Source organism: Lentibacillus sp. Marseille-P4043 (assembly GCF_900258515.1).
Taxonomy (GTDB): Bacteria; Bacillota; Bacilli; order Bacillales; family Amphibacillaceae; genus Lentibacillus_C.
This window is the reverse complement of the sequence record NZ_LT984884.1, coordinates 1,210,068-1,267,738: the sequence shown is the minus strand read 5'-3', so window position 1 is coordinate 1,267,738 and position 57,671 is coordinate 1,210,068. Positions and strand designations below refer to the sequence as shown.

At 40.0% G+C, this 57,671-nt stretch carries 51 protein-coding genes (2 of these 51 cut by a window edge); 6 read left to right on the top strand and 45 right to left on the bottom strand.

Features of this window, described 5'->3' with window-relative positions; all coding sequences use genetic code 11:
- The 11 genes from C8270_RS06365 to essB form a co-directional block, all read right to left on the bottom strand.
- Nucleotides 1-253: the start of a T7SS effector LXG polymorphic toxin gene (locus C8270_RS06365; RefSeq protein ID WP_158701618.1), read on the bottom strand. It extends 1,145 nt beyond the left edge of the window; only the first 253 of its 1,398 coding nucleotides appear in the window; it begins with the start codon at nt 251-253; its stop codon lies off the left edge, out of view.
- Between the two features lie 248 nt (nt 254-501).
- Nucleotides 502-885: a hypothetical protein gene (locus C8270_RS06360; protein ID WP_106496029.1), complete on the bottom strand. Its 384-nt coding sequence runs from the start codon at nt 883-885 to the stop codon at nt 502-504.
- A 562-nt stretch (nt 886-1,447) separates the two neighbouring features.
- Nucleotides 1,448-2,053 (bottom strand): hypothetical protein, encoded by a 606-nt coding sequence (locus tag C8270_RS06355; protein ID WP_106496028.1) that lies wholly within the window; start codon nt 2,051-2,053, stop codon nt 1,448-1,450.
- A 62-nt stretch (nt 2,054-2,115) separates the two neighbouring features.
- Nucleotides 2,116-2,559: a DUF5085 family protein gene (locus C8270_RS06350; RefSeq protein WP_106496027.1), complete on the bottom strand. Its 444-nt coding sequence runs from the start codon at nt 2,557-2,559 to the stop codon at nt 2,116-2,118.
- On the bottom strand, nt 2,556-3,014 hold the full coding sequence (locus C8270_RS06345) for a DUF5085 family protein (RefSeq protein ID WP_106496026.1): 459 nt from the start codon (nt 3,012-3,014) through the stop codon (nt 2,556-2,558). Before C8270_RS06345 ends, C8270_RS06350 begins: the two co-directional genes overlap by 4 nt.
- 1 nt (nt 3,015) lies before the next feature.
- Nucleotides 3,016-3,792, bottom strand: a complete 777-nt coding sequence (locus C8270_RS06340) for a hypothetical protein (protein ID WP_106496025.1) — start codon at nt 3,790-3,792, stop codon at nt 3,016-3,018.
- Nucleotides 3,793-3,811: 19 nt separating this feature from the next.
- Nucleotides 3,812-5,224, bottom strand: coding sequence for a T7SS effector LXG polymorphic toxin (locus C8270_RS06335; RefSeq protein WP_106496024.1), 1,413 nt, complete (start codon nt 5,222-5,224; stop codon nt 3,812-3,814).
- Nucleotides 5,225-5,239: 15 nt separating this feature from the next.
- Complete coding sequence (locus C8270_RS06330; protein WP_106496023.1) at nt 5,240-5,545, bottom strand: TIGR04197 family type VII secretion effector; 306 nt, start codon at nt 5,543-5,545, stop codon at nt 5,240-5,242.
- A 6-nt stretch (nt 5,546-5,551) separates the two neighbouring features.
- Complete coding sequence (locus C8270_RS06325) at nt 5,552-5,971, bottom strand: YwqH-like family protein (RefSeq protein ID WP_106496022.1); 420 nt, start codon at nt 5,969-5,971, stop codon at nt 5,552-5,554.
- Nucleotides 5,972-5,984: 13 nt separating this feature from the next.
- Nucleotides 5,985-10,427, bottom strand: coding sequence for a type VII secretion protein EssC (gene essC / locus C8270_RS06320; RefSeq protein WP_106496021.1), 4,443 nt, complete (start codon nt 10,425-10,427; stop codon nt 5,985-5,987).
- Between the two features lie 63 nt (nt 10,428-10,490).
- The gene (gene essB / locus C8270_RS06315) at nt 10,491-11,825 is read right to left on the bottom strand and encodes a type VII secretion protein EssB (protein ID WP_106496020.1); all 1,335 of its coding nucleotides are present in this window, start codon (nt 11,823-11,825) and stop codon (nt 10,491-10,493) included.
- 99 nt (nt 11,826-11,924) lie between these two features.
- On the opposite strand from essB, the gene C8270_RS19800 reads away from it, so the two are divergent.
- Nucleotides 11,925-12,071, top strand: a complete 147-nt coding sequence (locus C8270_RS19800) for a hypothetical protein (protein ID WP_158701617.1) — start codon at nt 11,925-11,927, stop codon at nt 12,069-12,071.
- Nucleotides 12,072-12,695: 624 nt separating this feature from the next.
- Here the strand turns inward: C8270_RS19800 and C8270_RS06310 are convergent.
- The 25 genes from C8270_RS06310 to C8270_RS19795 all read right to left on the bottom strand — a co-directional run bounded on the left by C8270_RS06310 (nt 12,696) and on the right by C8270_RS19795 (nt 45,588).
- A complete protein-coding gene (locus C8270_RS06310; protein WP_106496019.1) occupies nt 12,696-12,950 on the bottom strand; it encodes an EsaB/YukD family protein in 255 nt (84 codons plus the stop codon).
- Nucleotides 12,951-12,961: 11 nt separating this feature from the next.
- On the bottom strand, nt 12,962-13,462 hold the full coding sequence (essA, locus tag C8270_RS06305; protein WP_158701616.1) for a type VII secretion protein EssA: 501 nt from the start codon (nt 13,460-13,462) through the stop codon (nt 12,962-12,964).
- Complete coding sequence (esaA, locus tag C8270_RS06300; RefSeq protein ID WP_106496017.1) at nt 13,437-16,865, bottom strand: type VII secretion protein EsaA; 3,429 nt, start codon at nt 16,863-16,865, stop codon at nt 13,437-13,439. The genes essA and esaA overlap by 26 nt, the downstream gene beginning before the upstream one ends.
- A gap of 182 nt (nt 16,866-17,047) precedes the next feature.
- A complete protein-coding gene (locus C8270_RS06295) occupies nt 17,048-17,344 on the bottom strand; it encodes a WXG100 family type VII secretion target (RefSeq protein WP_106496016.1) in 297 nt (98 codons plus the stop codon).
- A gap of 366 nt (nt 17,345-17,710) precedes the next feature.
- Nucleotides 17,711-18,331: a thymidine kinase gene (locus C8270_RS06290; RefSeq protein WP_106496015.1), complete on the bottom strand. Its 621-nt coding sequence runs from the start codon at nt 18,329-18,331 to the stop codon at nt 17,711-17,713.
- 534 nt (nt 18,332-18,865) lie between these two features.
- Nucleotides 18,866-19,111 (bottom strand): type B 50S ribosomal protein L31, encoded by a 246-nt coding sequence (locus C8270_RS06285; RefSeq protein WP_106496014.1) that lies wholly within the window; start codon nt 19,109-19,111, stop codon nt 18,866-18,868.
- 154 nt (nt 19,112-19,265) lie between these two features.
- A complete protein-coding gene (gene rho, locus C8270_RS06280; RefSeq protein WP_106498461.1) occupies nt 19,266-20,546 on the bottom strand; it encodes a transcription termination factor Rho in 1,281 nt (426 codons plus the stop codon).
- A 413-nt stretch (nt 20,547-20,959) separates the two neighbouring features.
- Nucleotides 20,960-21,928 carry a class II fructose-bisphosphatase gene (glpX, locus tag C8270_RS06275; RefSeq protein ID WP_106496013.1) on the bottom strand — a complete coding sequence of 323 codons (969 nt, stop codon included), beginning with the start codon at nt 21,926-21,928 and terminating at the stop codon, nt 20,960-20,962.
- 115 nt (nt 21,929-22,043) lie between these two features.
- The gene (locus tag C8270_RS06270; protein WP_106496012.1) at nt 22,044-23,330 is read right to left on the bottom strand and encodes a UDP-N-acetylglucosamine 1-carboxyvinyltransferase; all 1,287 of its coding nucleotides are present in this window, start codon (nt 23,328-23,330) and stop codon (nt 22,044-22,046) included.
- Nucleotides 23,331-23,678: 348 nt separating this feature from the next.
- A complete protein-coding gene (gene fsa, locus C8270_RS06265) occupies nt 23,679-24,320 on the bottom strand; it encodes a fructose-6-phosphate aldolase (RefSeq protein WP_106496011.1) in 642 nt (213 codons plus the stop codon).
- A 128-nt stretch (nt 24,321-24,448) separates the two neighbouring features.
- Nucleotides 24,449-25,306 carry a class II fructose-bisphosphate aldolase gene (locus C8270_RS06260; protein ID WP_106496010.1) on the bottom strand — a complete coding sequence of 286 codons (858 nt, stop codon included), beginning with the start codon at nt 25,304-25,306 and terminating at the stop codon, nt 24,449-24,451.
- A 153-nt stretch (nt 25,307-25,459) separates the two neighbouring features.
- Nucleotides 25,460-25,849 (bottom strand): response regulator, encoded by a 390-nt coding sequence (locus tag C8270_RS06255; RefSeq protein WP_106496009.1) that lies wholly within the window; start codon nt 25,847-25,849, stop codon nt 25,460-25,462.
- Nucleotides 25,850-26,030: 181 nt separating this feature from the next.
- Nucleotides 26,031-27,635, bottom strand: coding sequence for a CTP synthase (locus tag C8270_RS06250; RefSeq protein ID WP_106496008.1), 1,605 nt, complete (start codon nt 27,633-27,635; stop codon nt 26,031-26,033).
- 996 nt (nt 27,636-28,631) lie between these two features.
- Nucleotides 28,632-29,174: a DNA-directed RNA polymerase subunit delta gene (gene rpoE, locus C8270_RS06245; RefSeq protein WP_106496007.1), complete on the bottom strand. Its 543-nt coding sequence runs from the start codon at nt 29,172-29,174 to the stop codon at nt 28,632-28,634.
- Nucleotides 29,175-30,041: 867 nt separating this feature from the next.
- Nucleotides 30,042-33,281: a fused isobutyryl-CoA mutase/GTPase IcmF gene (gene icmF, locus C8270_RS06240; protein ID WP_106496006.1), complete on the bottom strand. Its 3,240-nt coding sequence runs from the start codon at nt 33,279-33,281 to the stop codon at nt 30,042-30,044.
- Between the two features lie 15 nt (nt 33,282-33,296).
- Nucleotides 33,297-33,938, bottom strand: coding sequence for a TetR/AcrR family transcriptional regulator (locus C8270_RS06235; protein WP_106496005.1), 642 nt, complete (start codon nt 33,936-33,938; stop codon nt 33,297-33,299).
- Nucleotide 33,939: 1 nt separating this feature from the next.
- Complete coding sequence (meaB, locus tag C8270_RS06230; protein WP_106496004.1) at nt 33,940-34,872, bottom strand: methylmalonyl Co-A mutase-associated GTPase MeaB; 933 nt, start codon at nt 34,870-34,872, stop codon at nt 33,940-33,942.
- Between the two features lie 863 nt (nt 34,873-35,735).
- Nucleotides 35,736-36,875 carry an acyl-CoA dehydrogenase gene (locus C8270_RS06220; RefSeq protein WP_106496002.1) on the bottom strand — a complete coding sequence of 380 codons (1,140 nt, stop codon included), beginning with the start codon at nt 36,873-36,875 and terminating at the stop codon, nt 35,736-35,738.
- 12 nt (nt 36,876-36,887) lie between these two features.
- A complete protein-coding gene (locus C8270_RS06215) occupies nt 36,888-38,030 on the bottom strand; it encodes an acyl-CoA dehydrogenase (RefSeq protein ID WP_106496001.1) in 1,143 nt (380 codons plus the stop codon).
- Nucleotides 38,031-38,070: 40 nt separating this feature from the next.
- Nucleotides 38,071-38,922 carry a 3-hydroxybutyryl-CoA dehydrogenase gene (locus C8270_RS06210; protein WP_199794650.1) on the bottom strand — a complete coding sequence of 284 codons (852 nt, stop codon included), beginning with the start codon at nt 38,920-38,922 and terminating at the stop codon, nt 38,071-38,073.
- A gap of 85 nt (nt 38,923-39,007) precedes the next feature.
- Nucleotides 39,008-40,195, bottom strand: coding sequence for an acetyl-CoA C-acetyltransferase (locus C8270_RS06205; RefSeq protein WP_106496000.1), 1,188 nt, complete (start codon nt 40,193-40,195; stop codon nt 39,008-39,010).
- A 236-nt stretch (nt 40,196-40,431) separates the two neighbouring features.
- A complete protein-coding gene (locus C8270_RS06200; RefSeq protein WP_106495999.1) occupies nt 40,432-42,537 on the bottom strand; it encodes a heterodisulfide reductase-related iron-sulfur binding cluster in 2,106 nt (701 codons plus the stop codon).
- A 540-nt stretch (nt 42,538-43,077) separates the two neighbouring features.
- Complete coding sequence (gene argS / locus C8270_RS06195; protein WP_106495998.1) at nt 43,078-44,745, bottom strand: arginine--tRNA ligase; 1,668 nt, start codon at nt 44,743-44,745, stop codon at nt 43,078-43,080.
- On the bottom strand, nt 44,742-45,182 hold the full coding sequence (locus C8270_RS06190; protein ID WP_106495997.1) for a DUF1934 domain-containing protein: 441 nt from the start codon (nt 45,180-45,182) through the stop codon (nt 44,742-44,744). The genes argS and C8270_RS06190 overlap by 4 nt, the downstream gene beginning before the upstream one ends.
- A gap of 37 nt (nt 45,183-45,219) precedes the next feature.
- Complete coding sequence (locus C8270_RS19795) at nt 45,220-45,588, bottom strand: hypothetical protein (protein ID WP_158701615.1); 369 nt, start codon at nt 45,586-45,588, stop codon at nt 45,220-45,222.
- Between the two features lie 270 nt (nt 45,589-45,858).
- Between C8270_RS19795 and C8270_RS06185 the strand changes: the two genes are divergently transcribed.
- Complete coding sequence (locus C8270_RS06185) at nt 45,859-47,925, top strand: transglycosylase domain-containing protein (protein ID WP_106495996.1); 2,067 nt, start codon at nt 45,859-45,861, stop codon at nt 47,923-47,925.
- 201 nt (nt 47,926-48,126) lie between these two features.
- Here C8270_RS06185 and C8270_RS06180 read toward each other — a convergent pair whose 3' ends face one another.
- From C8270_RS06180 to C8270_RS06170, 3 genes are all read right to left on the bottom strand, one after another.
- Nucleotides 48,127-48,654: a YwhD family protein gene (locus C8270_RS06180; protein WP_106495995.1), complete on the bottom strand. Its 528-nt coding sequence runs from the start codon at nt 48,652-48,654 to the stop codon at nt 48,127-48,129.
- Between the two features lie 194 nt (nt 48,655-48,848).
- A complete protein-coding gene (locus C8270_RS06175) occupies nt 48,849-49,358 on the bottom strand; it encodes a YwgA family protein (protein WP_106495994.1) in 510 nt (169 codons plus the stop codon).
- Nucleotides 49,348-50,664 (bottom strand): HD domain-containing protein, encoded by a 1,317-nt coding sequence (locus C8270_RS06170; protein WP_106495993.1) that lies wholly within the window; start codon nt 50,662-50,664, stop codon nt 49,348-49,350. Before C8270_RS06170 ends, C8270_RS06175 begins: the two co-directional genes overlap by 11 nt.
- Before the next feature lie 100 nt (nt 50,665-50,764).
- Between C8270_RS06170 and C8270_RS06165 the strand changes: the two genes are divergently transcribed.
- Nucleotides 50,765-51,616 (top strand): lipoate--protein ligase family protein, encoded by an 852-nt coding sequence (locus tag C8270_RS06165; protein ID WP_106495992.1) that lies wholly within the window; start codon nt 50,765-50,767, stop codon nt 51,614-51,616.
- 61 nt (nt 51,617-51,677) lie between these two features.
- Here the strand turns inward: C8270_RS06165 and C8270_RS19790 are convergent, their stop codons facing one another.
- A complete protein-coding gene (locus C8270_RS19790; protein ID WP_158701614.1) occupies nt 51,678-52,559 on the bottom strand; it encodes a hypothetical protein in 882 nt (293 codons plus the stop codon).
- A 112-nt stretch (nt 52,560-52,671) separates the two neighbouring features.
- Entirely contained in the window at nt 52,672-53,643 is a 972-nt protein-coding gene (gene pta, locus C8270_RS06155) for a phosphate acetyltransferase (RefSeq protein ID WP_106495990.1), read from the bottom strand.
- Nucleotides 53,644-53,889: 246 nt separating this feature from the next.
- Between pta and hemQ the strand changes: the two genes are divergently transcribed.
- The 3 genes from hemQ to C8270_RS06140 all read left to right on the top strand — a co-directional run bounded on the left by hemQ (nt 53,890) and on the right by C8270_RS06140 (nt 55,829).
- A complete protein-coding gene (gene hemQ / locus C8270_RS06150) occupies nt 53,890-54,642 on the top strand; it encodes a hydrogen peroxide-dependent heme synthase (RefSeq protein WP_106495989.1) in 753 nt (250 codons plus the stop codon).
- A 356-nt stretch (nt 54,643-54,998) separates the two neighbouring features.
- Entirely contained in the window at nt 54,999-55,433 is a 435-nt protein-coding gene (gene gerQ, locus C8270_RS06145; RefSeq protein ID WP_106495988.1) for a spore coat protein GerQ, read from the top strand.
- A 144-nt stretch (nt 55,434-55,577) separates the two neighbouring features.
- Nucleotides 55,578-55,829, top strand: a complete 252-nt coding sequence (locus C8270_RS06140; RefSeq protein WP_106495987.1) for a hypothetical protein — start codon at nt 55,578-55,580, stop codon at nt 55,827-55,829.
- 24 nt (nt 55,830-55,853) lie between these two features.
- Here C8270_RS06140 and C8270_RS06135 read toward each other — a convergent pair whose 3' ends face one another.
- The 4 genes from C8270_RS06135 to C8270_RS06125 all read right to left on the bottom strand — a co-directional run.
- Nucleotides 55,854-56,222, bottom strand: a complete 369-nt coding sequence (locus C8270_RS06135) for a DUF423 domain-containing protein (protein ID WP_106495986.1) — start codon at nt 56,220-56,222, stop codon at nt 55,854-55,856.
- A 26-nt stretch (nt 56,223-56,248) separates the two neighbouring features.
- Nucleotides 56,249-56,539 carry a DUF5327 family protein gene (locus C8270_RS06130; RefSeq protein WP_106495985.1) on the bottom strand — a complete coding sequence of 97 codons (291 nt, stop codon included), beginning with the start codon at nt 56,537-56,539 and terminating at the stop codon, nt 56,249-56,251.
- Nucleotides 56,540-56,656: 117 nt separating this feature from the next.
- The gene (locus C8270_RS19785) at nt 56,657-56,803 is read right to left on the bottom strand and encodes a hypothetical protein (RefSeq protein ID WP_158701613.1); all 147 of its coding nucleotides are present in this window, start codon (nt 56,801-56,803) and stop codon (nt 56,657-56,659) included.
- Nucleotides 56,804-56,919: 116 nt separating this feature from the next.
- A protein-coding gene (locus C8270_RS06125) for an FMN-binding glutamate synthase family protein (RefSeq protein ID WP_106495984.1) crosses the window boundary here: on the bottom strand, nt 56,920-57,671 show its end. It continues 823 nt past the right edge of the window; only the last 752 of its 1,575 coding nucleotides appear in the window; its start codon lies off the right edge, out of view; it ends in the stop codon at nt 56,920-56,922.

Genomic DNA, 57,671 nt, shown 5'->3' with positions numbered 1-57,671 from the left:
TAACCTGATGCTCAAAGTTTAATTCTTCATATTTTTCATCTACATCCATTTCAGTATCAGTCAAATAGTCACTCTCTATAATCGCTGTTTTACTTGAATCTACATCAGATTCGAACAAATCCAAGTGTTGTTTCAAATTATCATTCAGGTCTGTGAACAACCCATTAAATGCGTCAAGAATCGTCTTATGCAGATCGCCAAAATAACCTCTCGCCTGTTTTGCTGTTTTTTCCCGAAAAAGTCTCCATTGCAATAATTTGATCCAATATCTGCTTTAATATGATCCAAGTCCGATTTAATTTTTTCAGAAGTCGTCTTTAGGTCATCCGACAGTTCATTACAGATTTCGTTGTTTTCAACCGTAACACTAGCTTTTTTATCACTATCGCTTTTTATATCTTAATATTTATCTATCCCCTCAAAAGGGCTTATAAAATTATGTAACTGTCTCTGCAATTAGCATTACTGAATTTTGCCGATGTATCACTTATTTCACTAACACTATGAAAAATTTTTCTTTATCACAAGAAAAAATAAGATCGCGAAAAATACTATTGTTGCAACAATCATTGCTACTTTCGACCACTTTTTGTTTTTGATCATATTCTCTGCGAAAATTAAAAACCCCGAGTAACACAACAGTATAATGGTGACACTCCATAATCGAAAAAAATAATGAATACAAATTACAGTCAAACCTACCAATACAATAGAAGCCCATAAATCCGGCAAAAATTTAGAAGAGAGATGGATGATAAGTATAAAAACGGCAGGTACCAAGACAACATAAAAAAGTATAGTGACTCCGCTATTAATTCCAATCATAACTAATATAAAAACAATCAAACCTATTATTGTCCCAACCAACGGTATTTTTTCTTTCACTGAAAATCATCCTTTTTATCTAAAGATTTAACATTGATAACATACATGTGAATCGATTTTAACACTTGCGTTATTTTCTTCATTAAAATAGAATAAAAGTCTATATTAATATAAAATGTTCTTCTTTATCACAATGAAAAATAAAATTACCATAAATAATATTGACACAACATTCCTCATTACACTCAACCACTTTTCGCTTTTTATCATATATTCTGTCTATCCTTTATATTCTCTGTATAAAACGGAATTAAATTTTATTCATGGTTTCACCTAACCCAAAACAATACTTATAACTATTTATAAAACATGCCTCTCGCTGGAACCTTGTATTTTCGCTATCTTTAAAACGAAACTTACCATCCGTTTTTCCATTATCGCTTATGTACAATATTACTTCTTGCATGTGGAACTTTTTTTAATTCGGATGTATGACACATCTATCATTAACTCTCTGCAACCCTTTAGGCACCAATGTATAGTTACGATCCAGCATTTATACTGGATCAAACTGTGCCAAATTAAAAGGCAAAGGAGACTTCCCTTTGCCATATCATGAATATTACTCAACAACGTCCATATTAAAGTTATTTACTTTCAAATAAACGTTATCATTGGTTAAACCATCAAATATCTTTTCTTGCTCTGGTGTTACATCAAGCATATATGGCACCGCATGATCTGGTTGAATAACACCAAATTGTTTTTCTGGCAGCGAAGTTTCTGAATCTTCCCATATGTATTCACCATTTTTATTCCCAAAAGTCATATTAAAAGACACATTCTTGATCGGATCCTTTAATCGGTTGATAGCCAGGAAAATAATAGAATGGCTTCCATCGGGATTTATGGAAATATCAAAAGGGTAAAGACTAAAGTCATTTGGTACTCCCATTTGCGGATCCGCTTTAATCGCTTCATCTAAGATGCTATAAATGCTGTTACTTTCAACGGTAACTCCAGCTTCCTCATCTTGCTTTTGCAATTGCAACACCAAATTATCCACCTCATCTGCTGCCTCTTCATTTGAATTTGTTTTTTCCTTAGCTTGCGTCTCCGTCTTTTGGTCCTGCTTCTGGTTATTTTCGGCTTTATCCTCTTTTGGATCACTGCATGCTGCTAAGAACAGCACTAATACTATCGCGCTTAACAAAAAAGCCTTTTTCATTTTAATAACCTCTCCATCATTTTATTGATTACTCTTGATGCCAATTGTTTCACCGTACTAATTTAGACCCCGACACTCATTTCCACGTAATCCCGACCCAAATGACTGTTCTTAAATTCTGCAAATACTGGTGTCTTTTGTTTCATGCCATTTCGCCTAATATAATCAATCAACTCCCAATACCTTACCTGGGATTGTGCATCAAAATCTTCCATCACACGTGTCATAATCATTGGCTTAATAGATAAATAACTACGAAAGTTTATTTGTTCCTGCTCTTGAATCATAACGTTATCTTCCTTAATCGGCAAAAAGATTTCTGCATTCATAATCTCACTTGTTGGATCACTTAAAATAGAAAAAAGCATTCTCCCATCTGGGTGATAACCATGCTTTTCCAAAACCGATTGAAAATCCTTAATTGCTATATCAATCTCCTCTGGGGCAAAGCGATAATACTTTGAAACAACATTAAGATGAGCGATATGATGATTTTCTACAATCATGATGCATCTCCCCGATCTTTTAACGGTACATATAAATCAATAATATATTCATCAAATACTTCCAGTAAAACACAATAGAAAGTGTCCTCTATTGAAATATTATTTTTCCCGGCATATTTCTTTATCTCTGCATAAGCAGCATGAAAATCAGTCGCCTCATCCGCTTGACGTAAAACTAAAGCTTCTTCGATGTGAAATCCTTCCTGAAATTGAAAATCTGTTTCATCTGCTAATGTAACAGGTTCACTTATTGGCAAATAATACGTAAAGCTACCAAACTTATCTTCACCTTTCTCAGGTGCAACAGAAAAAAACGTTGGACCATTCTTATAGATACCTTCCGCAAGCGTAAAATCTTCCATCAAGAAAAAGCCCTCTTGCCAGTCCTTCCTTAATTGCCTAGTTTCATAGATTAATAGATTATCAAAATTAAGTGATCGAGTCTCAATGCGCATCCTAAGCATCCTTTCTACTAATTGGTTTTAAGTTTCCATCTTTATTAAAATTAAAGCTTTCAAACCGGTATTTACAGTAAAGAATCACAATTTGTTCGGGAAGAACGAATAACATAGCAAAAAAGAGTAGTGGCCCTATTATGACCACGACCATAACATTAATATCTATCATATAACTATTTCTTGCTACATATTGAATTACATAAACCACCCCAGTACCAACAATAATCGCCATTGGTAAATAGGACTTTGCTTCGAATTTCTTCCTAAGATTATCCTTTTTGGACCCTTCTCTATAATGGCCTCTTTGTAATAACACATAAAACCGAATCCATGTGACAATAAAAACTAACAGTCCAATAATTAGTGTTACGTACATAAAGTTTAAAAGAGAATCCTTGGTAGCATCTATTCCAAGACGATCAGAACCTAACAAAAATAATGAACTTATATATAAGAAAGTTGCTCCTGTATTTTGTGATGTCAAAATAATTAATAGATACTGGGCTATTTGACCCTTATTATATATTACCGGAATCGCAAAAATTATAGATAACAATACAAGTGCTGCAGTGATCCATAAATGAATATTCATTATCATATCTTTATTGGGATAAATAGTCCCATCAGCGGCCACAACATATGTCAAAAAGAACATTAAGGGTTGGATAAAAACGAATAATAGTAACGTAAAAGCTAAAGATTTTGGTTTTTGTCTCCCTGATTCAAATGGTCCCCTTAATGCTGCAAAACTTTCTTCTGGTAATTTACTTTGCACTACTTTAGCCTCCTAGTCTCTAACTAAACCAACCCGTCAATTTGTGAAATGCATCCTTTGCACGATCCATTACTGATTTGTTACTTTTGCCAAACTTCACATTTAAAAGTGAGTTTACTCCAATCCCAGCAGCTACCCCTATCGCCGTTCCAACAACAGGTATTGGGATTGCCAAACTAACAGCAGCTGTAACACCTGTCTGAACAGCTCCTCCAACTACCGTATCAATCGTTGTATCAACAGCAGCACGCGTATGTGCTTCTGATCCGGTTAAACCATCTGACTTAGCATCATTGTAATTACTATAATAATTTAAGCCCGCGCCAACTGGTCCCAATGCTTTTCCTGCCCTGTTGATTACACTTCCACTAACAATCTCTTTAGGATTTAAATCCGTTACACTATTTATTGCTCCTCTTGCAGTCGCTCGCCCAACTGATTTAAATTTCCCTGTTGGACTTTCATCATAGTTGTATACCTCCATATTGGGGTGACTCTTTACAACTTCTTTTCCTACATTGGACCAAACTTGCTTTCCGGTTTTTTTATCATAATAATTTAATGGGGCTTTCGCCTGCCCCGATTTTGCACTTTGATTTAATGCATTTTGAGCATGAACATCCGGTTTTACTCCTAGTGCTTCTAAAGCTTCTTCACTTGCGTTTATTCGATAAGTTGTTTTCCCATTTTTTACGTATTTAGAAACACTTAACCCTTTATTTTTGGCTGCCTTAGCTATAGCAGTGCTTGAGGTCGTTCCAGTAACCCCTGGTGCTAAATAAATAGTTACAAAGTCCTTTAAGTTCTGCAAGTCTTTATTTACTTTGTAATCACTAAATCTTTCCTCACCAGATCCTTTTACTGAGTTCATCGTCTTTTCGATGCGTTCCATTAAAGCTTTTGTTTGGGAATCATGGTGTTTTCCTTCACCAGTAAAGGATGATAAATTTCCATCCAGCTCCGCGATTGTTTCAATTACCTCGTTCTCGTCATTAGTAATAGAATAAAATGGTGGTGCACTTGCACTAGTGATGTCCGATACATTATTTATTGCCTTCTGGATATTCTCGTTGATACCGTTTAATTTTTGGTAATCTATATCAATTTGAATATCCAGGTCATTTAAGTAGTCACTCTGAATAATAGCCGATTCACTTGAGTCTACATTTGATTGAAATGATTCCAAATGCTGTTTTAAATTATCATTAAGATCTGTGAACAGTTCATTAAAAGCATCTATAACCCCCTCCTTATGAAAGTTCTCAAAATATCCTTTTGAATTCTTTGCTGCTTTTCCCGAAAAGGATTCCATTGCATCTATCTTATCAATATTTGCCACAAGCTGGTCTAGACTTGATTTAATTTTAGAAGATGTTGTTTTCAGATCGTTAGAAAACTCAATAACCTCCGATATATCCACTTTGTTTCCCATCTAATCCCCCCTCAATTAACGTATTGGTTGCGGTCCATTTGTAATACCGCTAGGTTGTTTTCCCAGATTTTCATCAGTTTCCCGCATCTTCTCCCCTATGTCTCCCAACGTCGTGATATCCGTATCCAGCAGCGTCTTATACTTTTTCAGCAGTTCAATTGCTTTAATCGTATTTTCCAAGTCGTCAATAAATGGTGTGATATTTGTCTTATCAAATGTTCGGCTTGTTTTAATGCCACTTTCTAGATCCGAAAGTGACGACCTTAGATTTTTAACATTCGAACGGAAAACACCTATATTAATACCTACTTCTTCTCCCATTTACATTCACTCCTTTTGCGCAGCACTTATTTGACTATCAATAGATGCAAGTGTATTTTGCAGATTTGCCAGTCCTGTTTCATAGGCAGCCTTTTTGCTTTCATATCTGGCAATATCCTCTTCCATTGTTTGCTTCGCGTCTTCTGTTTTGGAAATAAAACTTTTTACACTGCTTTTGTACGCGTCGTAATAATTCTCAAACTTATCTTCCTTTTCCCCTTTCCATCTGCTTTCATCAATCGTTAAACCATCGATGGAACTTTTTGTTGTTTCCAATTCTGAAATGCTTGTGGATAGTTTACCTGATGCTTCCTGTAATCGCCTGATTTTCTCCTCTAGAATGGCAATTTGATTTTTTGAGTTAGCAATCCCCGCCAAAACAGTCGATCGTTGCGCATATAAACTACTTAGTGCCGAACTGCCCATCTACCCATCCTCCTCACTTAGGAATTTTTATTTTCACATGCTGATGATCCATTGCATAATAGCATTCATATGGATTTGGATACTTTTCCTGTCTAATAAACGGTTGTTTGAATATATCTTGATCGCCAAGGCGCATGCTGATTAAACCAGCAGTGGATTTGTTTCGAACATATTTTGGTATCTGTTCAAAACTTAATCCGATATAGTTGTAATCACCACATATCACGAAATGGATTCCCGATTGTGATCCATTTTCAAATAACACTGCTAATTCCTGTTCATCTAAATTGCTGTGTTCAGTAAAGTCTTGCAAATCAGCAATTAAAACGATCCACTTGTTTCCATCTGGTTGATTTTCTGTGTGATTATTAATTTCGTCGATCAGATCATTTTTTACAGAAGCGATGCCGCCTGATTCTGAAATATAAGCATTGACACTATCTCCAACTTCAGCTAGTTTCTTATTGTTTGTGTCAATTATCATCGTTTGATAGGAATCTGAAAGCAGTGAAATATTTTTAGCCATGGCATGCTGTAATTTCTCAAGTCCATCTTTTCTATCGCTCACAACGGTTAAATAATCATGTTCTTCCGGATTAAAAGCTAATGGTGAAACATTTTCAAATTCAAGTCCCAATGGAAGTAAGTTATCTTTCATTCGTTCTTTCGTCTTTCTATTTTTCTTGAATTGTTCAAAATCAATGGCTCCTTCAGGCATCATCGGGATCTCATCTGGTCGTTCACCTTCCCAAAAAGCATCCATCTGTTGCGCAATTTCTTGAATAGCATCGATAATATCCAGTGCTTCTTCTCCTTCTGTCGGTAGTACTGCCTGGAACAATGCTGGGTCTTCCAATTTAACAAGTCCACGTCCGGCAATTTCCTCAATCTCTAAATCTGTCCTTCCAACAATTGCCCGTGCTTCTGTCGGATCAATCAAGTAAAGGGCAACTTGAAGCTTCAGATTGGATAGCAGCGGCATTCGCATTGCGCTTTGTCGTCCAGCGCTAATGGCTAAATGAATCCCGATACTTGCACCTTCACGAGCAACTTGCGTGATTAACCGGTCAAACTCGTCACCAAAGTCTGCATCGCGAACGGAATCATAGTTATCAATGACAACAAAGATATTCGGAACAGTTTCCCCGCTTGCTTTTTCGTACATTTCTATATTGGCAACACCATATTGACTCAATTTATGTTTTCGTTCTTTCAATGTTGTGGATAGCAGACGGATTAATTTCTCCATCTTTTCCACTTCATCAAGCAAAATCGTGTCCGCAACATGTGGTAAATTTTTCAATGGCAACAATCCGTTTGTTCCAAAGTCTAGTAAATAAGCATGTAAGTGTACTGGGTTATGCTGTTTTACCAAATCCATCACTAATGTCTGGAGGAATGTTGACTTTCCGTAACCCGGGCTTGAGAATACTGCAATATGACCATCTTTTGTTAAATCGAGCGTTAATGGCTTTTGTGCTTGCAATTCTGGCTGATCCAGCAGGCCAATTGTTGTATGCAATGGTTTTTTTGGTTCTTGCCATGCTGCTTCAAATTCCACTGGATGCAGATCCTCAGCAACTATACGCTCAGGTAACGGTGGCAACCATGGTCGTGGCAGTGGTTCAATTTGTTGTTCTTCCGTATAGTCATGAATATAATCAATGACTGCATCCAATTCAGTTGGTACTTTTTCGATTTCATCCTTTTTATCTAATCCACTTAAATCTTCAGTTAAGATCGTGTACTGTCCCAAATCATTGATTGCATAAATCGTTGTGTCAATTCGCTCATGATCATCTTTATCTGGTACATAATCCGCTCCGCTCCATGCACTTTGGAACAATTCATAAATCTCATTATTGCCGACCTGCAAATAAGAACGACCTGGCAGGGTGATTTCGGCAGCATCAGGTGTTTTTAACACTTCATTGGAATCACTTGCATTTTGCACCTTAAGCGCCAACTTAAATTTTGAGTTCGACCAGATCTGATCGTCAACAACACCACTTGGCTTTTGTGTTGCCAGGATCAAGTGAATACCTAATGAACGACCAATTCTTGCAGTCGAAACGAGTTCCTTCATGAAATCTGGCTGCTCGGATTTCAACTCAGCAAACTCATCGGAAATTAAGAACAGATGTGGCATGGCTTCACTTGCTTCGCCTTGTTTATACAGCTTTTGATATTGATTAATATGGTTTACATCGTGTTCTCCAAATAGACGCTGCCGTTTTTGCAGTTCTGCTTTAATGGAAGCAAGCGCACGCATTGATTGAGCACGGTCCAAGTTTGTAATTGTCCCTAGTAAATGCGGCATGTTCTTGAATAAATTCGCCATTCCGCCACCTTTATAGTCGATCAGTAAAAAGGCAACTTCATAAGGGTGAAAATTCACTGCCAGCGAAATAATATAGGATTGAATGATTTCTGATTTACCGGATCCGGTTGTACCAGCGACTAACCCGTGTGGACCATGTGCTTTTTCGTGTAAATTCAATTGAACAATATCATCTTTCCCGCGCAATCCCAATGGAACAGCTAAGCTTTTGTATGTCTCATTTCGTTCCCAACGTTGTGAAATACCTAACTGTTCGACTTTCTCCACACCATACATTTCAAGGAAAGTAACACTCTCTGGAATTGAATTTTTCAAGCTTTGTAAATGGTTAAGTGGAGCGAGTGCACGCGAAATATCCTCCTTATTGAACCCGGCTGGGAAATGATCAGGTATAAAGTTTCGGTTTACCAGTTCGCCTTCTTCAAGTAAGATATTCCCGCTTTTCGCATCGCGGATATCGATAACAGTTTTGACATGCTCCGGTAACGACTGCAACACATCTTGCACAAATACAAGCGATACGCCAAGTTCACTCGGATCATCACTGAAAAATTCCATGATGGTATGATCCAAAATTAGCTTTTCATCGGTAATAAGTATGACAAAATGCGGTGAAAAGTACGTTTTTTCATTTTTATTTTCCTTTTCATCCAAAACAAGTCTACGTTCCTTCAGTACTTGGTATAGGGAATGTAAAACTTGATCTCTTGATCGCTCATGATAGACGAATCCTCTAACATTCAAATCTTGCAAACTAGCATGTGGCAGCCATCGCATCCAGTCCCAGTCTGCTTTCTCTTCTTCCGGGAAAATGGTAATGAATTGCACATCGTGATAGCTGTGAAATAGTGCCGTCTGCAGAACGAATAACTGCAATTGCTCTAAAACCAGTTCCCGCTGTCCAATGAAGCCAACAGGACCATTCATTAGTGACGTTACAACAGGTACATCTGCAATTCCTTGATACTGGGAAAGCAGGACACGTGCCATGTCAACGAGTTCATCCTTCTCCTGGGTAAACTCTTCCTCATTAAACTCAATGTCAAAACTGGAGTCGATTTTTCCTAATCCAGTACGAAAATGTAGAAAATCATGATGAAACATTGTTTTTTCGTATGTTCGAGCATCTACATTTATAGCCATTTCCCTGATCTCTGTTACATTTGGATAGTGGTATTTTAGTGCATGACGCTGTTCCTCACTTGCAAGATACAACTCCTTCGTCTTGCGTTGTAAGTATTCTTTGTACGTTTTATCGCGATCCTTCATATCTGCTTTGTACTTTTTCACACTTTTTACATAGGAAGTGATCGAAAAGATGATTGTCGTAACTGTCATAGCAAGCATGACAATTATATATATCCCTCTAGGCTGAACAAGGGTGATAAGGACAAGCGCTGCAATCATAACAAGCGGCGGTACAATTGTCCGAGCCAACTGTTCGCTTGGTTTAGATGGTTTATTAGATGGCTTAGCAATCGTTCGTTTATCTTCCGGCTCCCGGTAAATGATCCGTGGTGACCGGTGATAATCGGGATATTCCGCATCATACTGAATATCCGCCTCTATTAGCGGTATTAATTTGGATGATAAACGTTTATCGGATGTGATAATCTGCATACTTCTCTCATTTATCTGAACGGTTACTCCATCAAAAAAAAGCTCATCACCAGATTGAAGGAGTATATTTCCAGTTATCCGGGAATAGTTGTGGTACATAACCCCTTTATGTAGTTCAAGATTAAATAATTGTTGTGAATACCCCCGGGTGAGTGCGAAGTCAACCGTAATATCCTTTAACTGAACATCATCATATTCATTTATTCCGAATGTAATGCCCTGTTTACCGGCTACATCATATATATGCCATTCATTTGGGTCGATCAGGTAAAAAAACACTTCCCCCAATATCAATTGTTCATTCATTTGTAATGTTTTACCCTTCACATGGCATACTTTTCCATCCCACTTCACGGAAAAAGATTGATCAAGTGCAGCAAATGTTACGGTATCAGACCAATCATTTCCTATTGTTATTTCTTTTTGCTCATCATCCGGTAAATGGCATTTATGCAATTGATCACCATAACTTATCATTAGCGTTTTTTGTGCCATCTTTCTCTTCCTCTCTAAACCAATCCATCTTGTGTTTCAAGCTGTTAACTGTTTTAATTATCGCTACTCTTTTTTGGTTTTTTTCTCATCTTTTTCATTTTCCTGTTGTTGCTTTTCTTTTTCCGTATTCTTCTTTTCTGCATCTTCTGTTTCTTTATTTTCTTCCGGCGTACCACTATCTACATTATTTTCCATTTCATTTGCTGTATCACTGGTTGTTGCTTCTTCCTCTTCTTCCGGAATTAGGTTGTATTCTTCTCTGTATTTTTTAAGCTCAGCTTGTAAGTCGTTAACCTTTTCATCCCGCTCCGTTCCCGTTAGATCTGGATTGTTTTTGGCCTGCTCGATCTGTTTAATCAGACCGTACATAATAAGTTGAGGATCATCAATAAATTTCGCTTTTTCAACAGACGCATCAAAATCACCAAGCCCATTATAAATCCAATATAATAAATAATTTTTGTCGCTTTTTAAACTAACATTTTTCATAATGACTTCTTTTTCTTTATCCGATAATTCCTCAACACTTATGTATGAATAAGCAAGAATATATTTAGTCGCAGTAGGAAACTTTTCCGGGTCTTCTTCCTCAAGTGTATGAATTACCTCTCCATAGTCATCTGCTAGATACGCATCATGTGCGGCCAATAGTTTATCCTGGTACGGGACTTTGACAAATCCATAGTAAACAAGTGGCGCAGCAAGCAATATAGCAACTACGATCATGATAATCGCCAATTGTTTAAATAGACGAAAGCGTTTAACTGGAACGATTTTCATGCTTTTCTCTGTTTTTCTTTGCTCGACCTGATAACTTTCCTCCAAAAATGCGACCAAATGTGTTAGATCATTCATCGCGCTTACCTGCTGCTCAAACTCTGTATCTTTCGCATTTTGCAATGAGCCATAATAAAGTTCATCAAAACTGAATTTAGTTGAGAAAAGAGCGATGGTCAGGCATTTCAGTTGTTTAAGAAGATCACCTTCATTCACTTCGAATGGTGGAACCAGATCTCGGATCCCGCGATATACACAAGCGGGCATTAAGTTATCATCAAACACTAAGTTATCTGGATGAAGAAAGAATGACACCCTCGTCGACAGACAAGTCTGGAATCTTGTTACATTGCATAATAACCGTAATTTTTCATTTCGACTTAGTTTCCGCACATCTTCCCAAAGCTTTCTTTTCTGGTTAACAAAAAAGGAAAAGGTAAACAAATCCTCTTCTTCCCCAACTTTTACCGGCACAAATAAATCAGAGGTCTCTGTCATAATACCCATCTGTTGGATATTTTTTATCCGTGTCTGCGATTTGGGTAGTTTTAATTGCCAAATATCTTCTTCAATCGCAAATTGATATGTATGTGCACCAAACTCAATCGTCTTTTCCTTCATATTCTTTGACTCCTTTATATCGTAAGCAACCATGTAGACATGGCATTCGGCTTAGGAACGTGCATTACTGTTCAGTAAGATTGTTGTTATTTCATCGGCGTGTGGCAGGAATATCGGCCTGCACGGGCTGAAACTTCGACCCGTTTTCGGAATTATCGGCGCGTGAGGCGAAACATCAGCCCGTTTTCTCAATTATCGGCGCGTAGGCTAAATCATCAGCCCGTTTTCTCAATCATCGGCGCGTAGGCTAAAACATCAGCCCGTTTTCTCAATCATCGGCGCGTAAGCTAAATCATCAGCCCGTTTTCTAAATTATCGGCGCGTAGGCTAAATCATCAGCCCGTTTTCGGAATTATCGGCCGCACAAGTCAGAACATCGGCCCGTTTTCTCAATCATCAGCGCGTGGGCTAAAACATCAGCCCGTTTTCTCAATCATCGGCGCGTAGGCTAAATCATCAGCCCGTTTTCTCAATCATCGGCGCGTGGGCTAAAACATCGGCTCGTTTTCTCAATCATCGGCGCGTGGGCTAAAACATCAGCCCGTTTTCTCAATCATCGGCACGTAGGCTAAATCATCAGCCCGTTTTCTCAATCATCGGCCGCACAAGTCAGAACATCAGCCCGTTTTCTCAATCATCGGCCGCACAAGTCAGAACATCGGCCCGTTTTCTCAATCATCGGCCGCACAAGTCAGAACATCGGCCCGTTTTCTCAATCATCGGCGCGTAGGCTAAATCATCAGCCCGTTTTCTCAATCATCGGCGCGTAGGCTAAAGCATCAGCCCGTTTTCTAAATTATCGGCGCGTAGGCTAAATCATCAGCCCGTTTTCGGAATTATCGGCCGCACATGCCAAAACACCCTTCATTTCTACAAAACAGTTAAAATATCACCGTCTGTGATTGGATAATCCATCAACATATCATCATCTGCTAGAAGTAAATTTTTTGTGATTATTTTTATTGTATAGGCTGAGCTATCAGTTGGGCCGAGCTTAAGTGTGTCTATTACATTTAGCAGCAATTGTTTAACCGTCAGTTGTACTGGAATTCGCAAATCATATAAACCAGCGTCTCGACGACTAGTAAAATCGATTGTCACATCAATATGTGTTTTGTATGGCATCTTCCACTCCCCTAATCTGACAATTTTCTCATCATGAGATAGATACCGCCGAACACGACGCAGACTAATCCGATCAAACCAATCACAAAGGCATTTGTAAACCACGAACCGTCTTGCTCTTCCTCCTGAGCTTCAGATGACGATGTTTTCGGGGCAGTATATTCTGATGTAAATAAAGATTGTTCTAATTTATGAATGGTTGAATCTCCGTTTGAATCCATCGTAAATAGTGCGGTTTCCAATTGATCAATTGTTTCTTCGTTTTTAACCTGCTCCGCTTGGATGACCGATGTTGTCTCTTCCTTAAACAAATCAGGAAATGTTTTCTCCAATTCGGTTTCTGTATTCTTCCGGTCATCCCCAGTTTCATCTTGAATAATTCGGTCTATTTTCCACTCCAGTTCACCCTTATTGTCAGTATTGTCTTCTGCTGACACCTGATATGGCAGCATCAGCAGAAAACAGAGGATACATATTGGTACTAATTTAGTTCGCTTTAGCATCACTTTCATCATCCTCTTCCCCTTTTCGCGTGCTACGGTGTAGGACAAGTAAATTAGCAATAACACCAATTAAAGCAAGACCAGCAAGAATAAACATGGCCGTTCCATAGCCTGCTTGACCTTGAACTGTTTTAGATACCAATGTTTCGACATATTGCAACGGGGAATACATGCGTACTGTTTCTAGCCCTACAAAACCTGATCCAAGTGCCCTTGTTAAAAACAAATACAAACTCAATACAGCAAGCAGAATAAACATGCCAATCATTTTCAATTGCCGTAATAAATAAGTTGCCACTAAAAGCATGACGATCATAACCAAGGTAATTAACCCAACCCACTTGACGAGTTCTCCTCCACTAACTTCGAGGAAATAGCCCGAAAGCAGACCAATTATAATTCCCTCAGCAACACCTATCCCCCCTGTAATTGACGTTATCAGGGTGTTTTTACCCATTAAGGACTTTTCTGTTTCAAATTGATCCCCAGCTAGTTGTCTTTGATTGCTCATCGAAATCACATATGCTGTAAATAAAGCAATAATAAAGCAAACTAACACTACAAAGTATGGCGTGAATTTATCACCAGCAGCGATTGTTCCATTGTTTTTAGTTTGTACAGGATTGGATAAGAAATCGTATAGATCCTCATTCTGTCTATCACCAATTCGGCTATTTGCAAGAACGTCAGCAAAATTTTCTGCAAACTCCTGATCTTCTAGTAAATTATTCGTCATGTTGGTTGATAGTTCTTCTGCCTTACTAACCAAAGTCGTTCCACTATCCTGAATGGAACTTGCCTGATCATCGATTCGATCAAAAGTTTTATAGACATGTTCAGCAGCGTTAAGATTTGATTGCGCTTGATCTGCAAGTGATTGACTCGACGCTAATAGTGGCTGAAATGCATTTCCCAATGTCATAATAGCAGTTTTTTCTTCATCGTTATTCGCTTGAATTTCCGTTTGTTGGTCGACTAGATTCAAACTCTTCTCGCGCCACTTAGCAACATTTGCAAGCGTTCTAGCCAGACTTTCATTTAAGACAGCAGCTTGCTCTTTCGTTTCAACAACCTGGTCTACAAGCTGATCAGCATCTTGATTTGCCTGTTTAACGTGTTGTTGGAATGTACCTATTTGTTTCTGCAGACGTTCTAATGGTTGGCGGATTTCATCTGTGACATCGTCTGCCACTTGTTTTGCCAACAATTTGCCGATATTGTTTTCATTAAATAACGTGTAAAGTGATGAATCAGTTGCCATTTCTTTTAATGATGTATCTTCACTTAGTGTTTCGTGTATATTCGAGCAGTTATCTTTACTACATTTTAAATCAAATCCAAAATACATCTCATACAATGACAACAATTTTTGATACGGACTTATGGTGTTGAACACTGCATTTACTAAGTTTTCTGTTCCCTCATCAATTTCTGGTGACATTACTTCATGATGAATATGATGGTCGACTATTTCGACTTGTTCTGGTGTATCACTATCATCTTGTTTAGCATCTTGGGCATTTTCAGGTTTCTCTGTTTCATTTTTTTGGTCTGTAATTTTCTGTTTCTCAGAATTGCTTTCATCTGATTCTTTATTTGTTTGTTTGTTTTCAACTCGCTCATTTATTTGTTTTTCAGTCTGCTCTGCTGTTTGCTCCTCTGCATCTGTTTCACGTTTACTGTCATCACTTGTATCAGCGGATTTATCCGTACTCATACTGGCAGTTAACGGTGTGTTCGGTAACTCTACAGCGGCATATTCCGGAGTATCAACTTCTCCGCTATCCGTGGGTTCCAAGTCCCAACTCCACGTCACAGGTTGTAGTATGTTGATGAGGCTTTTATCACTCTTAAGTTTAAGGGTAACTTTAACAGTGAATTTCCCTTCTCCAAATCCCGGTAAAACCACCTGATTATGATTATCTATTAGATTTGTATAATTTTTCGCCTCTTCCTCATTTGGCAATTTCAATGAGACGTATTGCAACTCATATTCATCAGGGATATTCAATTTGAACAGCTGGCCTTTTCCTTCACTGTTTGTCTTTGGCAACATCACTGAGTCAGTAGCTGTCACACCTTTTCTAGTCAAATGTTCCCTTAATTGATTAATCTCTTGTGTTAATTGGGTGGCCTCACCAGTTTGTTCTGGTGTATAACCAAACTCTTTCGTATACTTATCTGTTACCGCAAGCACATTTTTCAACTCTGTCGTCGTCTCATACGATAAACCTAAATCAACAATATCTTCCTCGCTCAATGTTGGAAGGTTATCAATTTGCTCATTCATACGTAATCTGGAATTTTCATCGGATTCCTCAAACAGTGCATCCAAGTTTATTAAGTTGCCATTAAATGCATCGTCAAACACCGTTGTTAACCGGTCCTCAACTTTTGACCGCAAATCCGAATTTAATTTTTCATTTACATTTTCATGTGCTTTTTCAACATCTTTAAGTGAGGATTCCAAGTACGTTTTTAAAGCTACAGTATTCGACACAATCGTAGCTGCATCATCCTCACTTCGCTGAAATTGTTGATTAATCATATTGTTAGCAAACAATAGCTTCTCAAGCTGCTCATCAACATCTTCACTAGTTAATCCGTCTTCTAATTGATACAATTGATCAAGAAAATTCATCGACAAAACACTATTCGATTCTAGCAAATTTGACGTTTCATCCATGCTAGATAAATAGTCTTGACTCATTTCTGCATCTTGATTTAACTGGTCATCAAACGTATCCAATGTTTCCTCAAAACCACTGAAACTATCTTTTGATACCTCGGTACTATTTTTTACATTACGAAACCGATCCGTATAATTGGCAAGAGGACTGTGTATTGCGTTGTTATATGTATTCGTGTATAATGCCTCTTCTTCTACAACCTCATTAATGTTATCTTGAGCTTCCTGTAAATTGCCAATAACACTTGCAAAATATACATCAATGATTCGGCGGTTAAAGTCATTTAGTACCGAACTGGCTGTCTTCTCCGCTTCTGCTTGAAAATCCTCATTACCAGACGCATTTATTTTATAATTTAGAACAACATGCTCCGGAGACTCTGAACTTATCGACAACGCTTTTTCCGAGAAATCATTCGGAATAACGATCATCATATCGTATGTATTTTGTTCAAGACCATTCTCCGCAACACCACGACTGACAACATACCAGTCATGTTCATTATTCTTATCTAAACTTTTGACAAATGCCTTACCGAACGATAAATCATCGTTATTAAAAGTTGCACCTTCGTCTTCATTCACCAAAGCAACCGACATCGTCTGAACATCTTTACTATTCTTTGTCTTTGTCACATGATCTAATGATAAATAAGATAACCCTGAAGCTAGTGCGATCATTAAAATCAGAAATAGTATTATTCCCTTATACCCTTTTTTCATTTACCACAACTCCTGCTAATTCTTTATATAATAATTAATAAGTCCATACTAAATATTGAATGAAAACATAAGGAGAGAGAGCAATTTAATGAACATGAGCTACACAACAATTGTCGTGTAGCTCATGTAATGAAGAATGACGAATAACACGAATTCACTTAGTCAGCTCAAATATAAGTCTATTATCTAAGACCAAAATTTTGTGATAAAGCTTCATCTTGTTGAGCCACTGCTTCAGCTGTTTTGGTTAATTGCATTTCAATATCCTGCATTAACTGAGAAAAATCTTGTACTCTTGGTTTCAATTCTCTGAACTGGTCGTCGAATCGTTCAAAAGCACGTCCTTCCCATTCTCCTCTTAATTCTTCTTGTAAGCCGGATAGGTCTCGAAGAATTTGTTCGATTTGTTGTGAACTTTGACCATAACGTTTCGCTTTTGCCTGAAGTTCCTCTGGCGTCATACGAATTTGTCCTGCCATATGCTTCATCTCCCTTAATAAAAATGATTACACGCTGAGGTAAAAACGAACTGTTTAAACTGTTTTTAACCCTCTTCTTATTTAATCCTAATGACCAAATTTTACCCTGTCAACACTGACTTTATTGACTTTTTTGATAATTAGTAAATAATACCTATGAAATGTTTAGAAAAAATAACCTAAACCAAAATTTGATTAATAATACCTACTATTTTCTTCGTGGCTTTCCCGTGACTTTGTGACTATAGATTTTGAAAATGGGCAAATTGGGAGGATGACGTTTGAGGGGCAATGTTCTAATCTGGACAATTAAAACTTCACGGAATTTTTGCCTAACAAAAAAAGAACGCTTTATAGGCGTTCTTTTTACTTCGATAATTTAGCTAAGTGTTTTAATATTTTGTTACTCGGTTTATTCGGAACTTCATGATGATGGCGGCATCTTGGTTCATATGATTCGGATGCCCCAACTAAAATAATTGGATCATCATAAGATGCTGGCTTTCCATTAATTAAACGCTGTGTTCGGCTTGCAGGAGAGCCGCAAATTGGGCAAATAGCATTTAATTTTGAAACAGATTCACTTAATGCCATTAATTTAGGCATTGGTCCAAATGGTTCTCCACGAAAATCGGTGTCTAATCCAGCAATGATGATACGAATTCCTTTATTCGCTAGCTCCTCAGCAACTTCAACAATTTCCTCATCAAAGAATTGCACTTCATCTATTCCAATGACATCAATATTTCCGTTAATGTGTTCCAAGATTTCAGCAGAATTTTTAATAGGGCGGGCTATTGTTGTTGAGCCGTTATGGGAAACAACCGATTCATCATCATAACGGTTATCAATTGCCGGTTTAAACACACGTACAGACAGATTACCATATGTTGCTCTACGGACCCGACGAATTAATTCCTCTGATTTGCCAGAAAACATACTGCCACAAATTACTTCTACCCAACCATTTTGTTTCATTACATACATATGCGGGTCTCTCCCTTCTTAGCGGTTTACATATGTAGTAGTTTTACCACTAATTTTGCAAAATATATCATTTATCTTTTGTATTATGGCTCTTTACGTAAAATTTATCGTTATTTAAACCGCAGCCAGAATACACTTCGCTTTCCGCGGGTGACCCGTGAGCCTCCTCGCTCGTACCTCGCTGTGGGGTCTCACATTAGCCACTATTCCCGCAGGACAAGGAAGGCTTCGTCAGCGATGCATCGCACGCAGAAAAAGCGATTTCCCTTTTTCAAGGAGTCTACGTGTATTCTGGCTGCTCAGAGCTTCTAACTTGTTTTTACGTCTTAATTCTAAACAAACCACTTTTAGAAATCAGCTATTATTAATCTTTTGTATTATAAAAGTAAAAAAACAGGCAACGTTTAGACAATTTGCCTGTTTTTGCGCCTACGGGATGTAGGTTTGTTCGATGTTGCCACTGAACGTGGTATTCATAGTCGAACATTCTTTTTTAAAAAGTTAGTTTCGCCCCTAACCGGTCGGCTCCACTTTTTACTTCATATTATATTTTTTCTTGAATCGGTCTACGCGGCCACCGACTTTGTCAGCTTTTTGTTTACCTGTGTAGAATGGGTGTGAATCTGAGCTGATCTCAACTTTAATTAATGGGTATGTGTTACCATCTTCCCACTCAATTGTTTCTTCTGAAGTTTGTGTTGAGCCACTCAAGAATTTAAAGTCTGAGCTTGTATCAAGAAATACAACTTTTCTGTACTCTGGATGGATATCCTTTTTCATGTCTTTCCACTCCTTTTTGCCCTGAGTCCATTAGAAACAGAGTTATTGTAAGAGCCGTCATAGGTATAAAAACCTTATCTAAACTCACATAAAAAGATTATACCAGTGTGTGCTTTTGATTGCAATAGGGTAAGCACTCACTGGTTATATTTACTTATCGTTTCGTTCCTCGTCGCTTCATATCCTCTTCTAATTGCTCAAAAAATTCTTCGTTGGTTTTCGATGCTTTCAAACGTTTCAAGAAGCGATCAAGAAAGTCATTGGAATCTTGCATCGTTTTACGAATCGCCCATATCTTATCAAGATGCGTTTTGGGAACAAGTAATTCTTCTTTTCGTGTTCCAGACCGCAAAATATCGATCGCTGGGAAAATTCTTCTTTCTGCCAAATTGCGGTCTAGATGCAATTCCATATTTCCTGTACCCTTAAATTCTTCATAAATAACATCATCCATACGTGATCCTGTATCAACTAAGGCAGTTGCTAAAACGGTGAAACTACCGCCTTCTTCAATATTTCGTGCTGCACCGAAGAAACGTTTCGGTCTGTGAAATGCGGCTGGGTCAATCCCGCCGGAAAGTGTTCTGCCACTTGGAGGAATAACCAGATTATACGCACGTGCCAGCCTTGTAATACTATCCATTAAGACAATCACATCACGTTTATGCTCAACAAGGCGCATCGCTCGTTCTAACACGAGTTCTGATACCTTAATATGACTTTCTGGAACCTCATCAAATGTCGAGCTGACAACATCTACATCTGCATGCACGGATCGTTCAATATCCGTTACTTCTTCTGGTCGCTCGTCCACTAATAAAATAATTAATTTTGCTTCAGGATGGTTTTCCGAAATACTGTTGGCAATTTCTTTTAACAGCATTGTTTTTCCTGCTTTTGGCGGTGCAACAATTAATCCGCGTTGACCAAAACCGACTGGAGTCATTAAATCAATAATTCTAGTAGATAATTTTTTTGTACCTGTTTCTAAATTCATTAATCGATCCGGATACAATGCTGTTAATGCCGGAAAATGAACACGTTCCTTTGCAGAATCAGGGTCTTCCCCATTGACAGCATCTACATGTAATAATCCGTAGTAGCGTTCGTTTTCTTTTGGAGGACGGACCTTTCCAGAAACTTTATCGCCATTACGCAAGTCAAAACGACGAATTTGTGAAGCCGAAATGTAGATATCCTCCGCACTAGGGGAATAATTAATCGGTCTTAAGAAGCCAAATCCTTCAGATGGAATAATTTCTAAAATACCGTCCATAAACAAATATCCGTCTTTTTCCGCCTGAGCCTTTAAGATGGCAAAAATAAGTTCACGTTTAGTTAGTTTTGCATAGTAGGATACTTTATATTCCTTTGCTAGTGCATAAATTTCTTTTAATGTAAGTGTCTCTAAATGAGAAATTGTTAATGTTGCCATTCCATCACCACGCCTATTCATTTTTCATCTTGCAATTTGTTAAAAATATAATCTGAGATAATTTCATTAAAACAATAGATAAGTAAAATGTAACTTTCACTCAAACGTTTTCTTTACTTTCATTTCTTAATTTATAAACAGTGATTAACACTATTGACCGACTGACTTGATCATTGTTTTTCCTTGAGATTTCTTCTTCTTTTTGAAGATATGCCTTTGAAATGAAGAATTGTCGGAAGCTAGAATAGAAGTTTGTTGTATATCAATTATATTAGCCATTCTTTACTATTATTAAACATCTACAATATTACCTTTTTCAATCGTAATATTCAACTCTATTTTTATAAAATGCGCTTGAGAATTTAATAGAAAAGGAAGCCAAACGTAAAATGGCTTCCTTTTTACTTGTTGGGTTAAGGTTTCATTACGAGGTTTGGTTTTTTCTTTAAGCTGTGATCGCCATCGATAAAACGAACTGTTCCACTTTTGGCGCGCATTACAACCGTTTGCGTTGTTGCTTTGGCGCCTTTGAACTGAACGCCTTTTAATAGTTCTCCATCCGTCACACCGGTTGCAGCAAAAATGGCATCATCTCCACCACAGAAATCTTCCATTTTGAAGACTTTATCGAAATCTGTGATTCCCATTTCTACACAGCGTGAGCGTTCTTCATCGTTTGATGGAATAAGTTTTCCTTGAATTTCACCACCAAGGCATTTCAACGCAACAGCAGATAATACGCCTTCAGGTGCACCACCGATTCCAAAAAGAATATCAACACCTGTATCATCAAATGCTGTATTCATTGCCCCAGCTACATCGCCGTCAGGGATTAATTTAATTCTTGCTCCTGCTTCACGGATTTCCTCAATTAATTTAGCATGTCGAGGACGGTCCAACACAATAGCTACTACATCTTCAATGTTTTTGCCTTTTGCCTTTGCCACAGCTTGTAAGTTTTCACGTGTTGATGCATTTATATCTACTTTACCAACAGCTTCAGGGCCTACCGCAAGCTTTTGCATATACATATCAGGTGCATGTAGTAATTTCTTATGGTCTGCTATCGCAATTACTGCAAGGGCATTCCATGTACCCTGAGCAACAATGTTTGTTCCTTCTAACGGGTCAACAGCTACATCAACTTTGGGACCGGAACCAGTACCAAGCTTTTCTCCGATATAAAGCATTGGCGCCTCATCCATTTCGCCTTCACCAATCACAACAGTACCTTGCATTGGAATTGTATCAAAAACATCACGCATAGCTGATGTTGCTGCATCATCGGCTTCATCTTTTTTACCGCGTCCCATCCAACGAGCTGATTTTAATGCTGCTGCCTCTGTTACACGTACGATTTCCATTGTTAAACTTCTTTCCATGGTTTTTCTCCCCTTAATGTAGAATATTCTCAACCCATGGATATTGAAAAGCGAAGCGGGTTTTGAACACCCGCTATTATCTATTTATGTTTTTAAAAGGTCTTGCTCTTTTGCTTTAGGAGTTCTGAAACTGCTCGATTTCTTGTTCATCCATTTCTTCGCGCCAGACATTTGCACCGAGGTTGATTAGTTTTTCTGTTATATTTTGATATCCTCGGTCAATATGCTCAAGTCCGGTTATTTCAGTAACCCCATTCGCCATCAAGCCGGCAATAACAAGCGCGGCACCTGCACGTAAATCAGTTGCCTTCACTCTTGCCCCTTCAAGTTGGACTGGACCAGAAACAATTGCTGATCCACCTTCCACCTTTATTATAGCATTCATTCGTCTTAATTCGTCAATATGTTTTAAGCGAGCCGCATAAATTGTGTCTGTCACAACACCAGTATTAACTGCTTTTGTCAATAATGTTGTGAATGGTTGCTGAAGATCAGTTGGAAAGCCTGGATATACTAATGTTTTTATATCCACACTTTTCAATGGTTGCTTGGAAGCAATCAACAGTTGTTCTTCGCCTTCTTCAACGGTTACACCCATTTCACGCAATTTGGCAAGCAATGATTCTAAATGCTGGGAAATAACATTGTCAATGACAACCTCATTTCCGGCAGCTGCGGCAGCAATCGCATATGTGCCCGCCTCGATTCGGTCAGGTATAATGGTATGTCTGCAGCCATGTAGATGTGGAACGCCTTCAATGCGAATGACATCCGTTCCAACCCCTTTGATTTTTGCTCCCATATTGGTGAGTAATGTAGCAACATCAATAATTTCTGGTTCTTTTGCCGCATTTTCAATAATCGTTTTTCCTTTAGCTTTAACGGCTGCAAGCATAATATTAATGGTCGCCCCTACACTGACCACATCCAAGTAAATTCGCGCTCCTGTAAGTTCCTCAGCCCGAATATAAATGGCACCTTGTTCATTGGTAACTTTGGCACCTAAAGCTTCAAAGCCTTTGATATGCTGATCAATTGGTCGTGGTCCTAAATGGCAACCACCTGGGAGTCCAATGACCGTTTGTTTAAATTTTCCAAGCATAGCTCCCATAAAATAATAGGACGCCCTAAGCTTCTTCACTTTTCCGTTGGGCAAGGGCATGGAAATCATCTGTGCAGGATCAATATGCACTGTTTGACCATCCCACTCAACTTTGCCACCAATTTCCTCTAGTAGATCTCCTAGTGTATAAACATCGGATATTTCTGGTAGTCCTTCAATTGTTACATCAGAATCGGCCAATATCGCGGCTGGCAAAAGTGCAACAGCGCTATTTTTGGCGCCACTAATTCGCACTTTGCCATTTAAAACATGGCCACCTTCTACTAACATTTTTTGCAATTGGAAAACCCCGCCTTTTGAAGTAGTTCAAAAATACATTTGAACACACACGAAATAATTTATTCTTGCGCTATGTGGTGAATAAACGGACGCTTCCGCTTTTGTTTTCGTCCAGCTACAGCGTCCAACGACTAGTGGCCAACACCCGCCTTCGTACGATAAGTCAACATCGCCTCGCTCTCGCTCACCGTGTTTCCTTTATCTCCTACGGTAGGAATGTTCGGTTAAGATCGCTGCTTTGCGCAGCATCACCGAACCACCCGTGTTGCACGGGCGCAGTCCATACGTCGTTAAACGGACGCTTCCGCTTTTGTTTTAGTTTGCACATTTTTTCCAGTTTCATGCGCGTTATTTTTGATTATTCCAGTCAGCAAGAAATTTTTCTATTCCTTGATCTGTTAATGGATGCTTCACAAGTTGCCCTAATACTTTATATGGAATAGTGGCAATATGTGCGCCATTTAATGCTGCGTCTGTTACATGCAATGGATGGCGAATGGATGCTGCAATTATTTCTGTTTCGATACCGTGGCGGTCAAAAATTTCAGCAATGGTAGCAACCAAACTCATTCCTTCTTGGCCAATATCATCTAGACGTCCCAAAAATGGTGAGACGTAAGTTGCTCCTGCACGTGCTGCAAGTAATGCTTGGTTAGCATTAAAAATTAAGGTTACATTTGTTTTAATGTTGGCATCGCTAAACGCTTTTACCGCCTTTAATCCTTCAAGGGTCATTGGAACTTTAACCGTAATATTCGGTGCAATTGCTGCTAGTTCTTTTCCCTCTTTAATCATACCTTCTGCATCTTCAGAAATAACTTCAGCACTTACAGATCCTGAGACTTCCTTGGTTATTTCACGAAGACGGTCATGGAAAGAAACACCTTCTTTTGCAACAAGGCTTGGGTTCGTTGTAACACCTGCTAAGATTCCTAGTGCATTTGCCTCACGGATCTCGTCAATATTTGCCGTATCAATAAAAAATTTCATGTTAAAAGTTCCTCCCTTTCTTTGCATTTAATTTTATAAAAACAACATAAATAAAAGTTAGACAAAGAAAACTAGAGAAAAACTTCCCCAACTTTCTTTGTCATCTTTCTTTTTGTTTATTGAGTGGCTTACGCTTGGTTTGATGAACCAAATTCGCGCATTTTACCAATTACTGTTTCTTTAATTGCATCGCGTCCAGGTCCTAAGTATTTACGAGGATCATATAGATCGGGTTTATCTTTTAATACTTCACGAACCTTTTTAGCCTGAGCAATTTGATTTTCTGTATTGACATTAATTTTTGCCGTGCCTAATGAAATGGAATGTTGAATATCTTTTGTTGGGATACCAGTACCACCATGTAATACCAAAGGAAGTTCAATTGTCTTGGAGATTTCTTCCATTTGCTTAAACCCTAAATTGGGTTCGCCCTTGTATGGTCCATGAACAGAGCCAAGTGCCGGCGCTAAACAATCAATGCCAGTATTATTAACAAGCTCTAAACATTCTTTAGGATCAGCATAAATGACACCATCAGCAACAACGTCGTCTTCTTGTCCACCAACTGTTCCAAGTTCTGCTTCCACAGAAACGCCATGAATATGTGCTAGTTCAACCACTTTTTTCGTTACTGCAATATTTTCTTCTAATGGGTCATGTGAAGCATCAATCATAACTGAAGTAAATCCTGCGTGAATTGCTTCAGCTGCCTTTTTAAAGCTAGAGCCATGATCTAAATGAATAGCGACTGGAACTGTTACGTCCTTTGCTTCCATTAGCGCCTTAACCATTGCCACGACAACGTTAAAGCCACCCATATATTTCCCAGCACCTTCAGACACACCTAAAATAACGGGTGACTTTTCCGCTTCAGCTGCTTCCAATATTGCTTGGACATATTCCAAATTATTTAAATTAAACTGTCCAACAGCATACCCATTTGCTTTCCCTTTTTCAAGCATTTCCTTCATTGATACCAATGGCATACTATATATCCTCCTTCATAGACACCCGATCATCTACTTAAATTAAATAGCTACCATATAAGAATACCAATTCGTTACCTATGTAGCAAGAAAATGATGAAGAAATAGGAAGCGTATATGTCCTTCAGTTTCGAAAGTCACCAAACGCCCTTTTTATTTTCCTTCCCCCTGTGCCTGTACTTTTCTGTCTAATAGCGTTTTAACCGTTGAACAAACATCCTGAATATTAAATGGCTTGGCAATAACCTCTTGCACCATGCTATATTTTTCCGATTCCTTAACTAATCCCTCTGCCAGGCCACTCATCAAAATGGCAGGTGTCGTAATTCCTTGCTCTTCCAATCGTTGCAAAACTTCTGCCCCATCAACAATTGGTAATTTATAATCCAGCATAATTAAATCAAATGTGTTACTATGTATTTTTTCTAACGCTTCTTTCCCCGTATTTGCTGTCTCAACTTGGTAGCCTTCATTTATAAAAACTTCCTGAAGCAATAATCGTATACCAGGTTGATCATCAACAATTAATATCTCTCTTCTCATAGAACTCAACCCATCCTTATTCGTATCAATATCTCTCTGCTATAGTTATTTCGCTACAAAACTGCCCATTTCCTCTTTTTTAACGAACAAATCTCAAAAACAAGTGGTATTTATGAGATGAGCACCAGCTTAATTCACACAAAAACCCGCTACAATAGCGGGTTTAGTGATTGAAAAAATATTATTGTTGGTGGTTTACTGCAGCTCCGATAAAACCTGCAAATAAGCTTTGTGGTCTTGTTGGACGTGACTTAAACTCCGGATGAAATTGGCAAGCAACAAACCAAGGATGGTCGTTTAACTCAATTGTTTCCACTAACCTTCCATCGGGACTTGTTCCTGAGAAAATAAATCCGCTTTTCTCCATCTGCTCACGATAGTCATTATTGAATTCATACCGATGACGATGACGTTCATAAACGAGATCTTCCCCATCATATGCTGCTTTCGTTTTCGTTTCATCCTGCAGTTTACATGGATAAATTCCTAACCTTAATGTACCACCTAAATCGGAAATGTTTTTCTGTTCCGGAAGTAAATCAATGATTGGATACGGTGTTTCCGGATCAATTTCAGCTGAATGAGCTCCTTCTAATCCTAGTACATTACGAGCATATTCAACTGTTGCTAATTGCATTCCAAGGCAAATGCCGAAAAACGGAATATTATTCTCCCGTGCATACCGAATTGCTTCAATTTTTCCTTCGATACCTCGATCACCAAATCCACCAGGTACTAAAATTCCGTCAACCTGATCCAATTCATGTTTGATCGACTCTTTATCCAATTTTTCTGCATTAATCCAATGAATGTTAATATCTGTATCATAAAGAAATCCTGCATGTTTTAGCGATTCCACAACAGAAATATAGGCGTCTGGCAATTCAACATACTTCCCGACAAGCCCGATGTTTACCGTTTTTGACAGATTCCGAACCTTTTTCACAAGTGCTTTCCATTCGTCCATTTCAGCGGGTTGACAATCCAGTCCAAAATGATCACATGTTAATTGGTCTAAATGCTGTTCTTGAAGGGCGATTGGTACTTGATAGAGTGTATCCGCATCACGCATTTCAATAACTGCTTGTTCGTTTATATCGCAAAACAAGGCAATTTTTTCTTTCATATCTTTACTAATCGGCAATTCCGTTCGTAAAACAATCGCATCTGGCTGAATTCCCAATGAGCGTAATTCTTTTACACTGTGCTGAGTTGGTTTTGTTTTCATTTCACCGGCTGCTTTAATATATGGAACGAGTGTGCAATGAATATACATCACGTGATCGCGGCCAATATCGCTTTTAATTTGACGTATAGCTTCAAGGAATGGCAATGATTCAATATCACCTACTGTACCGCCAATTTCCGTTATCACGACATCCGCCTTTGTTGCCTGTCCTGCGCGGAATACTTGTTCCTTAATTTCGTTCGTGATATGTGGAATAACCTGAACGGTACCGCCTAAATAATCACCACGACGTTCTTTCTTAATAACACTAGAATAAACTTTTCCCGTGGTAATGTTGGAGTATTTATTTAAATTGATATCGGTAAAACGTTCATAGTGTCCTAGATCCAAGTCTGTTTCTGCGCCATCTTCCGTCACAAAAACTTCACCATGCTGATATGGACTCATTGTTCCAGGATCCACATTAATGTATGGGTCGAATTTTTGAATCGTTACTTTTAGCCCTCTATTTTTTAACAATCTTCCTAATGATGCTGCTGTAATTCCCTTTCCAAGCGATGAAACAACACCGCCAGTTACAAAAATATACTTCGTCACTACCCATCCCTCTTTCTGTTAGGCTGTTTTCTTATAAATTGTTGCTTTTGACTTAATAGATATAAAATGCGACATAACTGCTGGGCTCTTTTCTATAAGTATGTGCATTTACCACCGTCCGGGATCGTTCCGGGTGGATGCTTTCCGCGGGCACGGCCTCAGCCTCCTTGCCCCGGCGAGGGGTATGTCGACGTTGTCCGCAAAGGACGGTTTTAGTCGACCCTCCTTTTAAAACCACTTCCTGCGGGGTCTTCGGACACGTGCTGGGGCTGCGCTAACTCGCCCCACCGAAAACCATTGTTCCCGCAGGACAAGGAAGGCTACGTCAGCGATACATCGCACGCAGAAAATCGGTCTGTATTTTCAAGGAGTCACCACCCTCCACTCACCCGGACTAGTGAAATGATAGGAATGCTTATAGACACTTACAACTACGGCTAATGGTAGTAAATGTAATACCAGCGGAGGAAATACACGGAGACTCCTGGGGGATGAGAGGCATCGGTGAGACCCCGCAGTGCGTCAGCACGAGGAGGCTCAACAGCCGCCCCCGGAAAGCGAAGTGTATTTCCGTAGCGGTAATTAGTGCGCATTTTATATTAATTACGAAATTAAAAAGCAACAAATTTTATGAAAGGAGCCTTCCGCTATCGTGCGTGTTATTCGTTCATTCTTAAAAAGTATAATTACCATATAATGTGTGTAATAACACATTATTTAAACGTGTAACATGTTAAGTTTCTCTTTAAAATGTGTGTTTTAAAAGTAGCAAATCGGACAACAACACCGAACCACCCTGCTTGGCAAAGGTTTTCAGTGGGACGAGAGTAATCGCAGTCCCTGGACACAGTCAGTACGTCGCTAAACAGGCACTTCCGCTTTTGTTATAAAACACGAAAAGCGTTCCCCCAATTAGGGGGAACGCTTTGAATTCTAATTTAAAGAGCCCAATAAGCATTGTACGCATAGATAATAAAAAAGTCAAGCTACCAATTATTATTTATCTGTCTTTTCTTCTTCTTCCTCTTCATCTTCTTCATCATCTAGCTCTTCGTCATCTTCAGCAAACTCATCATAGTCATCTTCAGCGTCGAAGTCATTATCGAAGCTTTCGTCATCGTCATCATCCGTCAGTTTACCAGTCAGTTTTTCAATATCTTCGTCAACGATATCAAGCTCCTTTTCGGCGGATTCAAACGTTTCCTCTTCCTCTACTTTTTTCTTCTTCGGCTTTTTTGTTTTCTTCTTTTTCTTCGGTTCTGCTGTTATTTCTTCATCAATTTGTTCAACAGGATACCAGCGTTTCAATCCCCACAAGTTCGAGCCAAGTGTCATAAAATGCCCATTAATGTTTAAATCAGTATAAAACTGAGCAATAAATTCCCTCTCTTCATCCTCTGAGAACCCTTTTAATTCAGCTACCTTTTTGAAAATATCTCTAAAATCTAGCGCCTTTTTTTCATCTGTTAAAATTAAATCTGCCAAATCAATCATTGACATGTTTGCTAATTCTTCGTGGCCATAGTTTTTCAAGCTCACGGTACCGCACTCCCTTTTCTTGTGTAATAAAGGCTTTGCACAGCCCTTTTTTTATAATAAAACAATTTATTAATAACTCAACTTTCGCAGCGTGAAATGGACAGATAAACCTTGATAAAACGAGGAAGTATGAGTATTCACTGCTCAAGTTGACTTTGGATTAAATGCATTTAAACAAACTTCGACTGTTGGGCTCTTTTCTATAAGTACGCGCATTCTCGCCGTCCGGGATCGCTCCGGGTGGATGCTTTCCGCGGGCACGGCCTCAGCCTCCTTGCCCCGGCGAGGGGTATGTCGACGTTGTCCGCAAAGGACGGTTTTAGTCGACCCTCCTTTTCAAACCACTCTGCGGGGTCTTCGGACGCGTGCTGTTCCCGCAGGAGTCACCACCCTCCACTCACCCGGACTAGTGAAGTGGTAGAATGTGACTTGATAGAACACATACTACTACAGTTAATGGTAGTAAATGCAATACCAGTGGAGGAAATACACGGAGACTCCTGCGGGAAGAAAGGCCTAGGTGAGACCCCGGAGAGCGATAGCTCGAGGAGGCTCAGCAGCCACCCGCGGAAAGCGTAGTGTATTTCCGGAACGGCGAGGGAGCAATTTCTTAGTTACTTAGCATTGTCAAGGCAATTATTAGAACGTCCCAAGTTTGCCTCAGTTAACTGTTTGATCCTATTTTATTACTGCTAAAGTTGAATTAATCATCTACATTATTATTGAACTTCAACATAATCATACTAAACCATACCATACATTATAAACAAATCAAAGCTGATTATGCTAGTGAAAGGATAGAAAAAAGTTGAGAAAAACAAGATTGCTTTTCTCAACTTTTTATCATTGCCTCTTGTCAATTTGCTATTACATGTTTCTTCTGTACTGGCCGCCTACTTCATATAGGGCATTGGTAATTTGACCGAGGCTTGCTACTTTAACTGTTTCCATTAATTCTGTAAAAATGTTTCCGCCTGATGCTGCAACTTGTTTTAGTTGTTTTAATGCGGCGTCAATATGCTCTTTATTCGCATTCTGGAACTTATGCAATTCACTAATTTGATGCTCTTTCTCTTCGGTAGATGCGCGGGCAAGTTCCATGGAATCAATTTCATCCTCTGATGGCGGATTTGGACTTAAGTATGTGTTAACCCCAACAATTGGCAACTCCCCAGAATGCTTTTTACCTTCGTAGTAAAGTGATTCTGCTTGGATTTTGCCACGTTGGTATTGGCGTTCCATTGCTCCCAAAACACCACCACGGTCATTCATCTTTTCAAATTCTTGCAATACCGCTTCCTCAACAAGATCTGTTAATTCTTCTACGATAAATGAACCTTGTAATGAGTTTTCATTTTTCGTTAAGCCAAACTCTTTATTAATAATCATTTGAATTGCCATTGCACGTCGTACCGATTCTTCGGTTGGTGTTGTGATTGCTTCATCATACGAATTTGTGTGCAAGGAATTACAGTTATCTTGAATTGCTAGTAATGCCTGTAATGTTGTACGAATGTCGTTAAACTGAATCTCCTGTGCGTGCAGCGACCTTCCAGAAGTTTGTACATGGTATTTCAGTTTTTGACTTCGCTCGTTGGCACCATATTTATCGCGCATTGTTACCGCCCAAATCCGACGCGCTACACGGCCGATCACTGTATATTCGGGATCAAGTCCATTTGAGAAGAAGAACGATAGATTTTTTGCAAATTTATTAACATCCATGCCCCTACTCAAATAATACTCGACATAGGTGAACCCATTCGCTAGTGTGAAGGCAAGCTGTGTAATCGGATTAGCCCCTGCCTCTGCAATGTGATAGCCAGAAATTGAAACAGAATAATAGTTTCGTACCTTTTTATCAATGAAATACTGCTGAATGTCACCCATCATCCTTAGTGCAAATTCCGTTGAGAAAATGCACGTGTTTTGCCCTTGGTCTTCTTTCAAAATATCCGCTTGCACCGTTCCCCGAACAACTGCTAATGTATCATCTTTTAGCTGTTCATACTCTTGCTTGTTAGGCTCGCGACCATTCTCTTCCTTAAATTTGGTGATTTGCTGATCGATCGCCGTATTGAAAAACATCGCTAAAATAATTGGCGCAGGTCCATTGATGGTCATCGAAACAGATGTTAATGGGTTTGTTAAATCAAAACCATCATAAAGTTTCTTCATATCGTCAAGCGTACAAATATTTACGCCACTTTCGCCTACTTTACCGTAAATATCTGGACGCGGCGCCGGGTCTTCCCCATATAATGTTACAGAGTCAAACGCTGTGGAAAGCCGTTTTGCATCATCATCCTTTGATAAGTAATGGAAACGACGATTCGTACGTTCTGGTGTACCTTCTCCAGCGAACTGGCGTGTTGGATCTTCCCCTTTGCGCTTAAACGGGAAAACCCCCGCAGTAAATGGAAACGCCCCTGGAACGTTTTCTTTCAATAACCAAGTTAAACGCTCGCCCCAGTCGGTATATTTCGGAAATGCGACTTTCGGAATCTTCAACCCAGATAGTGATTCTGTGACAATATCCATGTCAATTTCTTTATCACGTACAGAAAACGTCATTTTTTCCTGGCTGTATCTTTCTTTCGTTTCATCCCAGGAATCGAGCAATTTTTTCGCTCTTGGGTCTAGTTTTTCCTCGTAAGATTCAATTGTTTGATCAATTGTTTTGACCACATTGTCATCATCGATTGTTTCTTTAACACCTTCCAATTGGAAAAGCTTACGAGCAATGTCACTTTGCTTTTCTGTGTTGCTATGATAATTACGTATATGTGTGGCAATTTCACGTAAGTAATGACGGCGTTCATTGGTAATAATCATATTTTGCTTTTCAGCAATGGTATTACGATTGAAGTCTGTTTCACTGTTCCAATCGTATTTTTCATTTAACGTATCAATAATCGATGCGAATAATGCATTTGTCCCCTCGTCATTAAACTGGCTGGCAATTGTGCCAAAGACAGGGAACTTTTCTTGGTCCTGATGGAAGAGCATATGGCTCCGTTCATATTGCTTTCTTACTTGACTTAAAGCATCTTCTGACCCTTTTTGTTCAAACTTATTAATAACGATAAAATCAGCAAAGTCGATCATATCAATTTTTTCTAGTTGTGATGGCGCACCGAATTCCGCTGTCATGACATACATGGATAAATCGGTAATATCTGTGATGGCCGCATTCCCTTGCCCAATACCACTCGTTTCCACAATAATGAAGTCATAACCTGATGCTCTGACAACATCAATCACATCTTGGATCGCTTTGGAAAGCTCATCACGGGAATCGCGTGTTGCCAATGAACGCATATATACACGGTCAGTAAAAATCGCGTTCATACGAATCCGGTCACCGAGTAATGCACCACCTGTTTTCCGTTTGGTTGGATCGATCGAGATAATGGCAATCTTTTTATCCGGAATTTCATGAATGAAGCGGCGGATTAATTCATCAGTCAATGAACTTTTCCCAGCTCCACCAGTTCCAGTGATACCAAGCGCAGGTATATTTTTGTTAGATTGTTTCCGGATGTCTTCAAGAACAGCTTGCTTTTCCTTGCTATCCACTTCATCGTTTTCCATATAGGTAATAAATCGAGCAATTGTACCGCGATCCCCTTTGATCAGCTTCTCTTGATCTTTTTTTACATCAACTGGCGGAATAAAATCGCATTTTTCCAGTACACGATTAATCATTCCTTGCAGACCATATTTTCGTCCATCTTCTGGTGAAAAAATCCATGTTACGCCATAGTCATGAAGCTCCTTAATCTCACGGGGTAAAATAGTTCCTCCACCACCGCCAACGACTTTAATATGGTCCGCGCCAAGTTCTTTCAAGAGATCGACCATATATTTAAAATACTCCACATGACCACCCTGATAAGATGAAATCGCAATCCCTTGAACATCCTCTTGAACAGCAGCATGAACAACTTCTTCCACGGAACGATTATGACCCAAATGAATAACTTCAGCACCACTGGCCTGCATAATTCTTCGCATAATATTAATTGATGCATCATGTCCGTCAAATAAACTTGAAGCGGTTACAATACGGACAGGATTTTTCGGATAATAGACTTCTTGTTCCATTTCAAGTGCCTCCTTTTAAGCGTTTTTCTTACCTAATTGCTCTTGATCAATCGTCAAAATTTTTAATAGATAATCAATTTGACCGTCGATGTACGCATCAAGGGTAAATTGCTTTTGGAGTATCCATCTTCTGAACCCCCACATTTGCCCTTGAACAAATATGTTATTGGCTATAAGTTCTGCGTCATGTTTAGATATTTCATTTGGTAAACAGACGACAAGGACACGTTCTAGCATTCCAACCATGTCACGTTCCTTTTGCAGCACATAATCCCTTGACTCCTTTTTCAAGGATTTTACTTCTTGATAAAGGATCAAAACCTCCTCCTGCATCTCATCCATCAGGTGGAAAAATGATCTTATCATCGAAATAAAATTTTCCATAGATGGAGATTTTAAGTCGATTTTTGCCTCTAACCGTTCCCGAACTTGATGGTGAATGGAGTCAACAACCAAAAATAAAATATCTTCCTTTGTTCGGATATACTCATACAATGTACCGATACTAAACCCTGATTCTTTCGCAATTTCCCTTGTTGTCGTCCGGTGAAAACCCTTTTCCTTGAAAAGGGTGATCGCGCCTTGAATCATTTGGTTACGACGTTTTTCAATTAAAACTTGATCTTTAACAGAAGAAAGAACGTGTTTATGTGTCATGTCACACTTCCCCCTTCTTTTTCCATTGTTGATACCAATCACGTGCTAATTTATATGGATCACTAGTTTCATCAACTTGTAATGTCTCATCGGCCTCGACAAACTTCTCGACATCACGCCATATTTCTTCACGAATCAATTCGTACACCTCAAGCTCCTGTTGCATAATTCGGCGTTTCGTACCTACTTTTGTCTGGTACAAGAAATCATGATGTTCGTTGATTTTTTGCCACAATTTATCAATGCCTTTGTTTTCCGTTGTGATTGTTTTGACGATTGCCTTCTCATGTTCATCCGTTTTCGACATCATGATCAGTTCTTTTAATAGTGATTTTAACTTGCCATAGCCTGGGAGGTCTGCTTTGTTAATCACGAATAGATCAGCTATTTCCATAATTCCTGCTTTGAAAATCTGCAGAACGTCCCCACTATTTGGCGTTAACACTAATGCTGTCGTATCAACTATTTTCATAATATCTAATTCAGATTGACCGACCCCAACCGTCTCCACGATGACAACATCAAATCCGTACGCATCACAAATTCGCACAGCATCCTTCGTGGCACGTGCTAAGCCACCTAAACTTCCACGGGTCGCCATACTCCGAATATAGACCCCGTCATCTGTAAAATGCTGGTTCATGCGGACTCGATCACCGAGCAATGCGCCACCACTAAATGGACTGGTGGGGTCGACTGCAATGATCGCAACGGTTTTGCCTTCGCTGCGGATATGGGTAATTAACCGATTTACTAAGGAACTCTTCCCTGCACCAGGTGAGCCGGTTATCCCAACATAGCGGGCGTGCTTCTTTTGAGAAAAAACATCACTTAAGAGTGTCAGTTTATCCGGATGATCATTTTCAACCATCGTGATTGCTTTCGCCAGCGCCCTCATATCCTGTTGTCTCATCCGTTCAACTAGTGCATGCATGGGACACATCCTTTCTTCTTTTCGTATAGCTGTTTTCGCATTGTTTGTTGCTTTTCAATTTCGTAGTTGATATAAACTGTGCACTGATTACCGCTACGGAAATACATTTCGCTTTCCGCGGGCGGCTGTTGAGCCTACTCAGGCCAACACGACGTTGGTCACAAAGGCGTTGCCACAGGACGTGGCGACCTTAGCCTTTGTTCCCCTTCCGCACTGCGGGGTCTCACCGATGCCTCTTCTCCCCCAGGAGTCTCCATGTATTTCCTCCGCTGGGTATGGTGCGTTGCATTTCCAATATCTATTGCAGGATTAAATAATAAAAATTATAGTCCATTTTTATTATAATTGATTTTCGTCTTGGGTAGTCGACTTCTCGAAAAAGAAAAGCACTTTTCCTCCGTACGATGTATCGCTGTCGAAGCTTTCCATGTCCTGTGGGGTCTTCAGATTGTTCCTTTTCCCATTGGGTTCTCGCATTTTCCCCAAGCCTTGGAATAACTTCCTGATCAAATGAGAGGAAAACCATGAATCATTGATCCAATACTACTCTCTAACCAGAAAGCCACTACCAGCGGAGGCAGAATACGTAGACTCCTGTGGGAATAGCACGTGTCCGAAGACCCCGCAGGAAGCGCACTTTGCTTCCGAGGAGGCTGAGGCCGTGCCCACGGAAAGCGAAGTATTCTGCCGTAGCGGGTTAATGAACTCAGACCCATTAAATTTAGAGAAAGCATCGCGAAGAAAATTTCCACCATTGCGCAGTTTATATCTATTGTGTCAAAAACAACAAATATTTTCGATGGGGCGAGTAATCGCAGTCCCAATCTTTAGAAAACAACCTTAGTAGTGCTGTATTCATAGTGTTATTTGGTTAGCATTCTACCGATAACGACTCGTTGTACTTCGTTTGTTCCTTCATAGATTTGGGTGATTTTTGCATCACGCATGTAACGTTCAACTGGATAATCTTTCGTGTAGCCGTAGCCGCCGAAGACTTGCACTGCTTCAACAGTTGTGCGCATGGCCGCATCACCAGCATACAATTTTGACATTGCGGATGCTTTTCCGTATGGCAAGCCTTCTGATTCTAGCCATGCCGCTTGATACGTTAATAGACGAGCAGCTTCGACTTCTGTTGCCATGTCAGCTAGTTTGAATGAAATCCCCTGATTACGGGCGATTGGTTTACCAAATTGTTCGCGTTCTTTTGCATAGTCAACCGCTGCATCAAGTGCACCTTGGGCAATTCCCAATGCTTGTGCTGCAATTCCGTTTCGTCCGCCATCAAGGGTAGTCATGGCAATTTTAAAGCCTTCACCTTCCGCACCAAGCATATTTTCTTTAGGTACGCGGCAGTTTTCAAAAATCAATTCCGTTGTCGGTGATGACCGTATGCCTAATTTCTTTTCTTTTTTACCAAACGTAAATCCTTCTGTACCTTTTTCGACAATAAATGCGCTAACCCCTTTATGCTTAGCATCTGGATCTGTTTTGGCAAAAACGATATAAATGTCCGCTACACCACCATTGGTAATCCATACTTTATTACCATTTAGCACGTAATGGTCGCCATCTTTTTTCGCAACTGTTTTCATCGATGCTGCATCACTACCTGCACCAGGCTCAGATAATGCATAGGCTCCTAATGCTTCGCCTGTTGCTAGACGATGTAAAAATGTTTTCTTTTGTTCCTCATTTCCATATTTATAAATTGGCCAGCTACAAAGTGATAGGTGTGCTGATAGTGTAACACCAGTTGATGCACATACACGCGACAATTCCTCTACCGCAATAACGTAACTGACAAAATCCGCACCAATTCCACCATATTCCTCAGGCCATGGGATTCCTGTTAGGCCAAGTTCCGCCATTTTATCAAACAGTTCGCGGTCAAAACGTTCTTCTTCATCACGTTCTGCGGCGGTTGGTTCTACATCCTTTTTGGCAAAATCACGGACCATTTTACGTAGCATTTCTTGTTCGTCGGTTAGTTGAAAATTCATTTTTTGTCCCCCTTAATCAAGTAAAAGATGTCTTGAAATAACAATGTGTTGAATTTCGTTTGTTCCTTCATAGATTTCGGTTATTTTTGCATCACGGAAAAGGCGTTCAACTGGATAATCCTCTGTATACCCATAGCCACCATAAACTTGAACAGCCTCAATTGCTGCTTGACGAGCCGTTTTTGATGCATACATTTTGGCCATCGATGCTTCCTTGCTGCAAGGAATATTTTGCTGGACGAGTGATGCTGCATGATAGGTTAATAGTTTTGCAGCCTCGACTTCTGTTGCCATATCAGCTAACTTAAAAGAAATTCCTTGGTTATGGGCGATTGGCTTACCAAATTGTTCCCGCTCTTTTGCATAATTCACAGCATATTCAAGTGCTGCTTCACCAACGCCTAAGCTTTGGGCAGCGATACCGATGCGCCCGACATTTAAGTTCGACATGGCAATTTTAAAGCCTTCACCTTCTTTGCCAAGCAGTTGCTCTTTTGGTACGACACATTGGTCAAAATTTAGCTGTACCGTATTGGAACCATGTAATCCCATTTTCTTTTCTTTCTTCCCGATCACAAGGCCCGGTGTATCCTTTTCCACGATGAATGCACTGACACTGCTGTTTCCTTGTTCGTCTTCTGTGCGGGCGAATGTAATGTACGTATCTGCTTCACCGCCATTTGTAATAAACACTTTCGAACCGTTTAAAATATAAGTGTCACCGTCTTTTTTTGCTTTCGTCTTTAGACTAGCGGCATCAGACCCAGCACCAGGCTCGGTTAAAGCAAATGCGCCAAGGTATTCGCCGGATGCTAGTTTCGGTAAATATTGTTTCTTTTGTTCCTCATTGCCAAAATAACGGATAGGATTTGTACCAACAGATGTATGCACAGATAAAATAACACCAATTGTGGCACTAACTTTTGACAGCTCATTAATGGCGATGATATACGACGTGAAATCCATGCCGCTTCCACCGTATTCTTCAGGGATCGGGATACCCATTAACCCAAGTTCGCCCATCTTCTTAATAAGTTCCCTTGGAAAGCGGTCCTCTCGCTCCATTCGATCTACTTCTTGTGCGACTTCTTTTTGGGCAAAATCACGCACCATTTTTCGCATCATTTCCTGTTCTTCGGAAAAATGTAAATTCATACATTCGCCCCCTCTTCTGTATGTCATGCTAGTAAACATATTAATTATATTGGTAAAATCCGCGACCAGACTTTTTGCCAAGCCAGCCAGCGTTCACATATTTTCTCAGTAACGGACATGGACGGTATTTGCTATCACCAAAGCCTTCATGAAGCACTTCCATAATATACAAGCATGTATCCAAGCCAATGAAGTCAGCTAATGTTAATGGTCCCATTGGATGATTCATGCCAAGCTTCATCACCGTGTCAATATCTTCTACTGATGCAACGCCTTCATGTAGCGCAAACACCGCCTCATTAATCATCGGCATTAAAATACGATTCGCTGCAAAACCAGGTAGATCGCTTACCTCAACCGATGTTTTCGATAATTTTCCCGACATGTCTTCAATCGTTTGATAAGTTGCGTCACTCGTTTGCAGACCGCGAATAACTTCAACAAGTTTCATCACGGGAACTGGATTCATAAAATGCATACCAATTACCTGTTCTGGTCGATTCGTTGTTGCAGCAATTTCTGTGATTGGCAATGATGATGTATTCGACGCAAGAATCGTATGTTTTGGTGTAATTTTGTCGAGTTCTGAAAATACGCTTGCCTTCACATCCATATTTTCGACAACAGCCTCAATAACGACATCACGGTCTGCTGCATCGGCTAATGTTGTCGACGGGTGCAGTCGATTTAGCGTATCTACCTTTTGCGATTCGGTAATACGTTCTTTTTCCACCGCACGTGTTAATAACTTCTCAATATTTTTCATCCCTTTATCAAGGGCCTGCTCGTTCATATCATTTAATAAAACATCAAAACCAGACTGTGCACAGACTTGAGCAATACCTGCACCCATCTGCCCAGCACCAATAACCATCACCTTGTTAATCTCCATTATCCATTTCCTCCCTTTTCGGGACATGGGGACAGGTTAGTTGTCCCGCTTTGGCTGGGACAAGGGACCTGTCCCCATGTCCCAGTTATTGCTTTGGTACGTCGATTAATATTGCGTCACCTTGGCCGCCGCCACTACAAATTGCTGCGATTCCTAATCCGCCACCACGGCGCTTTAGTTCGTGAATCAAAGTTAAAATAATGCGTGCGCCACTAGCCCCAATTGGATGACCTAGGGCAACTGCACCACCATTGACGTTCACTTTCTCTGGATCAATACCAGCTATTTGGCCACTTGCCAAAGATACAACCGCGAAAGCTTCATTGATTTCATACAAATCAATATCATCTTTCGTATACCCTGTTTTTTCTAACAATTTATTAATTACAAGTCCTGGTGTTTGTGGGAAGTCCTTCGCTTCCACTGCCACCTCTGCATGACCAAGAACGGTTGCCATTGTTTCTTTGCCTAAAGCTTTTGCTTTTTCATCAGACATGACAACAAACGCACATGCACCATCATTAACTCCAGGCGCATTCCCAGCCGTAACTGTTCCATCTTGAGCAAATGCCGGACGCAATTTTGCTAGTTTCTCGATACTTGTATCTTTACGCGGTGCCTCATCTGTATCAACGACAACTGGTTCACCTTTACGTTGTGGAACCTCTAATGCAACTATTTCCTCGGCAAATTTACCAGTTTCGATTGCTTCAACTGCCCGTTGATGGCTGCGAAGTGACCATTCATCCTGCTGCTCCCTTGTCACACCAAACTCCTCTGCGGTTGAATTTCCATAATTGCCCATGTGGATCCCTTTAAATGAACATGTTAATCCATCGTGTACCATCATATCGATTACTTTCTTATCACCCATACGATTTCCCCAGCGTGCATCTGGCAAGTAGTATGGTGCATTGCTCATGCTTTCCATCCCGCCAGCGACGATCACTTCTTCATCACCTAGACGAATCAATTGATCTGCCAATGTTACACTGCGAAGACCTGATGCACACACTTTATTAATCGTTTCAGTTTTTACCTCCCATGGAATGCCTGCTTCACGGGCTGCCTGACGTGACGGAATTTGCCCCTGACCCCCTTGCAATACAGTTCCCATAATCACTTCATCAATCTCTGATTCTGATAAACCAGCACGATCTAATGCCTCACGAATTGTCTTGCCACCTAGTTGGGCTGCGGTAAATGATTTCAATGCACCGCCAAATTTACCAAATGGTGTTCGTGCCCCTGAAACGATAACAGTTTTTCTCATGATTAAACCATTCCTTTCAAAATGTAATGTCCTTCTATTCTAGCAAACTTTGATAACGCTTACTTTTATTGATTGAACGCTCGCTCACTATAGGCTTTGAAAAGGAGAGGGGCTCTGTTACGACACCCCTCCAATTTTACTTTAACGATTCACTGTGGACTTTCGAAGCGCCCGGCAAACATCTGTTTAAGTGCGTGTGTTCCAAAAGAAGGATAAGGACTTTTTGAACTACCCCTTTAAGCAGTTTTCACTTCTTCTTCAACAAGTACGGACAGTGCAAGAATTTCTGCAACATCCATTGTACTGATATCTTCCTCAACCTCTTTCGCTTTCGTACCATCACTCAACATTGTTAAGCAATATGGACACGCACTCGAAATCATCGATGGTTGAACCGCCATAGCTTGCTCTGTGCGAGAAACGTTAATCCGACTACCCGTCGTTTCCTCACTCCACATTAATCCACCACCAGCACCACAGCACATCGCATTTTCGCGGCTGCGGTCCATCTCAACAAGCTCAAGTCCTGGGATAGACTTCAGAATTTCTCTTGGCGGATCATAAACACCATTGTATCTTCCTAAGTAACAGGAATCATGATATGTGAGCCTTTCCCTAATTTCCTTCTTAGGTGAAAGTTTTCCATTCATCACAAGATCAAAGAGCATTTGTGTATGATGGTAAACCTCAGCCTCAAAGCCAAAATCAGGATACTCATTTTTGAAAATATTATAAGCATGCGGATCAATTGTAACGATCTTTTTCACATCATGCTTTTCAAATTCCTTAATATTCTTCTCAGCAATTTCCTGGAATAAAAATTCATTTCCGATGCGACGAGCCGTATCACCTGAATTTGCTTCTTTGTTACCTAATATTGCAAAACTTATTCCTGCTTTGTTCATTAGTTTTGCAAAAGCAAGTGCAATTTTTTGACTGCGATTGTCATATGCACCCATCGAACTTACCCAGAATAAGTATTCAAAATCTTTATCTTCCTTTTTCAATTCTTTCATTGTTGGAATATAAACAGATTCATCTAATTCACGCCATTTAATACGATCTTTTTTCGATAGACCCCACGGATTTCCTTGACGCTCAATGTTCATCATTGCACGTTGCGCGTCTGGATTTACTTTCCCTTCCGTCATTACTAAATAACGGCGCAAGTCAATAATTTTATCAACATGCTCATTCATAACAGGACAAGCATCTTCACAGTTACGACACGTTGTACAAGCAGAAAGTTCTTCTTCTGTAATAACGTCACCGATTAGGCTAACACTTTCGACACTTGCTGCCGCTTCTGAATTCGCAATTTGATTTCCTTTTGTGTTTGAAAAAGCATAGGATGGTACCCATGGTGATTTACCAGTGACTGCAGCACCTTTTTCAGTTAGATGGTCACGAATTTTAACCATTAAATCCATCGGCGAAAGCATTTTTCCAGTACCCGCAGCCGGACATACATCTGTACAACGGCCACATTCCACACACGCGTAAAAGTCAATCATTTGGTATTGCTCAAAATCTTCTACTTTTCCAACACCAAAGGAAATTTCTTCTTCACTTTCTTCGGCATCTTCATCAATATCAAAATCCAGTTTCTTAAGTTTTCCCGGAACACGTTTACTTAAGAACACATTGATTGGTGCTGCAATTAAGTGTGCGTGTTTTGATTGTGGCACATACACTAAAAATGTCAGGATTGTGATCGCATGAACCCACCAAGCTAAGTAGAATACAACAGCAGCTGCAGCCGGTGACATCCAGCCAAAGCCCATACCTATCAAACTAGCAACTGGCTCTGACCATGTTGCCTCATGACCATGCCAGATTTGTGCCATCCCGTTACCTACTAGAACAGATAGCATTAACGTTCCAATAAATATAAGTACAAGTCCAGCTTTAAATCCGCGTTTTAGGCGAACAAGCTTTTCAACATAGCGGCGGTGAAAACCAATCGCTACGGCTACCAAGATCATTAACGTGACAAGTTCTTGGAAAAATGTAAAACCAGGATAGAACAATCCAAATGGTAAATGCTTACCAGGTGCCAACCCTTTGACAAACATATCAATGGCACCAAATTGGACTAGTAAAAATCCATAGAACATCATGACATGCATGATGCCGGATTTTTTATCCTTTAACAGCTTTGATTGGCCAAAAACAATTTTGCCAATCCTCCGCAAACGCTCTTTAATTTCCCCATCAAATACTGATTTTTTTCCCAGTTTGATATATGCTGTCCGCGTTGCTATTACTCTACCGAATAAATATAATCCATAGATAACGACAACTGTGAACACAATTGCATTTATCAGCAAAAACGTATCCATTCCCGCTCCCCCTTTGTTTATTATAGCCGAAAATGACAGCGATTGCATTTTTCGGAAAATTAAACGCCTTATGTCTCCTTTAAAAAGGTTATACTACTACTTTAAATGTGAATGATCATTCAGTCAACATATTTTTTTACAATTGTCATTTTTTTAAAGAGCATATTCAAATAAATGGGTGGAATCAAGGTAATGTGGATTGTGTTAACAAGGGGGATGTACTAATTATCATTTGCTGGCTTTTTGAGATTCTTTTTAAATAAGGCTCTTTTTTGTAATGTTTGTTGATTTTTAATTTGGTGGTGGTTAGAAACTGTGCACTGATTGCCGCTACGGAAATACACTTCGCTTTTCCCAATCTGACACAGGTAAGTTGCAACCTAGCTATACAGGCAAGTTCAAATTTCGGAGTGGTAGGAGTGAGGCACCAATCAATAAAACACTATGTCTCATTTTATATCTATTGTGTAAAAAACAGCCTTTATTTAAAAAAGCCAAAAGAAATGTCTCCCCACCTTAATAAAGGATAGGGAGACATGTTTACATTTTTTCCGGTGCGGTTACACCAATTATTTTCAGACCGTTGGCAATGGTAATGCGGACGGCTTTCATTAGTGCGATGCGTGCCTTTGTGCGTTCTGGGTTTTCCGGATCTAACACTTTTTCGGCATTGTAAAAGCTATGCAATAATGAAGCCAGGTCAAAGATATATTGTGTCACCTTATGTGGTGTTGCCTTTGCTGCAGCATCAGCAATTGTTTGTGGAAACGCACCTAATTTTTTCAATAGGTCCATTTCCTTTTCAGCCGTTAACAAAATCGCGTCATAGCCCTCAGCAGACAAACCTTTTTCTTCAGCCTGTTTTAACATAGTACAAATCCGTGCATGTGCATACTGGACATAATAAACAGGGTTATCATTGGACTGTGAACGTGCCAAATTTAAATCAAAGTCAAGCTGTGAATCATTTGAACGAGTGACAAAGAAATAACGTACGGCATCAACACCAACTTCGTCCATTAATTCACGCAGCGCAACAGCATTACCTGTCCGTTTACTCATGCGCAGTTTTTCGCCGTTTTCAAATAAGTTAACCATTTGAATGATCTTGACATCTAACTTATCTTTGTCATAGCCAAGCGCTTGAATCGCTGCACGCATCCGCGGAATATAGCCGTGATGGTCAGCACCCCACACATTCACAATTTTATCAAAGCCACGTTCTAGTTTATTTTGATGGTAAGCGATATCCGGAGTTAGATACGTATAATTTCCATCCTGTTTAGTCAACACACGATCTTTATCATCACCAAAGTCCGTTGAGCGGAACCATGTTGCCCCATCTTTTTCATAAATATAATCGCCTTGCTCCAACGTATTTAATGCATCTGTAATTTTGTCTTCTTTATATAAAGATCGCTCAGAAAACCAGCTGTCAAAATAGACACGAAAGTCAGCTAAGTCTTTTTTTATTTTACCCATTTCATATTCCAAACCATATTCCTTAAAAAAGTCCAGACGTTCTGCTTTATCTGTGTTTGCCCATTTATCGCCATATTCTTCAGCAAGTTTTTCCCCGATTTCAATAATATCTTTCCCGCGATAACCATCCTCCGGCATCTCAGCATCCATATTCAAAGCTTGCAAATAACGCGCTTCAACCGATAATGCTAGGTTGTCAATTTGTTTACCAGCGTCATTCATATAATATTCCCGCTCAACACTGTAGCCTGCTGTATCCAATACATTGCAAAGCACATCACCAAATGCTGCTCCGCGCGCATGGCCCAGATGTAAATCACCCGTTGGATTCACCGATACAAATTCAACTTGGATTTTCTCTCCCTGTCCGGCATCCGTTTTCCCGTAATTATCTTTAGCTGCTAATATTGTCGGGATAAGCTCACTTAGAAAATCATTTTTGGTAAAAAAGTTGATGAATCCAGGCCCAGCAATTTCTACTTTTTCAATTGCTGCTTTTGTCTGATCCAGGTTTGCCACAATGTCTTCCGCAATTTGCCGTGGTGCCTTTTTCGCAATTCGTGCAAGCTGCATCGCAATATTTGAGGCAAAATCACCATGGGACTTGTCTTTCGGCTTCTCCAAAATTATTTGCGGCAGTTCTTCTTTAGTTGCTAGTTCCGCCTTTATGACTGCTTCTGCAATTTCCTGTTTTAACGTTTCTTCTGTTTGGGCTAATACATTCATTGGGCTTCCTCCTCTTTCATAACCATTGTTAATTGATGCTTGCGCGCGTCCTGTCCATTTAGACTCACCGTATACGTTATCGCTAAATGCCCCTGATTGGTAGCGGTTAGCGGGTTGTAATCTATTTTCTCTGTTTCTGTTTCCATATGTATATTACCATGCGGGTGTTGGAAAACATTCTCAGAGGTTTGGTTCAAGCGAAATTGCTGATGCATCTGAACCGGCCCCGTCCGTTTAATGCTCACCTTTTCCGGTTGTATGGTCACTAAATTTTTGATTGGGTCGCTATTTTCTTGGTGTTCATCATATGTTAATACATTCATATTGTTGCGGTTATATAAAAGTCCAGTTGCGTTTGTTGTTGTCTGCTCGATCTGCCCATTATCTTCAATGGTCATCTGAAGTTCAATCGCAACTCGGGTTTGTTGTGCATCCATAAAATCGCTCCTGCATTAAAAATCGGATATTTACTTATTATAGCGATAAATGGGTGCCGATTTCAATATAAAGGTGTATGGAGAGCAGATTTTCCTGCTCGGGCTGATGTTTTCGTTCTCGCGCCGATGTTTTCGTTCTCGCGCCGATGTTTTCGTTCTCGGGTTGATGTTTTCGTTCTCGGGTTGATGTTTTCGTTCTCGGGTTGATGTTTTCGTTCTCGGGTTGATGTTTTCGTTCTCGGGTTGATGTTTTCGTTCTCGGGTTGATGTTTTCGTTCTCGGGTTGATGTTTTCGTTCTCGGGTTGATGTTTTCGTTCTCGGGTTGATGTTTTCGTTCTCGGGTTGATGTTTTCGTTCTCGGGTTGATGTTTTCGTTCTCGGGTTGATGTAAAAACGCCCACTCATAGGAGGGGCGTTTTTACATTACCAATATTTTTCTTTGGGCTGTGTTTATATCTGTTTATCTTTTCCCATAATGGTAAAAAATGCATACAAGAGGTTGTTCAAAAAGTCACCAAATAATAAGCGGCAAATCTCTTCGTTGGCTTGTTTTTCCCCTCCTCATGTACCTATTTATGTACACTCTGGGGCTCAAATCTACGCCGTCTCGACTTTCTTGCTTCTAATTTGGCAACTTTTTGAACACGCACTACAACATGAAAATTGGAGCTAATAATGATGAGTTGGAAAAAGATAAAAAAGCGCCTTTTATGGAAAATATCGATTGGATTGGTGTTGCTGACCGTCACGTTTGTGGCTGGTGTTTATTTGGTTAGCTTTCTACTCGGTCCGCCCAAACTTACAACCGATCAAAATACAATCTATTATAGCAACGACAATCAGGTGATCGGTGAAGAAAGCGGGAATGAAAGTCGCTATTGGGTTGATTTAGATGATATGTCAGACCAACTCGTTAAAGCAACATTACTTGCCGAGGATCAACATTTTTATGACCATAACGGTTTTGACATTCCACGCATTGCTGGTGCACTTTGGACGGATCTGAAAAGTATGTCGTTAAAAGAAGGTGCCAGTACCCTTACACAGCAGTATGCCCGTAATCTCTATTTATCATTTGATAAGACATGGACACGTAAACTGCAGGAAGCTTTTTATACAGTGCGCTTGGAAATGTTTTATTCAAAGGATGAAATTTTGGAGGGCTATTTAAATACGATTTACTATGGACATGGCGCGTATGGTGTGGAAGCTGCCAGTAGGTATTTTTTCAACAAATCAGCAGATGAATTGTCCCTTGCCGAAGCCTCCATGCTTGCTGCAATCCCGAAAGGACCCACCTATTATTCGCCCTTTAACAATATGGAAAATGCCAAAGAACGGCAGAAGTGGATCCTCGGATTACTTTTGGAAAAAGACGTAATTGATCAAGAAACTTATTTTTTGGCTACAAGGGAAAAATTAGCATTTGCAGAACCAGAAAAACAAAAAGAGGATCGGACAGCACCATATTTTCAGGATACTGTTTTACAGGATGCGGCAACTATTTTACAACTTGATGAGGAGCAAATCCGTTCCGGCGGCTACCAGATTTACACAACTTTGGATCTTAAACGGCAAAAACAGCTTGAAGCAAAAATTACATCTGTTTTTCAAGACAACAGCAAGATGGAAGTTGGTGCAATCGCAATGGACCCGTCTACAGGTGGAATTCAAGCACTGGTTGGTGGCCGTGACTATCAAACAAGTAAATTCAACCGCGCCATCCAAGCAAGACGGATGCCAGGGTCTACATTCAAACCATTTTTATATTATGCAGCATTGGAAAACGGCTATACCCCGACGACAATGCTGATGAGTAAGCCAACTGTATTCAAATTAGAGGATGGAGATGTCTATCAACCAAGTAATTTCAACGGTTATTATGCCAATGAACCAATTACACTAGCACAAGCGTTAGCGCTGTCTGACAACGTATATGCAGTGAAAACCAATCTTTTTCTCGGGGTTGGGAAATTAATCGACACAGCTCGTACATTTGGGATTAATAGCAAATTACCATCTGTCCCTTCGCTCGCATTAGGAACAGCATCTGTATCCGTTAAAGAAATGGTGACAGGATACGGCATGTTAGCGAATGGCGGTCAAGAAATTACTGGTCATACCATTGAAAAAATCATCGATCGAAAGGGAAAAGTAGTATATGAACGTGAAAATGTGACTGGTGATCAGATATTAGACCCGCAGCGGACATTCATTTTAACGCAATTATTGACGGGGATGTTTGATCGTTCATTAAATGGATATATGGCTGTAACAGGGTCCACGATCGTGGATCAACTCACACATACATATGCTGGGAAATCTGGAACTACCAATTCTGACAGCTGGATGATTGGGTATAGTCCTGACCTTGTAACCGGTATTTGGACAGGGTATGACGACAACCGCCAAGTGGAAAAAGTCGCTGAAGTGTCTTACGCCAAAAATGTCTGGGCGAGATTCATGGAAGCAGCCCATGAAGATGTACCTAACAATAAGTTCGATGTTCCAAGCGGAGTTGTCGGTGTTACCATTGACCCCGAATCTGGATCACGTGCAACGTCTTATTGTCCACATCGTCGGGTAATGTATTTTAAAAAAGGAACCGAACCAAAGGATTATTGTTCTACTCATTTACCGGAAGATGAAAAACATAAGGTAAAGAAAAAGGATAAAAAGAAACAGAATGATACCGAGGAGAAAGACGGTATATTGAAAGAATTATTCGAGATGCTGTTTTAGGCAAATAAAAAAGTAGTGGCTCCAAACCACTATAAAAGAAATAAAGAAGCTGACACACACAGCGAGGTCCGTCCCACTGGTTGAGTCAGCTTCTTTTTTGTCCTAGTAATACATGTGTAAGCCCATGTACACATATTTTACAAATTTCTATCGCAAAGTACAAGAATTTAAGCAATTGTTCATGATTCGTTCACAAATTGTTCATGATTCTGGTAGTGCTTGCTTCAATTCATCGCCCGAGTTTTTCCACATTTCACCACCGTTAAAATCGACAAGAAAGTCTTTTAACAAGTGCTTGGAATGCTCATCCATATGCTCGATGATAACTTTCCCTTTTAATGACTTTTCCATATGTGTCACATGCTCAGGCATGGATTTGTATGCTCGTTTAATGGAACGATCAACCCGGATTTCACTACCACATACGCCGGAAAAATAAGGACCATTTTCCCCTTTTTCAACCGTTACCCAAACAATCCAATACAATTTGCCATTCGGAACTGCGTCTTTATCAGGCAAGAATTTCACACGGCGTTCCACCTCACTCCGCGCATGCATAGCACCCATATCAACAAACGCTTGATCTTCATTCGGATCAACAATTACTGGTGACATATTTTCAAGACTAATCGATCCAGCGCCATAACCTTTATCGCCATCAAGTGGATCGTCTTTTATTATCGTAAATGGATTACTTTTCTTTTGATTAGCAGATTGATCTGAACTCATTCAAGGACCCTCCTATTTTTGCTATTGCTTTTCATTGTAGCATAATTTAGAAGTCAATTTCATCCAATCGCTACTGTGCCCTAGTTCAATACAGAGAATTGATGATCGAACATAAAAAGTCGCTGCCAAACATGGAAAGACGACATTCCCTAATGATACTGCTCACCTTATAGCACCTAAACATGGGTATATTACTATGACACAGGCGAAGTTTCATTTAATGCATCGATAAACAACCAAGCTTCCCTAATCTCCTCATCCGAATACTTCTGTTTTGGTTTGACAACATGAACTTTCTCAACAACTTCGGATTTGGTTAAATCATCGAAAAACAACATCGTCGAAACAAGCTCAAGAAAACGCGAGCTCTTTGATTTAAGCATGTCCACTTTTTTCGTAAAATCCGGCATGTCCAAGGCAAATTGGTTTAAAAACTCTTTCCCATCACCAGTAATTTTATAATTGTATTGATAATAACTGCTTTTATCCTCTTTTTCTTCCGTAATAAAGCCGAGATTCGTCAACTCTTCTACCCTTAGTGAGAGCTCTTCCGAATATGGCCCATAAAAGTGAAATTGATATTTTTCCTCAAATGGGACATGATTTTTCTGTAAAATATAGATCATTTTCTGCAGCTTTTTCCGCCCTATAACTTCCTTTGCAACCGAGAAAAATTGCATTAATTTAGCATGATTAGTCAACATGGTTTTCCGCTCCTTCACCATATAAAAGTTCAAACATTCGTTTCTTCACATCACCATCAGTAAGCTTGTTCAACAAATCAGCGGGAAAATATAACTTGTGATCCGTTCGTTTTTTCCCAGAAATAGACTCAACAATATCAGATTCTCTTGATAGTTCCCTAAGCTCGTTATTCGGCATTAGCAAATGAATTGGCAACCGTTCCTCTTCCTCACCGGGACGATAAAAATCGTATGGCAAATCCGACGACGAATCAACAACAAGATAATATTCTGGATCAATCCCGACGCCTTGAAATAAACGGTATAGCTCCATCCATTCATTCATTTGCAGATTCGGATTGAATTCCACATACTTAAACAAGCGACGGTTCATAAATCGCTCGCACAAATCGCGCAAAATATCGTCATCTTCCTCCTGCCAAAGCTGAAAATAATAGAAAACGATCGCTTCATCGAGTTTTACATATTCCTGCAAATCTACTTTTTCATTAAAAAAGGAAACAAAATGTGTTGGTTCTAACTTAAATGTATAATTATGCTCAAACAAATACTTCGCACGGTGTAGAATTTTTGACAAAATAACTTCCGCACTTCTTGTGACTGGGTGAAAATAGACTTGCCAATACATTTGATACCGGCTCATAATATAATCTTCCACCGCATGCATCCCACTAGATTTAATCACAACCTGATCATCAATCGGGCGCATCACCCGTAGGATCCGCTCCATGTCAAAATGGCCGTAACTAACCCCGGTAAAATAGGCATCACGCTGCAAATAGTCCATCCGGTCAGCATCAATCTGACTAGAAATCAGGCTGACAACTAATTTATCTTCATATGTTTTGGCAATGACATCGGCTACCTTTTGAGAGAATCCCGCTTCCACACGCTCCAAAATCGTATGCACATGCGTATCGCCAAGTAAAATTTGTTGGGTAAAATATTCATGATCAAGTTTAAATACTTTTTCAAATGAATGAGAAAACGGCCCATGACCCAAGTCGTGCAACAGTGCTGCACAAAGGCATAACAAGCGCTCGTTGTTGTTCCAATGAGGCCGATCTTTAAAATTATAAATGATTCGCCGGACAATTTCATAAACACCTAATGAATGGTTAAACCGGCTATGTTCTGCACCATGAAAGGTTAAATTGGTTGTCCCCAGTTGTTTGATACGCCGCAAACGTTGAAATTCAGGTGTCGCAATCAAGTCCCATATTACTAAATCTTTAACATGGACATATCTATGTACTGGATCTTTAAAAACTTTTTCCTCTTCTAATTGTTCATTTTTATATGCCATTTAAAAAACAACCCGTTTCTTTTCGACAGTTTTGTTTTATTATATAATAGATAGTCAAAGTTAAAAAGAGGTACATAGGAATTTAATGAAGGAGAACATAATGAAAACTTGGAAAGAAATTGTTCATCATACGACATTCCGCTATATTGATCAATCTAACGACAACTATTTCAACGATGTGCCAGTTTCCGCAATGACATCATTTGCGATTGATGATGCATTGGCCACGTCTGTCAGTGAAGGAGATTCCCCGCCTTCAGTAAGGTTATGGGTCCATCCTAATACAGTTGTGCTCGGCATCCCAGACGCACGCTTGCCTTTTATTGAGGAGGGGATCCACCTGCTTCACGATCACGGATATCAGACAGTCGTTCGAAACTCTGGTGGGCTTGCCGTAGCTTTAGATGAGGGAGTTTTAAATATATCGCTTGTATTGCCAGGTGTGAAACATATTACGATTCATGAATGCTACGAAGCAATGGTCAGCTTCGTTCAATACATGTTACGTGATCTGACTAACAAAATCGAAGCATATGAAATCGTCGGCTCCTACTGTCCAGGTGATTATGATTTAAGTATCAACGGGCGAAAATTTGCCGGAATTTCCCAGCGCCGCATCAAAGATGGTGCAGCTATTCAAATTTACCTAGATGTGGAAGGTAGTGGGAGTGCGCGCGCAGCACTAATACGGGAGTTTTATGACGTTAGTATTCAGGATGGCGAAACAAAATTTACATATCCAGAAGTTGATCCAGCAACAATGGCTTCTCTGTCAGAGTTACTAAATATGGAATTGACGATGGAGGAAATGAAAAAGCGGGTCCACTCTACCTTAGAAGAATTAGGTAATGAAGTGGTTGCCACAGTTTTTTCAGACCGTGAACTGGCCACATTCCAAACCCGTTTGCAGCAGATGCGGAAACGGAATGAGGGAATTATTGACATGGAGTGAATACTTGGCGATGTTTTTCAGGATTTGGACGATACGTGTGCGGTGATCATTCATTTGCTCACTACACTGCACACTGTTCCGGCTGATGTTTCCGCTCTCGGGACGATGTTCTCGCGATTCGGGTTGATGTTTCCTCGTTCGGGTTGATGTTTCGCGATTCGGGCTGATGTTTCCTCGTTCGGGTTGATGTTTCGCGATTCGGGTCGATGTTTCCTCGTTCGGGTTGATGTTTCGCGATTCGGGCTGATATTCCCGCTCTCCGGCCGATGTTTCCGCTCTCGGGACGATGTTCTCGCGCTCGGGCCGATGTTCCCGCTCTCGGGACGATGTTTCGCGATTCGGGCTGATATTCCCGCTCTCCGGCCGATGTTTCCGTGCTCGGGACGATGTTTCGCGATTCGGGCTGATATTCCCGCTCTCCGGCCGATGTTTCCATGCTCGGGCTGATGTTTCGCGATTCGGGTTGATGTTCCCGCTCTCGGGCCGATGTTTCCGCGCTCGGGCTGATGTTTCCGCGCTCGGGCTGATGTTTCCGCGCTCGGGACGATGTTCTCGCGCTCGGGCCGATGTTTCCGCTCTCGGGACGATGTTTCCGATTCGGGCTGATATTCCCGCTCTCCGGCCGATGTTTCCGCGCTCGGGCCGATGTTCTCCCGATTCGGGCTGATATTCCCGCTCTCCGGCCGATGTTTCCGTGCTCGGGTCGATGTTTCCTCGTTCGGGCTGATGTTTCACGATTCGGGCCGATGTTTCCGCTCTCCGGCCGATGTTTCCGCTCTCGGGACGATGTTTCGCGATTCGGGCTGATGTTTCCGCTCTCGGGTTGATGTTTCGCGATTCGGGTTGATGTTTCCGTGCTCGGGTTGATGTTCTCGCGATTCGGGTCGATGTTTCCGCTCTCGCGCCGATGTTCTCGCGATTCGGGTCGATGTTTCCCACCCATCCCAAAGCAATCCCACCCCGCTAACGATCAACAAAAAAGCTTGCAACATCGCGTTGGCAAGCTTTTTCATTTTGTAATAACTCACTTTCTCTGATCGTCTTCCCGAATAACCTTATTCCGCCTGGGCAGCGGTAATTAACGCCAATTTATAAACATCATCACTACTGCAGCCCCGTGATAAATCATTTACTGGTTGATTTAACCCTTGTAAAATCGGACCAACCGCTTCAAAGCCGCCGAGGCGCTGTGCGATTTTATAACCGATATTTCCTGCCTCCAAGCTTGGGAAAATAAACACATTGGCATTTCCACCCAATACAGAATCTGGTGCCTTTTTCTTGGCAACACTAGGCACAAATGCAGCATCAAATTGGAATTCACCATCAATTAGCAGTTGCCCATTTTTTTCTTTTGCCAATTTTACTGCTTCGACAACTTTTTCTGTTTCATCCGATTTAGCAGAGCCTTTTGTGGAAAAACTCAACATTGCTACTCGTGGTTCAACGTCGAACAATTTTCCCGTTTCTGCGCTTTCTACTGCGATTTCTGCAAGATCCTGACTATCTGGGGCTATATTAATCGCACAATCAGCAAAAACATACTTTTCCTCATCACGCACCATAATAAAGACGCCAGATGTCTTCTGGATGCCTTCTTTTGTTTTTATAATTTGCAATGCTGGTCGGACGGTGTCAGCTGTCGAATGTGTAGCACCACTTACTAACCCATCCGCCTGGTTCATATAGACAAGCATCGTACCAAAGTAATTTTCATCAAGTAGAATTTTGCGGGCATCCTCTGGCGTGACTTTTCCTTTCCGACGTTCAACAAATATTTCAACCATCCGATCAAATTCAGCAAATGCTGCTGGATCGATTAATTTACACGAAGTCAAATCGACACCAATTTCATCAGCCGTCTGTTCGACACGATCCCTGTCACCTAATAGAATCGGTGTTAAAATCCCCGCTGTTCCAAGTTTACTTGCTGCTTTTAAAATTCGCTCATCCGTGCCTTCAGGAAAAACGATTTGTTTATTCGTACTGGTTACTTGTTTTTCTAGCGTTTCAAATAGATTACTCATCTTGAAACCTCCTTCCCTACTACTTAAAATAATAATTGATTACAATTTCTAATGAAAGAAAGACAGTTCAAAAATAGAATCCAGATCAATCGTATTGACACTAACTTTTCACAATTAAGCAAAGTACCGCTCTCCCACTAGCGTTTGCGACTAAAGCTTGGATCCTTCTCCATGATTATTGTCCCCCAATTGTGATATAGTAAAAACATCAAATACTATTTACTGTAACAAAAGGAGAGATATAGAATGGCCGAAGCAGCAGTTGAAACAATGGATGGCTGGTATTGTTTACATGACCTTCGAAGCATTGATTGGACATCATGGAAAATGGCATCTAGTGAAGAAAGACAAGCAGCTATCCATGAGTTCAAGCAATTGTTAACAAAATGGGAAAATGTTGAAGAGGAAAAAAATGGTAGTCATGTGCTATATACAGTTATTGGGCAAAAAGCGGACATAATGTTCATGTTTCTACGTCCTACAATGGTTGAACTAAATGAACTAGAAACTGAATTTAATAAATCAAAATTTGCTGAATACCTAAGACCGTCCTATTCTTATGTATCGGTTGTCGAACTTTCCAAGTATTCCGAACCAAAAGGCGGGGCGGATCTAGAGTCATTTCCAAAAATTCAGGAGCGACTCAAACCAATTTTGCCAAAATGGGAGCATATGTGTTTTTACCCAATGGACAAACGCAGACAAGGAGAAGATAACTGGTACTCCCTTGAGTTTGATAAACGCGCAAAATTGTTATATGAACATAGTAAAACAGGTCGCAAGTATTCCGGGAAAGTAAAACAGGTTATTACCGGTTCTTTTGGTTTTGATGACTGGGAATGGGGCGTGACACTGTTTGCCCATGATGCTGTTGAATTGAAGAAAATCGTTTACGAAATGCGGTTTGATGAAGTTAGTGCACGTTACGGTGAATTTGGCGAATTCTTTGTTGGAAACCATTTGCCAAAAGAAGACGTTGCAGCCTTTTTACAAGTATAATTTGAAAGCTTTCTGTACAATGTGCAGAAGGCTTTTTTAATGGGCAATGTTCACTCTTACTTGTTCAAGGCACGCCTTTTTCTTGCAGAGCCACTACATACAAATAAGATGTTCTGTCCCTTTTCCGCATAACCTTTCTCTACAAGTCCCCAATACTTTTATTTTGTCATACATCGACTGCAAATTTCATACACATCAGTAAAAGGCCCAGCATAGAGATATACAGAAATGGGGTGTACGTTATGGCTGTGATGCCTACCGAGGTCAAATGTAATGTAATTGGCTATTCAGTCGATTACTTTATCCCACCTTAACCCCCAGATTTTCGTTACTACTTTATTTTAGGAGGTTTTGTTATGAGCGAGAAAAAAGATACTACCAATCAGGCATATGGAAACGCAGCATACCAAGCATATCCTTATTACTATTACCCACAAACGTCACAAGCCTACTATCCCGTATACGACTACCGACAACAATATCCACAACAACAGGTCCAGCAACCACCCGTAACACCAAGCCAGCTGCCGGCAGAGCAATCGTATATTGAAAATATTTTACGACTAAATGAGGGAAAACTTGCTAATGTATACATGACATTCGAAAACAATCAAGAAAAGGTATTTAAGGGTGTCGTCGAAGCTGCCGGTCGAGATCACATTATTTTAAGGGACCCACAAACGAATAAACGTTACTTGTTATTGATGGTATACCTTGATTACATTACATTTAATGAGGAAATCAATTATTCCTATCCATATGGTCAAATGTCTACTTATCCTTCAAGATAACCGCCGTATATGTAACCAATAAATTTTCGTAATCGGTAATCCGCAACCATTTGTCTTTCAATACAACAAAATAGGATGACCATATGGAACTGTATTTGTTCCACATGCGTCATCCTCTCTGTTCACCCAAAAGGGGAGTATCATATGCGACATCCATCTGAAAAATTCATTCGATTAGAACTAATTGCCATTCTCATCGCTGCATTAGTTGGGGTGTTTGCCTTAATAAAAGGGTTCCTATTCATCATTATCCTGGCATTATACCTAATTGCCCTAAGCCTGCTTAGCGGTGCAATTGTCGAATGGCAAACACATCAAACAAACCGAGCAGGAAAACACATGTTACAGGCGGTCTTATTATTTATTTTTACAACCTATTTGATTACCCACCTCTAGAAATTATGAGTGTTCTAGACTAACTTATAGATGTTTCACCATAGCATATCCCAATAAAACCCAGCCGATCAAAAACGCTACGCCACCAAGTGGGGTGATCATCGCAAACGTTTTAATTCCTGTCGTCGAATAGATATAAAGACTTCCGGAAAATAGTAGAATACCAATGAAGAATAACCAACCTGCCCACATCATACCGCCAGTTTGAATCTTCGCTATTAATAATCCTGTGAAAAGCAATGCCACTGTATGAAACATTTGATAGGTTACCGCTTTATCCCACGTTGTTAATGCCTTTTCTGATAATTTCCCTTCTAAGCCATGTGCCCCAAAGGCTCCTAATGCTACTGCGAGAAAGCCATTTATTGCACCAAGCAATAAAAATAACTTCATCTTTATTCCCTCCCTTGTATGTATCTTTAAAAGTCAAAAATTGATTTACCATTCGCTTCGTCATGATCGATCGTCTCATGATCCGATTGCGTTCTAACTGATGGATGAGTGGAAGTGCCCATCATTGCCTTCATTTCACGCGCCGATATGTCACTACTAGTTGTAACCGATGGACCTTCTTCATCCAATAGCAGCTCACATAACAGCTTCACATTAGCAACATGTTGCATCATCACTTGCTGATTCATTTGTTGTTTATTTAATTCCTGTACTTCCTTCATCATTTTTTGGATCACAGTATTCGTTGTTACCGCCATAAAACCGCTCCTTTAATCGAACTCGCTTAAGTATAACACGGGATCCTTGTATAGTGGAACAAACGCGTTTATAGCAAACTAAAAAGCCCTGGTTTCCCAAGGCTTTTTATAACCGTTTCACGATATACATATATTTTGCTCCTTCTGTTGCTCATCTTCCCTATAGCGATCATAAACCCATTGCAAAAATTCTATTTCATTTGTTTGCAATTGCCTGCCAAGCTTCTCTTTCGTATCTTCTAATACAGTTAAAAAGCTCTCCACTACGCTATATCCCCCCAATTAACGAGAACGATAATTTTCTACCTTATATTGTACAGTTAATGGGACCAATAATCAACAGTAAATTGTAAATATCCAAAATTGACAAATAATATTCGCTAGCTTGTATGTGAATAACTCATTACCTTATTTGCCCGATTGAAACGGTCCTTATAAATGATATGTTCACGGTTAAATTTAGTCGGACTATCCAAACCAGCAACAGCGGCCATATCAAATACACCCTCGCGAAGAGCAATTAAGTAATTGCATACACGATACTTTTTCTCCTCAATGCTTAGCGCGTTTTGCAAATTAGGATCCGTTGTTGCAACACCAACAGGACAGTTATTTGTATGACAAACTTGTGCCATAATACATCCGACACTAAGCATGAAGCCACGAGCAATATTAATTAAGTCCGCACCTAAGGCAAGTGCCATCGCAATTTTATCCGGAGTAATCAATTTTCCGGAGGCAATAATGGCCGTTTGATCTCTAAGTCCATATTTTTTCAGCATATCATCAACAAGTGGCAATGCAGCAAACGTTGGCAATCCAACCGATTCAGCTAATTCATAATAAGATGCTCCCGTTCCACCGTTTCCACCGTCAACCGTAATAAAATCAGGAACAATGCCTGTTTCCTTCATCGCTTGAACATAACTTTCTACCTGCTGTTCATCCCCAACAACAATCTTTGTTCCAACTGGTTTCCCACCAATGTCACGCATTTTATCGAGAAACTCCAACAACCCTTTAGCATCATCGAACTCACGGAACCGATTTGGACTGTTAATGGTTACACCTGGTTCTACTTTACGGATTTCAGCAATTTCTTCGGTTACCTTACTTCCTTCAACATGGCCAC

Bases quoted from the DNA above. Each gene is read 5' to 3' on its own strand.
- C8270_RS19795 (WP_158701615.1), bottom strand. From the start codon at position 45,588: ATGAGTGGGCGTTTTTACATCAACCCGAGAACGAAAACATCAACCCGA.
- gerQ (WP_106495988.1), top strand. From the start codon at position 54,999: ATGAGCGAGAAAAAAGATACTACCAATCAGGCATATGGAAACGCAGCA.
- C8270_RS06290 (WP_106496015.1), bottom strand. From the start codon at position 18,331: ATGTATGTAATGAAACAAAATGGTTGGGTAGAAGTAATTTGTGGCAGT.
- C8270_RS06170 (WP_106495993.1), bottom strand. From the start codon at position 50,664: ATGGCATATAAAAATGAACAATTAGAAGAGGAAAAAGTTTTTAAAGAT.
- esaA (WP_106496017.1), bottom strand. From the start codon at position 16,865: ATGAAAAAAGGGTATAAGGGAATAATACTATTTCTGATTTTAATGATC.
- C8270_RS06165 (WP_106495992.1), top strand. From the start codon at position 50,765: ATGAAAACTTGGAAAGAAATTGTTCATCATACGACATTCCGCTATATT.
- C8270_RS06350 (WP_106496027.1), bottom strand. From the start codon at position 2,559: ATGATTGTAGAAAATCATCATATCGCTCATCTTAATGTTGTTTCAAAG.
- rho (WP_106498461.1), bottom strand. From the start codon at position 20,546: ATGGCAACATTAACAATTTCTCATTTAGAGACACTTACATTAAAAGAA.
- C8270_RS06190 (WP_106495997.1), bottom strand. From the start codon at position 45,182: ATGGATGCACAACAAACCCGAGTTGCGATTGAACTTCAGATGACCATT.
- C8270_RS06175 (WP_106495994.1), bottom strand. From the start codon at position 49,358: ATGTTGACTAATCATGCTAAATTAATGCAATTTTTCTCGGTTGCAAAG.
- C8270_RS06210 (WP_199794650.1), bottom strand. From the start codon at position 38,922: ATGGAGATTAACAAGGTGATGGTTATTGGTGCTGGGCAGATGGGTGCA.
- C8270_RS06310 (WP_106496019.1), bottom strand. From the start codon at position 12,950: ATGCCATACAAAACACATATTGATGTGACAATCGATTTTACTAGTCGT.
- C8270_RS06180 (WP_106495995.1), bottom strand. From the start codon at position 48,654: ATGAGTTCAGATCAATCTGCTAATCAAAAGAAAAGTAATCCATTTACG.
- C8270_RS06355 (WP_106496028.1), bottom strand. From the start codon at position 2,053: ATGAAAAAGGCTTTTTTGTTAAGCGCGATAGTATTAGTGCTGTTCTTA.
- meaB (WP_106496004.1), bottom strand. From the start codon at position 34,872: ATGCATGCACTAGTTGAACGGATGAGACAACAGGATATGAGGGCGCTG.
- C8270_RS06295 (WP_106496016.1), bottom strand. From the start codon at position 17,344: ATGGCAGGACAAATTCGTATGACGCCAGAGGAACTTCAGGCAAAAGCG.
- icmF (WP_106496006.1), bottom strand. From the start codon at position 33,281: ATGGAACAAGAAGTCTATTATCCGAAAAATCCTGTCCGTATTGTAACC.
- essA (WP_158701616.1), bottom strand. From the start codon at position 13,462: ATGAAAGTGATGCTAAAGCGAACTAAATTAGTACCAATATGTATCCTC.
- C8270_RS06140 (WP_106495987.1), top strand. From the start codon at position 55,578: ATGCGACATCCATCTGAAAAATTCATTCGATTAGAACTAATTGCCATT.
- essC (WP_106496021.1), bottom strand. From the start codon at position 10,427: ATGGCACAAAAAACGCTAATGATAAGTTATGGTGATCAATTGCATAAA.
- C8270_RS06345 (WP_106496026.1), bottom strand. From the start codon at position 3,014: ATGCGCATTGAGACTCGATCACTTAATTTTGATAATCTATTAATCTAT.
- C8270_RS06135 (WP_106495986.1), bottom strand. From the start codon at position 56,222: ATGAAGTTATTTTTATTGCTTGGTGCAATAAATGGCTTTCTCGCAGTA.
- C8270_RS06260 (WP_106496010.1), bottom strand. From the start codon at position 25,306: ATGCCATTGGTATCAATGAAGGAAATGCTTGAAAAAGGGAAAGCAAAT.
- C8270_RS06235 (WP_106496005.1), bottom strand. From the start codon at position 33,938: ATGACACATAAACACGTTCTTTCTTCTGTTAAAGATCAAGTTTTAATT.
- C8270_RS06335 (WP_106496024.1), bottom strand. From the start codon at position 5,224: ATGGGAAACAAAGTGGATATATCGGAGGTTATTGAGTTTTCTAACGAT.
- C8270_RS06325 (WP_106496022.1), bottom strand. From the start codon at position 5,971: ATGGGCAGTTCGGCACTAAGTAGTTTATATGCGCAACGATCGACTGTT.
- C8270_RS06215 (WP_106496001.1), bottom strand. From the start codon at position 38,030: ATGAATTTACATTTTTCCGAAGAACAGGAAATGATGCGAAAAATGGTG.
- C8270_RS06130 (WP_106495985.1), bottom strand. From the start codon at position 56,539: ATGGCGGTAACAACGAATACTGTGATCCAAAAAATGATGAAGGAAGTA.
- essB (WP_106496020.1), bottom strand. From the start codon at position 11,825: ATGAAGGAAAAGACGATTGAGTTTGGTGCACATACATATCAATTTGCG.
- fsa (WP_106496011.1), bottom strand. From the start codon at position 24,320: ATGAAATTTTTTATTGATACGGCAAATATTGACGAGATCCGTGAGGCA.
- hemQ (WP_106495989.1), top strand. From the start codon at position 53,890: ATGGCCGAAGCAGCAGTTGAAACAATGGATGGCTGGTATTGTTTACAT.
- C8270_RS06255 (WP_106496009.1), bottom strand. From the start codon at position 25,849: ATGAGAAGAGAGATATTAATTGTTGATGATCAACCTGGTATACGATTA.
- argS (WP_106495998.1), bottom strand. From the start codon at position 44,745: ATGAATGTATTAGCCCAAACAGAAGAAACGTTAAAACAGGAAATTGCA.
- C8270_RS06205 (WP_106496000.1), bottom strand. From the start codon at position 40,195: ATGAGAAAAACTGTTATCGTTTCAGGGGCACGAACACCATTTGGTAAA.
- glpX (WP_106496013.1), bottom strand. From the start codon at position 21,928: ATGGAAAGAAGTTTAACAATGGAAATCGTACGTGTAACAGAGGCAGCA.
- C8270_RS06200 (WP_106495999.1), bottom strand. From the start codon at position 42,537: ATGGATACGTTTTTGCTGATAAATGCAATTGTGTTCACAGTTGTCGTT.
- C8270_RS06330 (WP_106496023.1), bottom strand. From the start codon at position 5,545: ATGGGAGAAGAAGTAGGTATTAATATAGGTGTTTTCCGTTCGAATGTT.
- pta (WP_106495990.1), bottom strand. From the start codon at position 53,643: ATGAGTAATCTATTTGAAACGCTAGAAAAACAAGTAACCAGTACGAAT.
- C8270_RS06285 (WP_106496014.1), bottom strand. From the start codon at position 19,111: ATGAAAAAGGATATCCATCCAGAGTACAGAAAAGTTGTATTTCTTGAT.
- C8270_RS06220 (WP_106496002.1), bottom strand. From the start codon at position 36,875: ATGAATTTTCAACTAACCGACGAACAAGAAATGCTACGTAAAATGGTC.
- C8270_RS06185 (WP_106495996.1), top strand. From the start codon at position 45,859: ATGATGAGTTGGAAAAAGATAAAAAAGCGCCTTTTATGGAAAATATCG.
- C8270_RS19790 (WP_158701614.1), bottom strand. From the start codon at position 52,559: ATGGGTGGGAAACATCGACCCGAATCGCGAGAACATCGGCGCGAGAGC.